The sequence below is a fragment of the Actinomadura latina NBRC 106108 genome (assembly GCF_001552195.1).
Lineage (GTDB): Bacteria > Actinomycetota > Actinomycetes > Streptosporangiales > Streptosporangiaceae > Spirillospora > Spirillospora latina.
On the sequence record NZ_BCQS01000032.1, the window covers coordinates 1 to 55,308 of the forward strand.

Here is a 55,308-nt window from a genome sequence, read left to right on the forward strand (position 1 = left end):
AGGTCGAGGATCGCGGCGGCCACCGTGTCTACGTACCAGCGTTGGAAGCGCTCGGGTGACCAGCCGCGTTCGCGTACGAGCCAGTCGTAGTTGGTGACGTCCATGGCGAGGAAGAGGACGTCGGCGGCGCTGTCGACGTCGTGGTCGGACTGCAGGTGGCCGGTGGCGGCGAGTTCGGTGGCGAACATGGTCATGCCCCGGCGGCGCTCTTCGGTGTTCTTGCGCCAGATCGCGGCGACGTCGGGGTCGGCGGTGGCGGCGCCGGCCAGCGCGATCATCACCTCGGCTTGGCGGACATGGGTCTGGTACAGGTGCCGGGCGTAGCGGGCGAGCTTGTCGCGGGGGTCGGTGAGCGCGCGGATCTCGGCGACGAACGGCCTGTCGGGCAGTGCCGCCGGCTCGTCGTCACCGGCGATGGTGACGTCGACGAGCTGGGAGAGCAGGTTGCGTTTGCTGCCGAACACCGCGTACACGGTCTGGATCGCGACCCCGGCCTCGGCTGCGACCGCGGTGAGCGGGGTGGCGGCGTAGCCGGGATCGACGAACAGCCGGCCCGCCGCGTCCAGGATCGCCGCGCGGGTCTGGCGGGCCTGCTGCCGGCGCCGTGCCGATTCATAGCGTCTCTTGACAGCCACATGAGAAGCGTAGTCTTCTATTGGATAGAGGCTTCATCTAGTGAAAGAGGGGGTCGGGATGCCGTTCGGCGTGCTGCAGGAGATGCCCGGAGTCACCGAGAGCGAATACCGGCTGGTGGAGAAGCACTTGGGGCCCGATCGGCCTCCCGGGCTGCTCGCCCATGTGGCCGGTCCCGCCCCCGACGGCTGGAGGATCATCAACGTCTGGGAGAGCGAGGAGGCGTTCCGCCGCTTCCAGTCCGAGCGGCTGATCCGCGCGGCCGGTCTCGCTGCGCAGCAGGAGGGATTCGACCCCGGCAAGGCCGCCGGATTCCGGTCGGTCACCCTCGACGGCACCGAACTGCCGTTCTGATGCCCGACACCGAATCCCTGCGGGCGCGCAATCTCGCGTTCTGGACGCAGACCGCGCCCGGCTGGATCCGGCACGCCGACCGGCACGATGACCTCGGCCGTCCACTGGGCGCGGCGGCGATGGACTGGCTGCGGCCACGCGCGGGTGAGCGGTTCCTGGACGTCGGCTGCGGCTGCGGGGGCACCACCGCCGCCCTGGCGGAGGCCGTCGCGCCGACCGGACGGGCGGTCGGCGTGGATCTGGCCGAGTCGATGGTGGCGGCCGCGCGCCGGCGGTTCCCCCCCGGACCGGCACCCCGGCCTGAGCTTCGTCTCCGCCGATATCGAGACGGTCGGCGTCGTGCCCGGTGCGCCGTTCGACGCGGTGTTCTCCCGCATGGCGCTGATGCTGCTGGCCGACCCGGTCGACGGCTGCATCGCGATCCGGCGGTCGTTGCGCCCGGGCGGCCGGCTGGCCGCGACCGTCTTCCGTGATGGCACGGCCAACCCCTGGCTCGCGATGGTCGTGCTCGGCGCCGCGCCCCATCTCGACGCCCTGCCGCCGCTGCCGCTGGGCGAGGAACCGGGCCCGTTCGCCTTCGCGCAACCGGCGCGCATCGAGCGCATCCTGACCGCGGCCGGCTTCGAAGGCATCACGATCCAGCCCCACGACGTCACCCTGCGGGTTCCCGACGAACCCGACACAGCGGCCGAATGGCTCATCGAAATGGGACCCGCGAGCGCGGCGTACCGGGCCGCCCCTCCCGCACGGCAGGCAGCCGCCAGGTCGGCGACCGCCGGGCTCCTCGCCCAGTTCGGTGCCCCGGACGATGACCCGGGGGCCACATACCGGCTGCCAGCTGGACTCTGGCTGATCACCGCGACGACACCCGAGTGATCAGCCGCCGCCACGCTCCAGCGCGCGGTCGATGGCCTGTTGGGAGCGTTCCGCGATCTCGACCAGGGCGGGAAACATCGCGGAGAAAGCTTGCTGATCACCGGCTCGTCGCCGAGGGCCCGGGTAAGCAGGCCGGGCATGGCCGGTGGTGGCTGCGGGGGCGGGGTTCTCTATGTGTTCTGTTGGCGGTGCACCATTTCGGTGATCCATGTGGGGGCGAACGGCGAGGTGCAGCCTGGAGGGGTCGGGTAGTCCTTGAGGACCTCTAGGCGTTCGCCGATGTCGATTGCACGGGTGCGGTGTTCGGCGTGGTCGATTCCGATCTGCGCCAGGCAGTGGTTCATCGCCCACTGCAAGCGCTCCGGGGCGTCCTTCATCTCCGCCTCGATGACGTCGAGCAGGGCGGTGAGGTCGAGGATCTCGGGTTTCTTCGTTACGCGGTCGGTGGTGAGTGCCCAGCCGGCACTCGCTACCACTGGGTCCGGATCGGCGGACCAGGCCAGGCGCAGGTCTTCGGAGTGCGGGTTCTTCTTCACCACGTAGTTCACGAGCCAGTCGTGCACCTTGGGGGTGCGCGCCTCGCGCAACATGACGTCGAGTTCGTGCTGGTCGAACTGCTTCGGGCGGCTGATCAGGATCGCCAGCAGTTTCGCCGCGGTGTCACCCGTCTCCCAGAGCCGGCACGCGAGATCCTGCTGAGTTTTCAGCCGCTTTGCGAGCGCACGCAGCTTGCTGAGGTTCACGCCGTGATCGTCACCGTGCTTCTCGTTGACCGCGCGTGTCTTCGGGTCGTCGAGCGCGGCCAGCTCGGCCATCACCTCGGTCAGCGTCGTGTCGGCCATCTCTGCCCCCTGCCCATCGCGTGGGCTTCAGCCTATGGCGGAGGTCGGTCGCCCAGGGGCGGGACGCCCTCGCCATAGCGGGAGGGCGTCCCTTGTGCTGCTAGGCGTTCTTGAGGGCCTGGGTCAGGTCGCGGAGGGATCGGGGGGTGAGGAGCAGCTTGGGGCCCTCGGGGTCCTTGCTGTCACGGATCGCGACGGTGTCGGCGAGGCGGGCGAGCTCGACGCAGTTGCCGCCGTTGTTGGAGCTACGGGACGCCTTGCGCCACTTGGCGGTGCTCAGGTCCATTTCTCCTTTGCCACCTTTGCTATCAGGTCGAGGGACTGGTCCAGGGGGTACGCGACGGACTGAATGGACGCGAACAGCTCAGTGAGCCGTTTGATTTCCAGGCGATCGGTGGTCGTGTCACCGCTGAACGCATTGTCTTTGTAGCCTACCTCGCTTCCGTCCGGGAGCGTTCCGATGGCGAAGGCGCCGCCTATGCCCTCGTGCAGGCTGAGCGGGGCGATTTGGATGCGGACCTGCCGGGAGGAGACCGCCAGAAGGTGCTGAAGCTGGTCGTGCATCACCTCGGGGTCGATGGCGCCGCGGTTGAGCACGCTCTCGTCGATCACGTACATCAGGTGCGGTGGCGTGTTGCCGGCCAGGATGTCCTGGCGCGCGAGGCGGGCCTCGACGGCGGCCTCGTCGTTGTCGAGCAGGTGCCCGACGTAGGCGGGGGTCTGGAGGAGACCGGGGATGACCAGAGGCTCGTAGCCTCGGATCGCGTCGAACTTCGGTTCCTGGATGGCCCAGTCGGCGAACCAGACCGGGACGGCGTTGGTGCCCTTGAAGAGGCCGTCCCACAGGTGGGTCAGCGCCTCGCGGGTGTCGAGGACGCGGTCGCCGTGGACGGCCAGGAGCCGGTCGGGGCGGGATTCGCCGCGCTCCACGGTGCCGACGGTGCTCTTCGAGTACGGGGCGCTGTCTTGGATCCGCTCGCAGAAGGCCGCGATGCTCAGCCCGGCGGCCTCGCGGTAACGCCGGAGCTCGGAGCCGAAGAGCGCGTTCGGCGACTCCCAGGGGCGTAGATCGTTCGGACGTTGTCCCACTTCCCTCTCCTTGAACTTGGACGGCCGGGAATGACCGGCCATGTGCGGCTGCGGCCATGAGCATGCACGGAGCTTGGATACTCATCGTGCTATTGCCACTCCATAGCGTGACACAGACGCGATGATTCAGCCACCGGATTTCGCAAGAGAACGCCGTTCTGGAGGCTGTTTATCGTGATCGATTCGAATCTGGCCGCGGAGGCAAGCGCAATCGTGCTCAATTCCTCCGCGCGCGCGCCAGAGACCGCTCGAGGGTGGGTTGCGGACGTATTTCGTCAGCACGCCCTTGGGGACGACTACATCGCACGTACGGTCGTCACTGAATTGGTGACGAACGTCCACAGGCACACCGACACGGAACTCATTCCTATACGTCTTCTCCTGGAAGACGGTCACACCGTGGTGGAGGTGGAGGACCGCTCCGACGAACTTCCGGTCGTCCACGCCGAAGACGACACCGCCGAGTCGGGACGGGGGCTGCTGATGATGTCCATGCTCGTCCAGGACTGGGGCGTCCGGGCGCTGGACGAGGGCGGCAAGGTGACGTGGGCACGGCTCTGCGGATGACGGTCGCGCGCGGTCTGTTCGTCATGTGGTGGTGGCGTATTCGGTTCGAGCACGCCACCGCCGAGAAGCATCTGGATGCGCTCGCGGACGCGATGAGCGCCCGGGGCTGGTCGCACGTCAAGGTCTATGTGGAGTCGCCGCCGGTGCTGTGGGTCTTCCCGGACGACGGCGAGGAGGCAGCGTTGAGCGCCGCCGCCGTGCGGGTCGGCGGAAGGTGGGTCTTCCAGGTCTCCCGCCTGATCGAGTACCCGTGCGAGGCGGTCGTCCGGGTGGCGGGCGTCCTTGACGACGTCCTGTGGGACCGCTTGGGTTCTGGCGGCGTCAAAGCGTCACCATGACGTGCGGCGTCGCCGTCAGTGGCGGCGTTTGGCGGCCCAGTCTCGGATCTTGGCTATGCGGTCGCGGACTTCGGCGGCGCTGGCCTGCGGGACGGGGGGGCCGCCGCAGGCGCGGCGCAGTTCGTTGTGGATGACGCCCTGCGGTTGGCCGGTGCGGTGGTTCCAGGCGTTGACGAGGCCGTTCAGCTCGCGGCGGAGGGCGGCGATGTCCTCGGCGGCGGTGCGGTCGGCGCGGGGGTCGCCGGTCTTGCGGCGGCGCTCGTTGGCCAGCTGGTCGGCCTGGCGCTTGCGGAGGAGGGCTGACACCTGGTCGGGTTCCAGGAGGCCGGGGATGCCCAGGTACTCCTCCTCTTCGGCGGAGCCCGGCTGGGCGTGCATGCCGAACTCGCCGCCGTCGTAGAGGACGCGGTCGAACGTGGCGGAGGCTTCGACGGTTTCGAAGGGGAGTTCCTCACCGACGTCCGGGTTGTCCTGCTTGCGGTTGGCCTCGGCCAGGAGGTCGTCGTCCAGGCCGTCCTCGCGGACGGGACGGTCCAGGACGTGGTCTCGCTCCTCCTCCATCTCGGAGGCGTGCCCCATGAGGGTGGGGACGGAGGGCAGGAAGACCGACGCCGTCTCGCCCCGTTTGCGGGCTCGGACGAAGCGGCCGATGGCCTGCGCGAAGAAGAGGGGCGTGCTGGTCGAGGTCGCGTAGACGCCCACGCAGAGGCGCGGGATGTCCACGCCCTCGGACACCATGCGGACCGCCACCATCCAGCGGTCCTCGGTCTCGGCGAACCCCTTGATCTTCTTCGATGCGGTCGGGTCGTCGGAGAGGACGACGGTCGCGCTCTGGCCGGTGACGGCCTTGAGCATGCCGGCGTAGGCGCGGGCCGTCTCGTGGTCGGTGGCGATGACCAGGCCGCCCGCGTCCGGGATGACGCGGCGGAGCTCGGTGAGGCGGCGGTCGGCGGCGGCCAGGACCTGCTTGATCCAGTCGCCCTTCGGGTCGAGCGCGGCGCGCCAGGCCTGGGCGGTCTGGTCCTGGGTGAGCGGCTCGCCGAGGGTCGCGGTGATCTCGTCGCCGGCGCGGGTGCGCCAGCGCATCTCGCCGGCGTAGGCCAGGAAGATGACGGGGCGGACGACGCCGTCGGCGAGGGCCGGGCCGTAGCCGTAGGTGTAGTCGGCCCGGCTGCGGCGGATGCCGTCCGGCCCCTCGTCGTACTGGACGAACGGGATCGGGTTGATGTCGGTGCGGAACGGCGTGCCGGAGAGGCCCAGGCGCCGGGTGGCCGGCTCGAACGCCTCGCGGACGGCGTCGCCCCAGGAGAGGCCGTCGCCCGTGTGGTGCACCTCGTCGAAGACGATGAGGTGCTTGCGCGACTCGGTGCGGTTGCGGTGCAGGGCGGGACGGGCCGCGACCGTGGCGTAGGTGACGGCCACGCCGTGGAAGTCCTTGCCGACGGGGCCCTGGCCGTTCTGGTACTCCGGGTCGATCTTGATGCCGACGCGGGCGGCGGACTCGGCCCACTGCCGCTTCAGGTGCTCGGTCGGGCACACGACCGTGATCGCCTGGACGATGCGGCGCTCCATCAGTTCGCGGGCCAGGCGGAGCGCGAACGTCGTCTTGCCTGCGCCGGGCGTCGCGACGGTGAGGAAGTCGCGCGGGCCCGGCTCGGAGCCGTCCGTCCCGAAGTAGGCCTCCAGCGCCTGCTGCTGCCAGGCGCGCAGGGACGACGCCGTCCCCCAGGCGGCCCTTTCGGGGAACGCGGGGGGCATGCTCGATGCGGCGAAGGTGCTCACGGTCATTGAAGGCTACCGAGCCGCACCGACAGTTCGTGCCCCGGCGGCCCCGGCTGTGCCCAGACCCACACGGTGCCGGCCGTGTCCCCGCGACCGGTAGGCCGCCCACGCTGACCGGATGCGGCGGCCCTGACCTGCGGTGAAGGCGTGCATGCAGGCGTCGTGGGCGTAGTCCATGAAGTTGTGGATCGGATCCCGGCCCCGCTGCGCGCAGGTGTCGCGGGAGTGCGGGCACCCCTGCGCCGGCTCCGCCTCGTACGGGGTGTCGGCCACCCCGTCGCCCGGCGGGACGCAGCCGCCCTCGAACGTGTGCAGCAGGCCGAGCCAGTGCCCGATCTCGTGGACGGCCGTGTACCCGCGGCTGAACGGCCCGTACGACCCGCCCGGCAGGCTGCGGTAGTCGATGACGACTCCGTCCATGCGCGGGTCGTTCCGGTACCACTGGGGGAAGGTGGAGAAGCCCAGGACGTCCGACCCGACGTCTGCCGTGTAGACGTTGAGCGTGCCCCGCCCGCCCTTGCGCAGGCGCTTCTTCATCGGACGCTCGTACCGCTCCGGGTCGTGGAACCACGCCGGGGCGTCCGCGCGGTCGTAGCCGGTCAGGCGGAACCGCACGCGGGTGTCGGCGCCGCCCATCCGACCCCCGTACGCGGCGTTCAGCGTGGAGATCTGCCGCTGGACGGCCTGCCTCGGCAGCCGCCCGCTGCGCCCGCTGTGGACGACGTGGAACCGCACCGGCACGACGAGGCGCTTCGCCATGCGCCGGGACGAGTCGAGGCGCCGCTCGTCGGACGTCCCGAACCGGCCGAGGAGCGTCCGCCGCAGATCGCCGAGCATGGCGACGACCTGGTCGCGTCCGAGGTCGGCCCGGTCGCGCGGCCGGGCCGTGCGGGCGTTCGTGCGGGCGTTCGGGCGGGCGTTCGGGCGGTGGACGCAGCCGCCGCCCCCCGCGGCGGAAGGCACCGCACGTATCCGGGTCCGCTCACCCGATGCGCCCGGAACAGCACACACTGTGACCAACAGTGCGCATAGCGAAACCCCGGCCAGCCGCCGCATTCATCCCCCGTATGTCAGAAGTCGGTTGTGTCAGAAGTCGGTGTGTCAGAAACTGCGGGTCCCGCGGTTCACCCCCGCCGCGGGACCCGGAAGCGCGCAGCCCAGTATGGCGACGCGCCGCCCGCCGCGTCTCAGCGGCAGGTCACCCGTCGCCCTTGTCGCCCTTGTCGCCCGACTTCATGGATTCGTAGATCTCCTTGCACTGCGGGCAGACCGGGTACTTCTTCGGATCCCGGTTCGGCACCCAGACCTTGCCGCACAGCGCGATCACCGGCGTGCCGGTCACCGCGCTCTCGGTGATCTTCTGCTTCTTCACGTAGTGGGCGAACCGCTCGTGGTCGCCGTCACCGTGCGAGAGGTCCGGGCGGACATCCTGCTGGGTGTCGCTCTCGGGAAGGATCTTCGTACTCACGTCGTTCACCTTAGTTCAGCGTGGGGTCGTCGGGAAAAGTGGAGACGAACGCCAGATCGCCGCCCTGCCTGCGCAGGACGTCCTGCCACAGCCGGACCGGGTCGCCGGCGAACACGTCCCCGGCCTCGGCGGGCACCAGGTACCAGGAGCCGTCCTCGATCTCGCCGCGCAGCTGGCCCGCCGACCAGCCCGCGTATCCGGCGAACACCCGCAGCTGCAGCAGCTCCGCCGCCAGCAGCCCGGGCGGGGCCTCCAAGTCGACGAGCCCCACCCGCGCGACCTCGGCGCCGCCGTCGAGGGCCCGCCAGCCGAGCGGCTCGTCCTCGCCGGGGAGGCGGGCCAGGGCGAGCGGGTGCTCCAGCGCGACGGGACCGCCCTGGAAGACCACGGCGGGTCCGGTGGCGAGCTCGCCCCACGGCGGGAGCACGCGGTCCACGGGGACCTCGGTCGGCCGGTTGAGGACAACTCCGAGCGTCCCTCCGCCGATGTCGTGCTCGACCAGCAGGACGACGCTCCGCCGAAAGTTCGGATCTTCCAGCTGAGGGGTCGCCACCAGCAGGAGCCCCACCCTGATGCCGTCTTCCATGGGTTCCATCATGCGTTGCGCGGACCTCCGGCGGCACGTCTCCCCGCTCGTTAGCCTGTTACGCATTCCTATCGATGGGGATATCGGCACCACAAGGTCCTGGGTTAAGAATGATCTAGGATCACCGGCCACCCGCTTGGTGCTCACCGAGAGGACAGCGATGCAGTTGCCCAGGGTCGTCATCGCCGCCGTGTTCGTCCTGCTCACGGTGTTGCTCGTGTACCAGGCCCTGACGAAGTCGGACGGGGCGGAGTCGCGCGCGTCCACGTCGGCGTCCACGTCGGCGAGCCCCAGCCCGTCCGGCAGCGGCACGTCGCCGTCCGCGTCCGGGACGCCCACCCGGTCCGGGACGCCCACCCGGTCCGGGACGCCGAAGCCGCCCGCGCAGCCGGTGACCGCGAGCATCGGCGCGGTCTCCTGCCCGGAGCGCACCGTGCACGTCAAGGTCCGCAACACCGGGACGCAGACCGAGGACTTCTCCGTCGAGCGGGACGACGGCGGCGCCGCCGTCCCCGGCAAGATCCCGCCGAACAACACCCGGACGCTCTCGGTCAAGCTGCGCGAGGACCGCCGCACCGATCTCACCGTCACCTGGGCGAACAAGCTGATCGAATCGAAGACGGTCAAGGCGAACTGCAAGAAGGCGGGCGCGGGGGCGCCGACCGAGACGCCGCCGGGCAGCCTGCCGCACACCGGCCCGGACACCGTCCTGTGGGCGCGGGCCGCGACCGGGGCCGGCATCCTCCTCACCGGCGCGATCATCTTCTGGTACGGCGGTGTCTGGCCCCGCCGCCGGGAGAAGATGTTCGCCACCGAGAAGTCCGACTAGGCCCCGCCGGCCGGGCTTCCCGCCCCGCCGGTCAGGCCCCGCCGGTCAGGCTTCCGTGCGCGGACGGCCGCCGGCGGCCTCGCGGACGGCGCCGGCGACACGCGTCGCCACGTCCGGGTGGAAGACGCTCGGAATGATGTAGTTGGGGCCGATCTCCTCCGGCAGGACGACCTCGGCGAGCGCCGTCGCGGCGGCGGCCAGCATGTCCAGGGTGACGCCGTCGGCCTGCGCGTCCAGCAGGCCGCGGAAGACGCCGGGGAACGCCAGCACGTTGTTGATCTGGTTGGGGTAGTCGCTGCGGCCGGTGGCGACGACGGCGGCGTGCTCGCGGGCCTCGTCCGGGGCCACCTCGGGCTCGGGGTTGGCGAGCGCGAACACGATCGCGTCGTCGTTCATCGTCGCGATGTCGTCGCCGTTCAGGATGCCCGGGGCCGAGACGCCGATGAACACGTCGGCGTCCTTGACGGCGCCGCGCAGGTCGCCCGCGTAGCCGGACGCGTTGGTGTGCTCGGCGATCCAGCGGAGCGAGTCGTCCAGGTCGTCGCGGCCCTTGTGGACGGCGCCGAGGTAGTCGCACACGACGAGGTCGCGTGCGCCCGCGTGCATCAGCAGCTTCAGGATGGCGCTGCCGGCGGCGCCCGCGCCCGCCATCGTGATGCGGACGGCGCCGATGTCCTTGCCGACGACGCGGAGCGCGTTGGTCAGCGCGGCCAGCACGCAGATCGCCGTGCCGTGCTGGTCGTCGTGGAAGACGGGGATGTCGAGCAGCTCGCGCAGCCGCCGCTCGACCTCGAAGCAGCGCGGCGCGGAGATGTCCTCCAGGTTGATGCCGCCGAACGCGGGCGCGATGATCTGCACGGTCCGGACGATCTCGTCGGTGTCCTGCGTGTCGAGGCAGATCGGCCACGCGTCGATCCCGGCGAACCGCTTGAACAGCGCCGCCTTGCCCTCCATGACGGGCAGCGCAGCCTCCGGGCCGATGTTGCCGAGGCCGAGCACCGCCGACCCGTCGGTGACGACCGCGACGCTGTTGCGCTTGATGGTCAGCCGCCGGACGTCCTCGGGGTTGCGCGCGATGGCGAGGGAGACGCGGGCGACACCGGGCGTGTAGGCCATCGACAGCTCGTCGCGGTTGCGCAGCGGCACCTTCGACTGCATCTCGATCTTGCCGCCGAGGTGCATCAGGAACGTCCGGTCGCTGACCTTGTGGATCTTGACGGCCTCGATGCCCTCCAGCGCGCCGGCGATCGCCTCGGCGTGCTGGGTGTCGCGGGTCGCGATCGTCACGTCGATGCGCAGCGTCTCGTGGGCGGCGGTGTTGACGTCGAGGGCCGTGACGATGCCGCCGGCGTTCTCGACCACGTGGGTGATCTGGCTGACGGCCCTGCCGCCGGCGGGGACCTCCAGCCGGACGGTGATGGAGTACGAAACGCTCGGCACGCTCGCCACGACGACTGCTCCTTGCTGTCCGGGTTGTCCTCGTCCCGCGCGCGCCGCCGTGGAACCGGCACGGTGCGTCCGGGGGCCGCGGCCCGGGTCCGGTCCCCGCGACTCGGAAAGCCCGCGCCGCGACGACGGACATCTCGACGGTCGCCGGCACGGCCGGCCTCATGACGCCGGTCAGGAGGTTGCGGAGCCGCGGATCGGCCGGGTCGGCCCCGTGGAAGTGCTGCACGCGGGCCGTCCGAGCACGGTCATCTCATCGAGCATACGCGCAACATCGCGGCGGGGTGTCCCGATCGCCCCGGCTCGTTCGCCTTCCGCCGACGCCGGGGCGGCGCCGGCGGAGGGCGCCCGTCAGAACAGGGCGGACTGCAGGCCGCGGCGGGCCCTGCCGATGCGCGGGTCGTCCGGCGGCAGCAGCTCGAACAGCGACAGCAGGTGCTTGCGCGCCGCGTCGCGGTCGTCGCCCGCGCTGCCGCGCACGGCGGCCAGCAGCCGGTCGAACGCCTCGTCGATGCGGCCGGACACCATCTCCACGTCGGACGCGCTGATCTGCGCCTGGACGTCGCCGGGCTTGTCGGCGGCCTCCTGGAGGGCGCGCTCGGCGTCCAGCGACCCGGCGCGCAGGCTCAGCTCGACGAGCGCGAGGCCCTGCCTGGCCTGGCCGTCCCGCGGGTCGCCGGCGAGGACCCGCTCGAACGCGGCCTTCGCGGCGGGCAGGTCGCCGCGCTGCAGGGCGTCGTCGGCCTCGGCGTACACGGGGTCGCCGGCGGGCACGGCCCCGGCGTCGGCCGCCGGCTGCTCGCCCTCGGGCGCGTCCGGCAGGATGCCCTCCTTGCGCAGCGCCTCGAAGAGCTGGTCGATGGCCTGGCGGACCTGCGGCTCGGGCGCCGCGCCGTTCAGGAACGGCAGCAGCTGGCCGGCGACGACCGCCGCGACGAACGGGATGCCGCGCACGCCCATCTGCTGCATGTAGGCGGCGAGCTGCGGGTTCGCGTCGATGTCGACCTTCGCGAGCACCCACGTGCCGGCCGCCTCGGCGGCGAGCTTCTCCAGGATGGGGCCGAGCTGCTTGCACGGCCCGCACCACTCCGCCCAGAAGTCGACGAGGACGGGCACGGACTGCGACCGCTCCACGACCTCGGTGTTGAAGGTCTCGTCGGTGACGTCCACGACGTACTGGCCGGCGGCACCACCGGCTCCATCGGCTCCACCGGCGCCCGCCGGCGCGCCGCCGCCCTGGGCGCGGCGTTCCTGCTGCTTCCTTGTGGCCGCCTGGCGCGCCCCCAGGTCGATGGCCCCGTGCAACGAAAAGTCCCGAGAAGGCATGGGTCCATCCTGCCCCATGACCGCACCGCGCCGTGCGTCCGTCCGCTCCCAGCGGAGCGCGCCGCCGGGGCCGGACGTCCAGCACGCCCACCTTCGTGATACAAACCGGGAATTGTCGGCCTTTCTTGAATTCTCCCCTTCGGCGCGGAAGGCAAAGAATCCAGGCGGGTCGCTGTAAAGGCAAAAAGATTGCTGACAGCCATCACCAAGCCCGGTTATAGTCACGATGTCGATGCATCGCGGCCGGCAAAAGCGGCCGGTGCCCGCCGGACGGCGGCCCGGCCCGGCGGGCACCGCGTGGCGGGTTGGGGGACCCGTGGCCACCGGGACGCCCGTGCCGGCGCCGCGAACGCATGACGAGCAACGGGGGGAAACACTTGTGATCGCGGAGCATTCCGTGATCGTGGCCCGAGGAATGGGTGTCCGCCGCGGGGGGCGGTGGCTCCTGCGCCCGGTGACCTTCGGCATACCCGAAGGCGTGGTCGGCCTGGCCGGTCCACCTGGTGCCGGTAAATCCACTCTGCTGGCCACGTTCGCGACGCTGCGCAGGCCGAATGCCGGCCTGCTGCGCATTCTCGGACATGACATATCGAACGCCGCCGGGCTGCGGGCCGCGCGGGCCGGGATCGGCTACCTGCCGGCCCGGTTCTCCCGCGCCGAGAGCATGACGGCCGGCGAGTTCGTCGCGTACGCGGCGTACTACAAGCGGACGAGCGCGTCCGCCGCGCGCTCCATGCTGAGGCGGCTCGACCTCGCCGACGCCGCCGGGACGGAGCTGGCGCTGCTGCCGCCCGAGGTGCGGCTGCGCGCGGGGCTCGCCGCCGCGTGCGTCCACGAGCCGAGCGTCGTGCTCCTGGACGAGCCGTTCGGCGAACTGTGCGCCGCCGCCGAGCCGTGGCCGACCGGCGCGGCCGGTCCCGGCGGGTCCGCGCTGACCGCCGCGATGGCGGAGCTGATCCCGGTGCTGCGCTCGCTGGCGCCGACGGTGGTCGTCACCGCCGACGCCACCGAGACGCTCACCGGCTGGTGCGACCGCCTGTTCACGCTCGCCCGCGGCCGGCTGACCGAGCAGCCCACCCAGTCGGCCGGCGCGCGCCGCGGCCGCTCCGCCGCCGACCGGCGCGGCGCCGCCACGCTCGCACCGCAGGGCGCCGACGCGCTGGCGCGGCCGGGCGCCGACGCGCAGCCGCCGCGCCGGGCCGCCGCCGCGCCGAGCCGCCGGCCCGCGCTGCCGGCGCTGCCGCGGCTCTCGCCGCCGCAGCTGACCGGGCTGGCGCAGCTGACCGGGCTGGCGCAGCTGACCGGGTTGGGGGCGCGGCGGCCGCCCGCCGGGAGCGCCACCGGTGTCTGACCTCGGGCGGGTGCTCCGGCTGGACGCCCGTCGCACGGCACTGCTGGTCGCGGTGCCGGTCCTCACCGTGGTCGGGACGGCGGCGGCGCTGCCGGCGCTCTGCCTCTCCGCCGCGTACTGGGACAACACGGTCGTCGCGCTGGTCAACACCGTCCGCTTCCTCGGGCCGGTCGCCGCCGCGCTGGCGGCGTGGGCGGCGGTCCGCGAGCGGCCGCTCGACTACCTGCGCGACCTCACCGCGCGCTCGCCCGCCACCGGCGCGCTGCTCGACCTCCTGCTGCTGTCCTCGGCGGCCCTCGTCTCCTATACCGCGGTCACGGCGCTCGTCGTCGCCGTCACGCTGGCGCAGGCGGAGGCCGGGCACCCGCACCCCCTCGGCGTGATCGCGGGCGCGGGCGCGCTCGTCCTGCACGTCGTCGTCGGCTACCTGACGGGACGCGTCGTCCCGCACCGCGCGACGGCTGCCCTGGCGTTCGGCGCGACGTCGATGTGGGCGGCGCTGCGCATCCCCGGCGTGTCGTGGTGGAGCCTCCTGCCCCCCGCCGCGTTCCCCCGCATCGACCTGTTCACCACGCTGCGCCCCCGGGTGTTCGCCGACCAGGCCGCCTGGACCGTCGGGCTGACGGCCGCGCTGATCCTCGGCTACGTGCTGTGGGCGACGCGGCGGTTCCTGCTCGTCCTGCCGCTGGCCGCCGCGCTGGCCGCGACCGGCGCCGCCACGCTCGGCCTGCACGGCTCCGGCGGCGGGACCGTCCGCGCCGCACCCGCGCAGCCCGCGTGCCGGCTGTGGCCGGTGACCGTCTGCGTGCATCCCGCACTGCGGGCCGCGCTGCCTCGCCTGACGGCGGCGGTCATCCCGCTCGCCGCGCGGCTCAACGGCACTCCCGGCGAGTTCACCGAGGTGCGGCAGCGTCCGGACTGGGCGCCGGTCTCAGTGGTGGGCGGCGTCGCCTTCATCCACCTCGACGACGGCCTCTCTCCCGGATACGCCGCGCGGGCCGTCCGGCAGATCAGCCGGGCGGTCAAGGACTCCCCCGCCTGCGAGGCCGATTCCAGCGGCTACCAGGCGCTGGTCGACGCGTGGCTCATCGGCGACGACCCCCCGTCCATCGCCGACGCTCGCGCGGCCCGCCGGTTCGCGTCCTGGACCGAGCGGCAGCGCCGCGCCTGGCTGCGCCACCACTTCACCGCGTACCGCACCTGCTCCCTCGGCCCGGGCGACTTCCGCCCCGGTCACGCGAAGAAGCACCGCTCGGCCAAGAACTCCGACCGCAGGACGTTCAACCGTGCTAATCCCCCGACGCGACGATGAGAACGGCGTCCGACCACGCCCGGCCCTTCGCCGAGCAGAAGCGACAGGTGGGAACCGCGCCAGTCGCCCTGGCGACGGGTTCCTCTGCGTGGCCGCGGCGGCCACCCCCAGCAGCCGCGGCCACGCAGAAGTCTCAGGCCCGCCCGGCGGGCTGCGCGGCGGGCGTCACGGGCCGGGCCCAGTGGCGCTCCACGAGGACCGGGGCCACCGGCAGAAAGGCGGCGCCGAGCGCCAGGACGGTGCGCTTGAGGTCCCAGCCGAGCTGCTCGCGGACGAGGAACACCAGGCCGACGTAGGCCATGAACAGGACTCCGTGCAGCGGTCCCATCAGCTGGACGCCCACCGGCGCGTCCGCGCCGTACTTGAGCGGCATCGCGACCAGCAGCAGGAGCAGGAACGAGATCGCCTCCGCGACGGAGACGAGCCGGAAAACACGAATCATGTCCACGCCCCGACAACGGGCCACTCTCACCTGGGGTTTCGGCCCGCCCTATGGCCTTGATCACACCTGGTCCACGCTGACCTCACCGGACCGCCAGGTATTGGACGGAGATGTCGGGAATGCTTGGTGCATGGCTCGCTCGGAATCCCGGAACGACGCGCCCCCCAAGCCGTCCCCCGAACGGACCCGCGCCCCCCGGCGCGGCCTCCTCACCCCGCTCGTACTGATCGTCGCGACGATCGCGCTCGTGCTGGTGGCGCAGCAGGCCCTGCACGGCCTGCCGGGCTGGCTGAACCCGTTCGGCACGGAGACGAAGGACCGCAGCGGGCCCGTCCTGCTGAAGTCGATCCGCGACCTGCACCGCTACGAGGCGGCGAGCGGCAGCTTCCAGGTGATCGTGGACCTGGAGAAGGACGCCAAGTTCCTGCCGGGGTCGCTGCGCGGCAAGCGCACGCTGTTCGTCGGCAACGGCACCGTCGACGCCTATGTGGACTTCTCCAAGCTCGGCTCGGGCGCCGTCAAGGTCAACGAGGACCGGACGTCCGCGACCATCACGCTCCCGCGCGCCCAGCTGGAGAAGACCAACCTGGACCCGAAGACCAGCTACGTCTACGCCACCGAACGCGGCCTCATCGACCGCTTCGGCGACTTCTTCAGCTCGAACCCGAACAACCAGCAGCAGCTCTACGTCCTGGCGTCCCAGAAGATCCAGACCGCCGCCGAGCAGAGCGGCCTGAAGGAACGCGCGGACGCCAACACGAAGTCGATGCTGGAGAACATGCTCAAGGCCCTCGGCTTCAAGACGGTAACCGTCCAGCAGCCCAACACCCAGTAGGCCCCACTGACCCCGGCCCCGGCCCCGGCCACGGGGCAACCGGGGCCATCGCGATCGCGTCCGAAGGCAGGTTCGAGCTTGCGAGAACCTGATCGCGCAGCGAGCCGCAAGGCGAGCCGGAGCGATGCCGGCGATCGCCAGTGTTCCGACCGGTTCCGAGCCGCTAGGCGAGGGTTCGGGTCGGAACACGAATAAGAAGAGCGTCGCCCTGGCCGCCGCCGCCGCAGAGGCCGGCGGCGCCGGTGCCGCCGCCGCGGCGCTTCAGCTCGTAGGCGAGGTGCAGGGCGATGCGGGCGCCGGACATGCCGACCGGGTGGCCGAGCGCGATGGCGCCGCCGTTGACGTTGACCTTCTCGGGGCCCACGCCGAGGTCGCGCATCGACTGGATGCCGACGGAGGCGAACGCCTCGTTGATCTCGATGAGGTCGAGGTCGTCGACGGTCAGGCCGGCCTTGCCGAGGGCGTGCTTGATCGCGGTGGACGGCTGGGACTGCAGCGAGTTGTCCGGGCCGGCGACGTTGCCGTGCGCGCCGATCTCGGCGAGCCAGCTGAGACCCAGCTCCTCGGCCTTGGCCTTGGACATCACGACGACGGCCGCGGCGCCGTCGGAGATCTGCGAGGACGACCCGGCGGTGATCGTCCCCTCCTTGCTGAACGCGGGGCGGAGCCGGCCGAGGCTCTCGGCGGTGGTGTCGCCGCGCACGCCCTCGTCCTTGGCGAACACGATCGGGTCGCCCTTGCGCTGCGGGATCTCGACGGGGGTGATCTCGTCGTCGAACACGCCGTTCTTGATGGCCGCGGCGGCGCGCTGGTGGGAGCGGGCGGAGAACTCGTCCTGCTCCTCGCGGGAGATGCCGAGCTTCGCGTTGTGATGCTCGGTCGACTCGCCCATGGCGATGCCGTCGAACGCGTCGGTGAGCGCGTCGTGGGCCATGTGGTCGAGGACCTCGATCGAGCCGTACTTGTAGCCGCCGCGCGACTTCGGCAGCAGGTGCGGGGCCTGGGTCATCGACTCCATGCCGCCCGCCACGACGATGTCGAACTCGCCCGCCCGGATCAGCTGGTCGGCGAGCGCGATCGCGTCGAGCCCCGAGAGGCACACCTTGTTGATCGTGATCGACGGGACGTCCATCGGGATGCCCGCCTTGACCGCCGCCTGCCGGGACGGGATCTGCCCCGCGCCGGCCTGCAGCACCTGGCCGAGGATCACGTACTGCACCTGGTCGCCGGCGACCCCGGCCCGCTCCAGCGCCGCCTTGATCGCGTGCGCGCCGAGGTCGGCCGCGGAGAAGTCCTTCAGCGAGCCCATCAGGCGGCCGATGGGGGTACGCGCGCCGGCGACGATCACGGACGTAGCGGTCATGTGGGGGCCCTCCAGGTGGTGCTGCGGCGACGTTTGCCACCATACCCAGGGGAACGTCGTTCGGTTCCGTTCGCCCCCGCCTGGCCGCCCTAGTAGGAGAAAGCCCATGCTGACCCGTATCGACCACATCGGCATCGCCTGTCACGACCTGGACGCGACCGTCGAGTTCTACAAGGCGACCTACGGCTTCACCGACGCGCACGTCGAGGTGAACGAGGAGCAGGGCGTCCGGGAGTGCATGCTCAAGATCAATGAGACGGGCGACGGCGCGGCGAGCTACCTGCAGCTGCTCGAGCCGATCCGGGACGACTCGGCGGTCGCCAAGTGGCTGGCGAAGAACGGGGAGGGCGTCCACCACATCGCGTTCGGGACGGACGGGACGGTCGCGGACGAGGCGGCCGGCATCGCGGGCAAGGGCGTGCGGGTGCTGTACGACGCGCCGCGCAACGGATCCATGGGATCTTTGATCAACTTTTTGCACCCCAAGGACTGCCACGGCGTGCTGACCGAGCTCGTGCAGAAGCGCCGCGACGCGGAATGATCTTGCGGGCCGGGCGCGGCGTGCGCGCGACCGGATCGTGACGTGTTCGATATCACGGTCACGGGCGGCGGGGCACTGACCGCCGCTCTGTGACCGTTCAGACACATCTGGTGCATTTGCACCCCTGGCACCTGGGGACCTTCAACCCCGCCGAACACGCCAACAAACCGGACATTCCACGCAGTGCGTCAAGATGAGCCCCCAACACGGCAGTGTCCGGAGTACGCTTCAGTCGCCGGAAGAGGTCTGGGGCACTGCGCCCGTTCATGTCAGGCGATCAACCGGTGTCCCCGGAACCACCCGTAGCCCCGTCACATCAGGATTGAGCCACATGCAGTCCGACATCGACGCCCAGCTCAGCAACTTCTTTGAAGACACGCCCCCGCGCGAGTTCGACGTGGTGCTTCGCGGCTACGACCGGCACCAGGTCGACGAGCACATCAAGCAGCTCGACAACGAGGTGCGGCAGACCCGCGAGCAGACCAGCGCCCTCCAGCGGGAGCTGTCGGACGCCCACCGTCAGCTCCAGGAGCAGGAACGTCCCACCTACTCCGGTCTAGGCGCCCGCATCGAGCAGTTGCTGCGGCTCGCCGAGGAGCAGGCGACCGAGCTGGTCCAGGCGGCCCGCTCCGAGGCGAACGAGATCAAGGCCGCGGCCAAGGTCGACGCCGCCGAGCAGCGCGCCACCGCCGAGAACGACGCCGCCGAACTGCGCGCCAACGCCCAGCGCGAGGGCGACGACATGCGCAACGCGGCCGAGCGCGAGGCCGAGGAGGTGCGCACCTCCGCCCGCCGCGAGGCCGACGAGCTGACCTCCACCACCGAGCGCGAGGTCGCCAAGCTGCGCGCCACCGCCGACCACGAGGTCGCCGAGAAGCGGGCCAGCGCCGAGCGCGAGATCGCCAAGCTGCGCACCACCACCGAGCGCGAGGTCGCGCAGCTGCGCGCGTCCACCAAGCGCGAGCGGGACGAGATCCTCACCACGGCCAAGCGGCAGGCCGACGAGATGCGCGCGCAGGCCCAGCGCATCCTGGAGGAGAGCGAGGCCCAGCGCGCCCAGGCCGAGGCCGAGTTCGAGATCCAGCTGGCCGCCCGCCGCGAGGAGGCCGACCGGCAGGACGCCGAGCGGCACTCCGCCGCGCAGGCCGCCACCCAGAAGCTGGTCGCCGAGGCCGAGCAGCGCGCCGCGTCCGCCGAGCAGCGGGCCGGGAAGGCGACCCAGCAGGCCGAGCAGACCCGGCGCGAGGCCGACTCGCACGCCAAGCAGCTGATGGCCAACGCCCGCAAGAACTCCGACAACGTGATCGCCGAGGCCAAGTCGCAGGCCGAGCAGTTGCTCGCCGAGACCAAGTCCGAGGCCGACCGCGTCCGGACGGCGGCGCAGCGCCAGGTCGACGAGCTGACCCGGCAGCGCGACAGCATCACCAGCCACCTCAACCAGCTGCGCCAGCTCATCGGCGGCGTCGCGCCGTCGATGGGCGCCGAGCCCGAGCTGGCCGCGCCCCCGGAGAAGGCCGCCATCCCGGCCGCCGAGCCGAAGCCGGCCCCGCAGGCCCAGCCGAAGCAGCAGCAGCCCGCCGCGGCGAAGGCCGCGCCCGCCAAGCAGGCCCAGGCCAAGAAGTCCGACGAGGACGACGAGGACTGGTGGCAGGAGTGAGTTCCTGAGACCGGCGTCGAGGAAAGCCTAGAGGCGGTGAAACGCCTCTAGGCTTTCCTTCGTCTCACACCGTGGGGCGTGGTCCGTGAGGGGCCGCGTCCTTCGACGAGGCAACCGAAAGAGGAGAGCCGCGTGGCCGACGAGACCTCCCGCGACGACGAGCCGGAGGCGGCACCCGGCACGGGACGCCCCGCAGGCGACCGCGGGGTGCCCGCACCGACGCCGCCCCCCGACGACGCCGCCGGCAGCGGCGACGACAAGGGCGGCGGCACCGGCGGCGGAGACACCGGCGGCAAGGGCGGCGGTGCGGAGAGTGTCGCGCCGAGTGGTGCGCTGCGGCCCGAGGAGACGGACGAACCCGTGGGGGAACGCGACCCGGCGACCGGCGCCCCGGTCACCCTTCCGGCGACGACGACGGCGACGACCGGGCAGGAGCCGCCCGCGCCCGGCGCGCCCGACCCGGCGCACGACGTCGAGCAGCGCCGCCGCGAGGCCGGCGTCGACCACCGGTTCCCGTTCGGCCGGCCCGGGCAGCCGCTCGGCCGCGCCCACCCGTTCGTCTTCGGGTTCACCGCCGCGCTCGGCGTCATCACCGCCTGGATGCTGGTGAAGACCGCCACGAACGCCAAGTCCGTCATCGTGATGATCATCGTCGCGATGTTCCTCGCGGTCGGCCTCAACCCGGCGGTGGAGCGGCTGCGCAAGTTCGGGTTCCCGCGCAGTGCGGCGGTCGCGTCGGTGTTCCTGATCGTCATCCTGTTCTTCGCGGGGTTCGTCGCCTCCCTCGTCCAGCCGGTGTCCGAGCAGGTCACCGAGCTGCGGCACAACATCCCCGAGTACGTCCAGCAGCTGCAGGACAACAAGACGCTGGCCGAGTGGGACAAGCGCTACGGGCTGCTGGACCGCGCCGAGAAGGCGGTGACCGGCGAGGACTTCCAGAAGACCCTCACCGACACCGCCACCGGCATCGGGAAGGTCGCGGTCAACGGCATCTTCCAGACGATCACGATCCTGATCCTGACGCTGTACTTCCTGAGCTCGCTGCCGCAGATCAAGACGTTCTTCTACCAGCTCGCGCCGCGCTCCCGGAGAGCCCGCGTCGCCCTGCTCGGCGACGAGATCCTCGACCGGATCGGCGGATACGTCGCCGGGCAGTTCACGATCGCGTTCATCGCGGGCGTCTCCTCCTACATCTTCCTGTCGATCCTCGGGGTGAAGTACGCGCTCGCGCTGGCGCTGATCGTCGCGGTGACCGACCTGATCCCGCTCATCGGCGCCACGATCGGCGCGGCCGTCGTGTGCCTGGTCGCGTTCCTGACCGGGACGACGACCGAACTCATCGTCTGCGTGATCTTCTATGTCGTCTATCAGCAGGTGGAGAACTACCTCGTCTATCCACGCGTCATGAAGCGGACGGTCGACGTGCAGCCCGCGGTGACGATCGTGGCGGCGCTCGTCGGCGCGGCGCTGCTCGGCGTGGTCGGCGCGCTGCTGGCGATCCCGACGGCGGCGGCGATCTCGCTGCTCATCCGGGAGATCGTCATGCCGCGCCAGGAGACGCTGTAGGCCAGTAGGTCGCCGGCCGGGCAGGTCACCGTCCGATGCGGGCGAGGGCGGCGGCGAACTCGGCGACCGCCTGGTTGAACAGGTCCGGCTGCTCGACCGCGCACAGGTGCCCGGCGCGCGGGATGACGAGCAGCTCGGCGTTCGGCAGCGCGTCCGCCATGGCGCGGGCCTCGTCCTCGGTGCCGAGCGCGTCCTCGTCCCCGATCATGACGAGGGCGGGCACCTTGAGGGCGCGGAGCGCGTCGAACGCGTCCGCGCGGCCGGCCATGGCGCGCTGCGCCCAGGCGGCCGCGTGCGGCGGGGTCGCCTGGACGAGGCCGCGGATCCGCCCGTAGACCAGGGCGCGCTGCCGGTAGGTGGTGGGCCCGACGAGGCCGGGCAGCACCTCGTCCACCAGGACCTGCGTGCCGCCCTCGCGGTCGAGCCGCTCGGCCTGCCGGAGCCGGTTCGCCCGGACGGGTTCGGTGTCGGCGGCGGCGCGGGTCGCGGCGAGCACGAGCCCGAGGACGAGGTCGGGGTGCCGGCGGCACAGCGCCATCGCGACGTACCCGCCCATGGACAGGCCGCCGACGACGGCGCGCTGGACGCCGTGGCTGCGGAACATGCGTGCGACATCGTCGGCCATCGCGTCGACCGAGGGCTCGTCGTCACCGAGCACCGACCCGCCGAAGCCGCGCAGGTCGGGGGTGATGATCCGGAACCGGCCCGCGAGGCCCTCCCGCTGGGCCAGCCACATCGCCGAGGACAGCGGGAACGCGTGCAGCAGAACGAGCGGCGTGCCCGTACCGACATCCCTTGCGTACAGCTGCACCGTCATTGGGCCATGCTTACCCGCTATCGCGGCCCTGTGGCGGGAGTGGCCGCGATCGGCCGCAGCGGTTTATCTGTCCGGTTCGTCCCATTCAGTGGGGAGGGGATAGGCGGCCGGGGCGACCCGCTTGACGATCTCGTTCAGGACGATCCGGACATACGGCTCGCCGACCCAGAGGTGCTTGGCCTTGTCCACCCCGATCACCTCGGCCTGCGGGACGCGCTTGAACCGCTCCCGCGCCTCCGCCGGGCGCAGGTAGTCGTCGAACTCCGGAACGAGCGCCACCAGGGGACGCCCGTCGGCGCCCCACGCGTCCAGGTCGGCGTCCCCGGCCCGCTTCAGCGGCGGCGACAGCAGGATCGCGCCCTCGACCAGCGGGTCGCGTCCCCACTTCAGCGCCAGCTCGGTGCCGAACGACCAGCCGAGCAGCCACGGCCGCGGCAGGTCGTGGTACTCGGTGTACTCCAGCGCCGCCGCCACGTCGAACCGCTCGGTCTCGCCCTCGCCGAACTCGCCCTGGCTCGTGCCGCGCGCCGACGCCGTCCCCCGCGTGTTGAACCGCAGCACGGCGACGCCGGCGAGCGCGGGCAGCCGGTAGGACGCCTTGCGCAGCACGTGGCTGTCCATCATGCCCTCGGCCGTGGGCAGCGGATGCAGGCAGACGAGCGTCGCGACCGGCGGCCGCTCCGGCGGCAGCGCCAGTTCGCCGACCAGCTCCAGCCCGTCCGACGTGTGCAGCGTGATCTCCTCGCGCCGCGCCGGCAGCACCGTCGCCGCCCTGATCTCCGCCATGGGTCTCCTCTCGTTTCGGGGGGCGACCCCCGAGCCCCCAGCGGGGGCAGTGACCGATGTTCTCCGTTGGCTCCGGCCGCCGGTCAATAGCGGGGCGCGTTGCGCGAGCGCAGGACGCGGGGTGCGCGGCGGGTGCGGGCCTGCCAGCAGGGGCGGTGCCAGTGCCGCCGGTCGTCGCCGCCGTCACCGGGCCGCCAGGCGACGACGTGCGCGACGCCGGGCGGGATCTCCTGGTCGCATCCGGGGCACCGGTACGCCTTGGCCGCCCCGGCCCCGGCGATCGACCGGACGATCCACTCGCCGTCCGGGCCCTCCTCGGTCTCCTGAGCCCACGAACCGCCGCCCCCCTTGGGGGGACGTCCGGAAACGGCACGGCGGTTCTTGCGGGGGCTCATGCTCCAAGGATATTTCGAAAGCGGAACTCGTCCGCTGAACGACGGTGGGCGGGGGCCGGAGGACGGTCAGCGCAGCGGGGTCCCCGCGGTCACGTGCTCGACGAGGAGCGGGACCGGGGACAGCGCCGGCTCGCGGGTCTCGGCGTGCAGGGCGCGCAGGACGGCGACGGCGCGGCCCAGGCCGAGGCGGTCGAGGTCGGCGATCGGGCCGGTCGGGTAGCCGCAGCCCAGCGTCATCGCGGCGTCGATCGAGTCGGCGTCGGCGTATCCGGCGCCGAGCATGGCGGCGGCGTCGTTCAGGTACGGGAAGCGCAGCGCGTCCACGATGAAGCCGGCGCGGTCGCGGCAGCGGACCACGGTGAGGCCGAGGCGGGCGAGGAGGGCGGCGGCGCGGGTCGCGACGTCCGGGCCGGTCGCGACCGTGGCGGCGATCTCGGCGAGCGCGCCGGCGGGGTCGGGCAGGTGGAGCCCGACGACGTCGGCGGGACGTCCGGTGGTCATGGCCTGCTCGATCACCGAGCCGCCCACGGACGTGACGGCCAGCACCGCGTCCGGCTTGGCGGCCCGCGCGGCGGCGGGCAGCAGCGCCCGCGCGGCCTCGGCGTCCTCCGCCGCCTCGATGACGATGTCGCAGCCGGCGAGTTCGGCGGCCGAGTCGCGGACCTGGGCGCCCGCGCGGTCGCACAGCGCGGCGAGCGCGTCGGCGAGCGGGCCGACGCCGACGATGCCGACGACCGGGCGGGGACCGTCCTCCGCCGCGACTTCGGCGTCACCGGACGCGTCGTAGGAGTAGAAGCCGCGGCCGGTCTTGCGGCCGAGCAGCCCGGCGGTGACGAGTTCGCGCAGCACCGGGGACGCGGCGTGGCGGCGGTCGCGGGACTCGGCGTAGATCGCGTCCAGCACCTCGAGGCAGGTGTCGAGGCCGATCAGGTCCATGAGGGTGAACGGGCCCATCGGCAGGCCGGCGCCCGCCTTCATCGCGGTGTCGATGTCGTCGCGGGTCGCGTGCCCGGACTCCAGCATCCCGGCGGCCTGGTTCAGGTAGCCGAACAGGAGGCGGTTCGCGACGAACCCGGCGCGGTCGCCGATCATGACCGGGGTCTTGCCGAGGCCCTTCACCAGGGCGGCGACGCGGGCCGCGGCGTCCGGCTCGGTCAGCACGGTCCCGATGACCTCGACCAGCTTCATCACCGGCGCCGGGTTGAAGAAGTGCACACCGACGATCTTGGTGGGGCGGCCGGTGGTGACCGCGATGTCGGTGACCGACAGCGAGGAGGTGTTCGTGGCGAGGACCGCGTCGTCCCGGCAGACCCGGTCCAGCTCGGCGAAGACCTTGCGCTTCAGGTCGAGCCGCTCCGGGACGGCCTCGATGACGAGGTCGCAGTCGCCGAGGTCGGCGAAGTCGGTCGACAGCGCGACCCGGCCGAGGATCTCGCGCTGCGCGTCCTCGGTGAGCCTGCCGCGCTTGACGGCCCGTCCGGTGGAGCCCTCCAGGTGCCCGCGCCCGCGCTCCAGCGCGTCCTGGTTCACCTCGATGCCCACGACCGTGAGGCCGCCGCGCGCCAGCACCTCGGCGATGCCCGCGCCCATCGTGCCCAGTCCGACGACCCCGACCCTGCTGAACGAACCCTCAGTCATGTCCGGCAGTCTTGCAGAGCGCTCGGGCACCACCGCTCCCGGGTACGACGGGGAACGTGCGCCTCGGAATCTTCCTCCTCGCGACCCGTTTCCCCGGCCAGGACGATGCCACCGCCCTCGCTCGCACCGTCGAGGCGGCCGTCGCCGCCGAGCGCGCCGGGTTCGACGACGTGTGGCTGGCCGAGCACCACTTCATGTCGTACGGGGTCGTCCCGTCCGCGACGCTCCTGGCCGGGCATCTCCTCGCGGTCACCGAACGGATCCACGTGGGGACGGCGGTGAGCGTCCTGTCCACCCAGCACCCGGTGGCGCTGGCCGAGCAGGCGGCGATGCTGTCCCTTCTCTCCCGGGGCCGTTTCCGCTTGGGCGTCGGACGCGGCGGCCCGTGGCGGGATCTGGAGGTCTTCGGCACGGGCCTCCCCCGCTACGAGCACGGCTTCGCCGAATCCCTCGACCTTCTCCTTACCTGGCTGCGCTCTGACCGTGTCTCCTGGGAGGGGGAACACTTCCGGTTCCGTGAGGTGCCGGTCGTCCCGCGCGCGCTCGTCCCGCCGCCGGTGACGGTCGCCTGCACCTCCCCCGCCACCGAGAGACTGGCCGCCGAGCGCGGTCTGCCGATGCTTCTCGGCATGCACGTGGACGCGAACGAGAAGGCCGCCGCCGTCGCCCGCCATGGCCGCCCCGACCTCCCGCACATCTCCGCCCACGTCGCCCAGGTCGCCGACACGCGCGAAGAGGCGGTCGAGACCCTGATGACGGAGATGCCCCGCTGGCTCGGCCCCGGCCTGGACGGATACGTCGCGGTGGACGACCGTCCCCGCCCCTCCCGCGACCCGGCCGGCTACGTGCGCCGCATGTGCGACATCCACCCCGTCGGCTCCCCCGACGACTGCGTGGAGTCCCTCCTGGCCATGGTCGGCAGGACGGGCATCAGGCACCTGATCCTGCTGGTCGACGCCGCCGGATCCCGCGAAGCCGCCCTGGGGAACATCGCCCGCCTCGGCAGCGACGTCCTCCCCCGCCTCAGAGCAGCCGCCCCTAGCCGCTGACCTGCGGCGCCTCGCCCTGTGAGCACCCGCACAAGGGCAGCACGCCGCAGGTCGGCGATGGACGGCCAGGGTCGGTGGACGGCCAGGGTCAGCAGTCGCGGAGTTCGGGGGACTGGTTGAGGATCTGCTCGCGGGCCGTCACGAACGTGCGGTAGGCGGAGGAGTCGCCGGCCGGGAACACGGCGACGCGGTGGCAGTTCTGGAAGGCCAGCCTCACGCCGAAGTGGCGCTCCAGGGTGTCGCGCATGGCGTCGCTGGCGAGGACCCGGAGCAGCTGGCCGCGGGCCTGCTCGTCCGGCGGCGGGGTGAGGTTGTCGGCGAAGTCGCCGCCGTCCACCTGGAGCCTGGCCACCAGGCCGCTGATCATGTCCCACGCGTACGGGAGGGACGTTCTGATGCACTCGACGAAGGCGGCGTCGCCGACCTCGCCCTTCTGCGCCGTCTCAAGCAGTTCCGGAGTCACGTCGAGAGACATGCGGGGGTCCTTTCGCCGATGGAGGATGAACACCCACCCGCCGACGCTAATCAGGACGTCCGGAGAATTCCAGGCTTGACAAAGATTTTCATTCCGCTACGGAGCGCCTCCGCGCGGCCCCCCGTCCGTCCGGAGGCCCGTCCGGAGGCCGGGTCAGGGCGCGGGCTCGGCTCCGTGGCGGCGCGGGCGCCGGGCGTCCCGCCGGACGGCGAACCGCTCGGCCCGGTCGGCCCAGTACTCGCGGGCCCGGCGCGCCAGCCGGGCGTCCCGCTCCGCCTCGGCGCGCGTCCGCAGATCGCGGGTGCGCTCGCGCATGATCGCCTGCATGAAATCGTGGTGGTACACGGTGTCTCCCGAATGCTCCGGGCCGCTCGGCACGACCCGACATCCAAAACACTCGTCCTAAGGGACCCGCGCCCACATCGGCAGCACGCCTTATGTGGGCGGGTTCCGGCGTCTTAGGCCCGTCGCGGGAAGCTCAGGGCGGACGTCCGACAGGACCGGCATGATCTCGGCATGCGCCTGAACCGCTCGGCGCCCGGCACTAAGGTGAGGCAGCGTGCGTCTCGTTATCGCCCGCTGCAGTGTCGACTACGCCGGCAAGCTCACCGCCCACCTCCCGATGGCCCCCCGCCTGGTCCTGATCAAGGCGGACGGGAGCGTGAGCATCCATGCCGACGACCGCGCCTTCAAGCCCCTCAACTGGATGAACCCGCCCTGCTCGCTGCGCGAGGAGAGCCACGAGGAGAACGGCGCCGTCGCGCGCTGGACGGTCACGCACGGCAAGTCGGGCGAGCGGCTCATCCTCACCATCGAGGAGATCCTGCACGACACCAGCCACGAGCTGGGCATCGACCCGGGCCTGCAGAAGGACGGCGTCGAGGCGCACCTGCAGGAGCTGCTCGCCGAGCACATCACCACGCTCGGCGACGGCTACACGCTGATCCGCCGGGAGTTCCCCACCGCGATCGGCCCGGTCGACATCCTGTGCCGGGACGCCGACAGCGCCACGGTCGCCATCGAGATCAAGCGGCGCGGCGAGATCGACGGCGTCGAGCAGCTGACCAGGTACCTGGAGCTGCTGAACCGGGATCCGCACCTCGCGCCCGTCCGCGGCGTGTTCGCCGCCCAGGAGATCAAGCCGCAGGCCCGCGTCCTCGCCACCGACCGCGGTATCGACTGCGTGACCCTCGACTACGACGCGCTGCGCGGCATCGAGCACGAGGGCACCCTCTTCTAAGATTTCCCCTCTGCCGGACGCGGCGGGCATCATGGCGGGCATGACGTTTCAAGCCAACGGCAGCTTCGACATCGAGGCGTGGGACGCGGACAAGCCCTACGAGGAGCAGGACGGCGCCAAGCTGACCCGCGTGCACGTCGGCAAGCAGTTCCACGGCGACCTCGTCGGGACGAGCAGTACCGAGCTGATCACCGTGGAGACGCCCGCCGGCCCGGCCGCCTACGTGGGGATCGAGCGGGTCCAGGGCATCCTGCACGGCCGCGAGGGGACGTTCGTGCTCCAGCACAGCGCGGGCAGCGAGGACGGCACGCCCGACACCCAGTGGCTGCGCTGGCTGATCGTCCCCACCTCCGGGACCGGGGAGCTCGCGGGCATCCGCGGGTTCGGCCAGATCACCGTCGCCGACGACGGCTCCCACACCTGGGCGCTGGAGTACACGCTGGCCTGAGAGCCGACGGGCTGCCGGTAATGTGCTGGCATGCCCCCGGTCACCACCGACGCGACGCGCGAGCGGATCATCGACGCGGCCGAAGAGTGCTTCGGCCGCTTCGGCGTCGCGAAGACGACGGTCGAGGACATCGCGGCCGCCGCGCGGCTGTCGCGGGCGACGGTGTACCGCAGCATCACCGGCGGGCGGGACGAGCTGATCCTCGCCGTGGTGGTGCGCGACCTGCACCGGTTCCTGGACCGGCTCGCCGCGCGGCTGCGCCGGGAGCGGTCGGTGCCGGAGGCGATCGTCGAGGGCACGCTGGACGCCATCGAGTACGTCCGCGGCGAGCCCACCATCGCGCACTTCCTCGTGCCGGAGGCGGCGGGCCACATGCAGGCGGCGGTCGCGGGCGGGGCCGAGCACGTGCTCGCGCTCTGCGCCGACTACGTCCGGCCGTCCTTCGAGCAGGCGCAGCGGCAGCGGACGCTGCGCGCCGACATCGAGGTGGAGGGGACGGTCGAGTTCCTCTTCCGGATCATCACCTCGCTGATCGTGATGGACCGGGAACGGGACGCCGACGGGTTGCGCCGCTTCCTGCGCACCTATGTCGTCCCGGTGATCGCGGCACCGTGAGCGGGTGGGTTTCCGAGATGAAGATCGTGCGGGAGAGAGGCCGGAAGCGATGAACGGGACTGCGCACGAGGCGCGCGGGAGCGCGGCCGTCCGGCCGAGCCCGGTGTTCCTCGCGATCGTGGCGGCGACCGTCCTGTGCGGCCTGATCACCTGGCGGTACGGGGAGAACCCGGTCAAGGCGGCGCGTCTCGCGCTGTTCGGGTTCGTCCTGGCGGCGTGGATGCTGTCGCTCTGCATGCACGAGTTCGGGCACGCCTACATGGCGTTCCGGTCGGGCGACCGCAGCATCGTCGCCAAGGGGTACCTCACGCTGAACCCGCTGAAGTACTCCGACGTGGTGCTGAGCTTCGTGATCCCGGTGGTGTTCATCATGCTCGGCGGCATCGGCCTGCCGGGCGGCGCCGTCTGGATCGACCGGCACGCGATCCCGGGCAGGCTGCGGCACAGCCTGATCTCGGCGGCGGGCCCGCTGTCGAACGTCCTGTTCGCGATCATGCTGGCGGTGCTCTACAAGAACTTCGCCCACCAGGACCACGGCGTCTTCTGGCTGGGCGTGGCGTTCCTGGCGTTCCTCCAGGTCACGGCCGCCGTCCTGAACCTGCTGCCGATCCCCGGCCTGGACGGCTTCGGGATCATCGAGCCGTACCTGCCGCGCCGCTGGGTCGACAAGGTGAGCCCCTACGGCGGCTACGTCTTCCTCATCCTGATCGCGCTGCTGTGGCTCGGGCCCATCAACGACGGCTTCTTCACCGTCATCTTCCACATCACGGACGCGCTGGGCCTGGGCGAGATCCCGATCCGCGTCGGGCTGTCGCTCTTCCAGTTCTGGACGAACTGACGCCCCAGGCAGGACCCGGCCGGCTGCCGGACGACGCGGCTCTTCCAGTTCTGGACGAACCGACGCCTCACGGCCCGGCCAGGTGCCGGACGATGCGGCGCAGCTGCTCGGTGTAGCGCTCCCTGAACTCGGGCGACTCCGGGTCGAGGCCGAACACGCGGCGCACCGCGTGCGGCATCGTGACGGGCGCCGCGGTCATCGCCATCAGCACCAGCCGGACCGCGGCCGGGTCCAGGTCGCCGGCCAGCTCGCCCCCGTCGCGGCGCCGTTCGAAGCCGGACAGGTCCTCGCCCTGGCCGGGCGGGTCGCCGCCCGCGTCGCCGGTGAGGCCGCGCCAGGCGCTCAGCCTCGTCCCGCGCGGGTCGTCCAGTATGTGGTGGAGGTACCGGACCGCCACCTCCTCCATGGGGACGGCCGGGTCGTCGAACCCGGCCTTCCGCTCCCCCCAGTGGCGGAGGAGATCGCGGTACAGCCCGTCTTTGCCGCCGAAGTAGTAGTTGATCAGCTGCTTGTTGAGCCCGGCGCGGTCGGCGATGTCCTGGACGCGGGCGCCCGCGTAGCCCTTGGCGGCGAACTCGTCCAGCGCCGCGTCGAGCAGCAGCCGCCGGGACCGGTCGGCGTCGAGTTTGCGCTCGTCGGGGCCGGGGGCACGCCGGCGCCGCGTCTTCGGATCCGTCACGTCTCCCATGGTAACCGGACGTGTGACGACTTCATCCATCTGACTGTTTGACAAGTTCATCCGTTTAGTTGAACCTGGACGCATGTTCCTCATCACCGGAGCCACCGGAAACGTCGGACGCCACCTCGTCGGCGAGCTGCTCACCGCGGGCGCCAAGGTACGGGCGCTGACCCGCGACCCCGCCACCGCTCGCCTGCCGAGCGAGGCCGAGGTCGCGCGCACCGACACGATGCCGCTGGACGGCGTCACCGCGATCTTCCTGAACCCGGCCGTGTTCTGGGGCGCCGCGGACGGCGTGCCGGGGCTGGTGTCCCGCGCGGCCGGCCACGGCGTCCGGCGCGTCGTCATGCTGTCGTCGGCCGCCGCGCTGGACGACGACCCGTCCAACGAGCTGGCCGTGCACCACCTGGAGATGGAGCGGGCGATCGAGGCGTCCGGGCTGGAGTGGACGTTCGCCCGCCCCGGCGAGTTCGCGGCGAACGCGCTGGCCTGGCGGGAGGAGATCCGCACCGGCGCCGCCGTCCGCGGCCCCTACGCGGCGGCGCGCAGCAACCCGATCCACGAGCGCGACATCGCGGCCGTCGCGGCGAGGGCGCTGCTCACCGACGGGCTCGTCGGCGCCAAGCCCGTGCTGACCGGCCCCGACTCGCTCACGCATCCGGACATGGTGCGGCTCGTCGGGCGGGCGATCGGACGTCCGGCCCGCTTCGAGGAGATCAGCCCGGCGGAGGCGCGCCGGCAGATGCTCGCGCGGCCCTACATGCGGGAGGGGCTGGTGGACACCCTGCTCCGGCAGCGCGCCCGCGCGGTCGACCGCCGCGCCGAGCCGTCCCCGGAGGTCGAGCGCATCACCGGGCGGCGCCCCCGGACGTTCGCGGAATGGGCCGCCGACCACGCCGACGACTTCCGCTGAGCCGCGGGGGCGGGCCCGCGGGGGCGGGCCCGCGCGGCCCCGCCCCTACTCGCGGTCGTCCATGGCCTTGATCTCTCCGAGGGCCCAGTCGAACCAGTCGCGGCGCATCGCCATGAACCGCTTGCCGTACTCCATGGCCAGCCGCCCGTAGACGGACAGGTCGTCGCCGCCCCAGTGGATGTTCTTCTCCAGGGCGTGCAGATCGTCGAGGCGCCGGTCCAGCTCCCCCACGTGGCGGCGCAGGTAGGCCTGCGCCTCGGCGGGGTCGACCAGGCCGAGGAAGAAGACCCGCAGCAGGGCGTCGTCGCGGCGGGCGGCCTTCGGTTCGACGTCCACGAGCCAGCGGTGCAGCTCGGCGCGGCCGGGCTCGGTGATCCGGTACTCCTTGCGGCCGCGCGGCCCCTCCTCGGCCACCTCGATCAGCCCGGCCTCGGTGAGCTTGCCCAGCTCTCCGTAGAGCTGGCTCTGCCGGGCCGGCCAGACGTTCCCGAGCGAGATCTCGAACATCTTCAGCAGGTCGTATCCGCTGGCGCCGTCCATCTCGGCGATGAGCCCGAGCACCGCATGTCGCACACTCATACCGCGATCTTACCCCTCTGTATTGACATGTCCAAAGTGGAGTATCTATGTTCGACATGTCAAAGTTGGAATGTGAGACGAGGGGCTCCCCCGGCCATGCCGAAGTACTACGCCAGAACCTTCCTCCCATGGATCGTGCTCGCGGTCGTGAGCAGCTTCGACACCCAGGCCGGCGCCGTGGCCGGGCTCGTCGCGGCGGTCGCGCTTCTCGGCCAGGACCTGCGCCGGGGCAACAGCGCCGACGCGCTGGTCCTGGAGATCTCCACCTCGGCGTTCATGGCACTGCTCACCGCGCTGGCATTCACCATGCCCGGCTCGTCCGTCCTGGACTACGGCGCCTCCCTCGCGATCGGCTGGCTGGCCGCCACCGCGTGGGGGACGCTCCTGCTCCGCCGCCCGTTCACCGAGGGCATCGCGCGCCGCCAGGTCCCGGCGGAGATCGCCGCCACCGGCCTGTTCCGGCGCGTCAACCGCGTGATCACCGCGGTCTGGGCGGCGAGCTTCACCGCGCTGGCGGCCGCGCTCGGCCTCGTCCAGCACTGGGACCCGGACGACACCGCGCTTCTCGTCGCGGTCAAGGTCGCCGGGTTCACGGTCCCGGCCGTGTTCACCGCCCGCTATCCCGGCCTCGCACGGAAGCGGCACCTCGCCGGCTCCGGCCTGCCGTTTCCCGAGGCGTCCACCGCCGAACCCGAGTCCGCACCCCGCTGATCCGTTCCGCCCGTCCCGCCGTGCCGCAAGGAGGACACCGATGAGCGAGCACACCGACGAACGTCCCGCCGCCTGGATGGCCGGCCCTCTCGCCCCCGTCCCGGACGAGACCGACGCCTACAACCTGCGCGTCACCGGCACGCTGCCGGCCGAGCTGACCGGCCGGTACTTCCGCAACGGGCCGAACCCGAAGCCCGGCGAGCCGAGCCGGCACTGGTTCACCGGCCACGGGATGATCCACGGCATCAGGCTGCGGGAAGGGCGCGCCGAGTGGTACCGCAACCGCTGGGTCCGGACCGACGCGTTCACCGAGGGGAGGCCGTTCGTCCGCGACGACCTCACCTTCGACCGGCGCGCCGTGCAGGCCAACACGCACGTCGTCCCGCACGCGGGCAGGATCTGGGCGCTGGTGGAGAGCGGCCTCCCGTACGAGATGACGCCGGAGCTGGAGACCGCCGGCCCGTGCGACTTCGGCGGGCGGCTGACCACCGCGATGACCGCGCACCCCAAGGAGGACCCGGTCACCGGCGACCTGCTGTTCTTCGGCTACGGGGCGCTCCCGCCCCACCTGACCTACCACCGGCTGTCCGCGGACGGGACGCTGGTGGAGAGCCGCGAGGTCGAGGTGCCCGGTCCGACGATGATGCACGACTTCGCGATCACCGAGCACCATGTGGTCTGGCTCGACCTGCCGGTGGTGTTCGACCTGGACCTGGCGCTGTCCGGCACGTCCGGCATGCCCTACCGCTGGGACGACGGGTACGGGGCCCGGCTCGGCGTGATGCCGCGGAACGGGCACGGCGACGTCCAGTGGTTCGACGTCGACCCGTGCTACGTGTTCCACGTCGGCAACGCGCACGAGGACGCCGCCGGGCGGATCGTGCTGGACGGGGCGCGCTACCGTCCCGAGGTCTTCGCGTCGCTGTGGGGCGGGATCGGCGGCATCGGCACCCCCGCGACCGGCCCGATGCGGGTGGAGAGGGCCCGCCTGCACCGCTGGATCCTGGACCCCGCCACCGGGAAGGCGGCCGAGGAGCCGCTCGACGACCGGGACGTGGAGTTCCCGACCCACGACGACACCCGGACCGGCCTGGAGCACCGCTATCTCTACACGGTCGCCGGGAGCTCGATCGTGAAGTACGACCTGCGCGGGACGTCGTCCTCGCGCGACTGCGGGTCCGGCGCGCACGTCGGTGAGGCGGTCTTCGTCCCGGCGTCGGGCGCCCGCGCGGAGGACGCGGGCTGGCTGCTGTCGGTCGTGTCCGGCGACGCCGGATCCGAGCTGCTCGTCCTGGACGCCTCCGACCTGTCGCACACCGCGACCGTCCAGTTGCCGCGGCGCGTTCCGGCCGGATTCCACGGAAGCTGGATCCCCGACTGCCGGACTGGGGCTTAGGGTGGTTTACTAGCCGGTACACAGCGCAAGTACCCACTTACCAGGCTCCTCCCGGGAGGTTCCTCATGTCCGTGGCCACGGAGAGCACCGAGACGTTCGCGTCCCTGAACCCGGCCACCGGCGAGGTGGTCGCCGAGCATCCCGTCCAGGACGGCGCCGCCGTCGCGGCGGCGGTCGAACGCGCCCGGGAGGCCGCCGAGTGGTGGCGGGCCCTCGGCTGGAAGGAGCGCCGGCTCCGGCTGCTCAACGTCAAGGGCTCGCTCGCGCGGAACCTGAACCGGATGGCCGAGCTCATCCACCAGGAGACCGGCAAGCCGGTGCAGGACGCCCAGCTTGAGACGATCATGGCGATCACCCACCTGGACTGGGCCGCCCGCAACGCGCAGAAGGTCCTCGGGCCGCGCACCGTCTACCCCGGCCTGATGGCCGTCAACCAGAAGTGCGTCCTGGAGTACCAGCCGCTCGGCGTCGTCGGCGTCATCGGGCCGTGGAACTACCCGATCTTCACCCCGATGGGCTCGATCGGCTACGCGCTCGCCGCCGGGAACGCCGTTGTATTCAAGCCGTCCGAGTTCACCCCGGGCGTCGGCGCGCTCCTCGCCGAGCTGTTCGCCGCGGTGATCCCCGAGCACCCCGTCCTGCAGACGGTCACCGGCCTCGGCGACACCGGCGCGGCGCTCGCCGCCAACCCGCACGTCGACAAGATCGCCTTCACCGGCTCGGCCCGCACCGCCAAGCGCGTCATGGCGGCCTGCGCCGAGAACCTCACCCCGATCGTCGCCGAGTGCGGCGGCAAGGACGCCTGCATCGTCGACTCCGACGCCGACCTCGACGCCGCCGCCGACGCCGCGCTGTGGGGCGCCATGTCGAACGCCGGCCAGACCTGCATCGGCGTCGAGCGCATCTACGTCGTGGACGACGCGTACGACAAGTTCCTCGGCAAGCTCACCGAGAAGGCCGCCGAGCTGCGTCCCGGCTTCGACCGCGAGGCCGCCTACGGCCCGATCACCATGCCGTCGCAGCTCGACATCATCGAACGGCACATCAAGGACGCCCTCGACAAGGGCGCCAAGGCGGTCGTCGGCGGCGCCGAGTCCGTCCGCAAGCCCTACGTCGAGCCGGTCGTCCTCGCCAACGTGCCGGACGACTCGTCCGCCGTCTGCGAGGAGACGTTCGGCCCGACGATCACCGTCCACCGGGTCAAGGACCTCGACGAGGCCGTCGACAAGGCCAACCGGACCAGCTACGGGCTCGCCGGGACGATCTTCTCCGGGAACAGGTCCCGCGCCCTGGACGTCGCCCGCCGGATGCGGTCCGGCATGACGTCGATCAACGCCTTCGCCGCCTTCGCGAGCGTCGCCGCGCTGCCGTTCGGCGGCGTCGGCGAGTCCGGGTTCGGCCGCATCCACGGCGCGGACGGCCTGCGCGAGTTCGCCCGCTCCAAGGCCATCACCCGGCAGCGGTTCGCCACGATGAACCTCACCTCGTTCGGCCGCACCGAGAAGGAGATGGCCCGCGTCCTCGGCCTGATCAACATGATCCACGGCCGCCGCTACAAGCGCTGACCCGCCGGCACCCGAGCAGGCGCGCCCCCGGCCCGGTCGGGGGCGCCCGCCTAGACTCGAAACCATGACATCCGGGACGTTCGGCGCACCCGTGCGCAGCCGCCTCCAGATGGCCCTGGGCACGCCTCCCCCGCCGCCGCGCGGCCCGCGCCCGTTCGCCGACGCCGACGTCCCGGCGCTCGCCGCCGCCATGTGGGCCGCCTACCGCGGCACCCCCGACGAGGGCGACGTCGGCGACCTGCCGGGCGCAGCACGCGAGATCCAGCTCACCATGAACGGCGAATACGGGACGTTCCTCCGCGACGCCTCATTCGTCGCCGACCACGAAGACCGTCCCGTAAGCGCCGCCCTGGTCACCCTCTACAAGGACACACCGCTCCTGGCGTTCCTCTTCACGGCCCCGTCCCACGCCGGGCAGGGCTTCGGCCGAGCATTGATCCAAGCGGCCATGCACGCCCTCGCCGCCCAGGGCCACGACACCCTCTCCCTCGCCGTGACCCGCCGCAACCGGCGTGCCCGCCGCCTCTACGACCACCTAGGCTTCATCGAGATCGCCTGAGCCCGGCCGGAGACCGTCCGGCCGGGCTCGCCGTCATCCGTGCGCGGCCGGGACGATGTTCTGGTTCGCGTGGAAGAAGTTGCCGGGATCGTACTTCGCCTTGACCTCCGCGAGCCTGTCGTAGTGGTCCCGGTAGGTGGCCCGGACCCTGTCCTCGCTCTCGTCCTCGCCGAGGAAGTTCACGTAGGAACCGCCCATCGAGTACGGGTGGAGGTCCTCCCAGTAGTCCACGCACCACCGCCGGATGAGCGCGGCGTTCACGGGATCGGGGTCGATGCCGGCGAAGACGCCGGACCAGATGGCGTCGCGGTAACTCCAGGCGGTGTCGTCCCGCCCCACCCGGCCGGCCGCGCCGTCGATCGGGTACATGTGCATGGTGGAGAGGGAGGTGGGGATCTCCGCACCGTACTTCTGGTGCACCTCGACGGCCTCGTCGGTGATCCGGTCGAAGAAGTCGCCGCGCCAGTACCACTGAAGACCGGGCGGCATGAGGGCGTCGAACATCGACTGGAGCATCGGGTAGGGCATCGGGCTGGTGAACTGGAAGGACGGCCGGCCGGGCTCGCTCGCCGGAGCGAGGAGGCCCTCCATCTCGTCCGGATCGCCGGTGTGACACCAGATGACGGCGCACATCTTCTTGCCGTGGATCTCCTCGGGGAACGGCGGCCCCGGCGGGATGACGAGGACGGCGAAGAAGCCGCTCAGATCCTCGGGCGCCTGCGGCAGGAAGTCGCGGTACCACCGGAGCACGTCCCGCGCGGCCTCGACCGGCCATGCGGTGATGCCGACCCCGACCGTGTGCACCGGGTGCAGCCGGAAGGTGAACGAGGTGACGACGCCGAAGTTCCCGCCCCCGCCGCGCAGCGCCCAGAACAGGTCGGAGTTCTGCGACTCGGACGCGGTGACCCAGGTGCCGTCCGCCAGGATGACGTCGGCGGCGAGCAGGCTGTCCACCGTGAGGCCGTACTTGCGGGTGAGATGGCCGTGGCCGCCGCCGAGCGTGAGGCCGCCGACCCCGGTCGTCGAGACGATCCCCGCGGGCACGGCCAGCCCGAAGGCGTGGGTGGCGTGGTCGAGGTCGCTCAGCAGGCTCCCCCCGCCGACCTCGGCCGTGCGCGCGTCCGGATCGACCCGCACCCAGCGCATCGGCGACAGGTCGACGGTCACGCCGCCCTCCACCAGGCACAGGCCGGAACCGCTGTGCCCGCCGCCCCGGACGGCGGCCTCCGCGCCCGCCTCGCGGATCAGGCCGAGCGCCGCCACCACGTCCGCCGCGTCGGCGCACGGGACGATCGCGGCGGGACTCGTTCCGATCATCGCGTTGTAGATCGCGCGGGCCCGTTCGTACTCCGAGTCCTGCGGGCCGACGACCGGGCCGCGCAGCGTGGTTCGCATGGTTTCCAGAACAGTGGCCTCCATCGGGCCTCCCCCGTCCGGGCCGCGGCACACCCCCGCACATCGCGCACCCGTCGTACCGGTGACCCCGCCAGGGCCCTCCCGGCGGGAGTTACCTCCACCCTTACCCCCACACTAATCCCGCCACAACCACGCGAAACAGAAAAATCGTCCCACGTCAGGCAGTCGGCCACGGGCGGCGTTCGACCTCGTGATCCGCCGCGGTCGGCGGCGGCGACACGACGTTCATGAACACCAGCCGCCCCTTGGCGCGGACGCCCCGGGTGGTACCGGCGGGGATCACCACGATGTCGCCCGCGGCCACCGGATGCGGAGCGTCGTCGATCCACACCTCCCCGACCCCCTCCATGATCGCCAGTGCCAGCTCGACCCCCGGCGTGTGCAGCGGGATCTGCTGCCCGTCCTCCATGCCGACGATCATTACCCTGGTGAGATCGGTCGCCGACAGGACCTTCGGGCGATACGACTCGGCGCTGAACTCCACGAGCTCGGACGCGTTTCCGATGACGGGCTTCTTCTCCACCACTGCTCTCCGTTCGGTCACTTCCGGGCCCGCAGGCACACCCAGCCCGCGGGCATTTCACCGGTGTCGAGGAAGGCCCGCAGCCGCTCGGCCCGCGACTCCGGCACCACCCGGGCCAGCTCCGGGTAGAGGATCTTCTCTTCTTTCAGGTTGTGGTGCAGGAGCTGGACGGTCAGCCGCCGGCACAGCGTGAACGCCGCACCGGCGTCCGGCTCGCCGTCGAGCGCGTCGAGCACCGCCCACATCTGCCCGTGCTCGCGCAGCATGACGAGCACCGGACCCGTGTGCCCGGCCGCGTGCAGGGCCGGGAACAGGAACTCCTCTTCGAGGTAGATGTGGCGGCGCAGGGCGCGGACGGCGCGCACCAGCGGCTCCCGGTCCTGCTGCCCGGACGGCGGGTCGGCCGTGAACGCCTCGATCCCCGCGTCGATCTCGTGGTGCTCCCGCTCCAGGGCCGCAGCCAGCGACTCGATCTCCATGCCCGCAACCTCGATACCGCGCTCGGACGGTCCCCGAACCGCTCCGGCCGCCTTCCGGCCCACCGGTCCGAGGACGCTGGAGTCTCGATGTTAATACAGGTGAGCTATGTAAATAATGAATCTGATGTGAGAAATCAGGCACCGTCTGCTGCTTGGAGCGCGTCCACGCCCCCGCCCGTCCGGACGGGGGCGCTTCTCGACACGGTCAGGGCCCGACCCGGCGCAGCGCCGTCTTGACCTGCACAAGCGCCTCGGTCACGTGGTCGCCCTCGCACATCCAGATGCCACCGCCCCACGTGAACCACCAGCGGTCCCGGTCGTCGGGACGCGTACGGCACTCGATCTCCACCCCGCGCAAATCCGGCCCATCGGTGACCCGCAGCCGCCCGCCGATCCGGACCGCCGTATAGCCGTGGCCTCGCACCACTTGCGCCGGCACCGTCAGGAAGACGTCCCCGTCCGTCATGACACCGTCCGCTCCACGTTCGCCCGTACCCGGCGCGCGGCCGTGTTCAACTCACCCACCGGGCCGATCGGCACGTCGGTGCGGACGTACCAGAACCACCACTGCCCATCGCGGTAGCGGCAGCCCACCGCCACCGCCCGCTCGCGCTGCGGGATCGGCCCCCGCGACCGATCGCCGGCGGCGCGCCATTCAACGGTTTTCATGATCGACCTCTTTGTCGTCCGGAATTGCCTTTGCCCTCCAATCGTCGGACCCACCGGTTATTCTCGGCCATACATCCGTCTCCACAAGTGATCCAGAGGCCGCACAAGGCCCTGTGCAGATAGAGGGGATTCTCATGCCGACCCCGCCCCCGTCAGAATCGGCGCGAGCATTTTTCGCCTTTCACCTCAAGCGGCACCGAGAGGGAAAAGGCTGGTCCCAGCCCACCCTTGGGGCAAGAATCCACATACCAGGCAGTATGGTCAGCGGCATCGAGCTGTGCACCCGCCGCCCGACCCTGAAGGTCTGCCAGAAACTGGACGAGGTCTTCGGCCTGACCCAGTTCTTCGAAGCCCTCTACCCCCGCGTCATCGAGGAGACCGGCCTCCCCGCAGGCTTCCCCGAGTTCATCGACGCCGAAGCGGAGGCCGGCGTAATGAAGCTCTACGAGAACTTCGTGATCACAGGCGTCTTCCAGACGGAAGACTACGCCCGTGCCGTCCTGCGGGCAGGCCAGCAGCCGGACAGCCTGGAACGCCTCGTGAGCGCGCGGATGGAGCGCCAGCAGATCTTGCAGGAGGACCCTCCCGTGATCGTCGCGCTCCTCGATGAATCCGTGCTTCGTCGACCGTTCGGCGGACGTGATGTCATGCGTGCCGAACTTGAACATCTGCTGGCACTGTCGGAGCTGCCACACATCCACATCCACGTGGTTCCAGGGGATGCCGAACTGTGTCCAGAGGGCGCGTTTACGATCTTGTCCACGACGGGAGAGCCGGATACGGCTTACGCGGAATCGGCGGGCGGACGTGGCCGAATGATCGACGATGACGGATATGTCGCCGAACTTGGCATACTGTTTGAGTTGATCAGGTCCAAGGCTCTGAACGCAGGACTCGGCGGCCGCAATCCGCAAGGCGTTGGAGGAACTGTGAAAACGACCGACTTCTCGTCCGCCCACTGGCGCAAGAGCAGCCACAGCGGCGGTCAGAGCGGCCGGTGCGTGGAGGTCGCGCAGACGTCGGCCGCCATCGGCATGCGCGACAGCAAGAACGGCCATGCCGGTCACCTCACCCTCAACCGCGCCGCCTTCGCCGTGCTCCTCACCCATGCCAAGGCAGGAGCACTCGACCTCTGACCCGCCCCTCCCGGCCCCGGTGGTCGTCCCGCCGGGGCCGTGCTCGGGGGGCGCCAACCGGCGACGCGGAGGTGCGACGCGTCGTCCAGAGCAGCTCAACACCCGCACCCAGCCGCAGACCCGGATCACCAAGGGTCGGGGCACACGACGAACCAGGCACCAGACGGACGCAACCCAGACCAGCAGCCCGACCAAAATCGGCAACCGTGCCCGGGACACCGACCGGCGACGCGGAAGTGTGGAGGTGCGTCGCGTCGCGTCGCCTTAAAGTAACTCGACACCCGCGTCCAATCCCAGACCGGGATCACTGACGGTCGGGGCGGACGATGTACCAGGCACCGGACGGCGTTACCCAGACCAGTAGCCCGGCCCAGATCTGGAAGAGTCTCCAATCGGGGCGCTGCTTCAATCTGTGGTGTCGCCTGCACAAGGGGGCGAGGTTGCAGCGGCAGGTGATTCCGGGCCGCCAGGGGATGGTGTGGTCGAGGTCGCAGCGGTGGGAAGGCTGGTTGCAGGTGGGGAACACGCACGTCGTGTGGCGGGCTTCGACCTCACGCCGCATCGCGGCGGATGGCCGGTAGCCGGGTCGGCCGTGGACCTTGTCGCCGCCTTGGCAGGCCGCGTCGCGGGCGTCCGCGAACTGGCTGTGGATGCGCTGCGCTGTCTCCCGGACGGCCTGCGGTAGTTCGCGGGGGTGGACGCGTCCGCGCACGTGGTTCAGGCGTCGGTCCACCGCGTCCGCCAGCGCGGCGATACCGGCATCGCCGCTGAGATCGCCGCCCGGTTCGTTTCGGGGGCCAAGAGAGGGTGGCGCGTCGTCCGCCGTTCTGTCCGCTCGGGGGGCGTCGGCCGAGCGAGCTTCCTCGTCGCCTGCAGAACGGGCATCGCGGTGTGACGAAGCCGGGCCGGTGGCAGGCTGCGGGCCGCTGTTCCGGTGGGCCTTGGACTCGCCGTCGTGTTCAAGGACGTTACCGGTGCGCAAGCTGAGAACGGCGGGCGCGGACGGTGCGCCGCCACCGACTGCGCCATCGAGTGAGACGGCGACGTTTCCGGATGCCGGCTTGGCGGGACCGACCGGTCCGGCTCCCAGGCTCGGCGCGGGCGGAGCTTCGGTCTGGCCGCCATCCGCCCCCGGAAGGCCGGAGCCGGTGTCGTCCTGCGTCCGAGCAAGAAGGGATCGGACGGCATCGGGAAGCTCGATGCCATGCAGGAGTCGGGTAGCCAGATCGGCGCGGATGGCGCTCAGGAGGCGGGGGTCACCATCCGCCTTGACGCCGTGTGCGGCGGCGGTGATCTTGTTGTAGATCGCGTGGGCGTCTTCGGCGGCCAGGTCGCACAGTGCCAGGTCAGAAGTGCCGGACGGGGTGTCCCAAAGCTCAAGGCGCCGTTGCCGGACCGCTTCGCGCCTGCGTTCCTCGATCGCCTCGGGCGCAAGGCGCTGTGCGATCCGCTTGAGACGGCGGCGTAGTTGCCCGGTGGTCTGCCTGGACGCCTTCTCCAGCGCCGCGCGCTCGATCCGTCCGGCCGTCTCCTCGGGCAACCGGTCGGTGACGTCGCAGATGACGCGGGCTTTGCCCATGTCAATGTGTCCGGCCTCCAGCGCGTCTGCGGTCCGGGCGAGTGGGCCGGTCAGTTGTTCGGCGAGGTGGACCAGGGTGGCGGCGGTGTTGCCGGTCACGGTGAGGGCGGCGGCGACCTCTTCGGTGACCGATTCGCGAGCCGACAGGATCCGGTAGTCGGGGTCGCCGGAATCTTCGTCGGTGGTGCGGCGGCGGGTGAGTTCGGCGATGGCGGCCAGTTCCCGTGCCTGCGCCCATGAAGTCTGGCGGCGAGCGGCGGCCGCGACCTGGAGAAGTTCGTCGTCGGTCAGGTCGGCCAGGCGGTTCTTCCCACCGGACAGGCAGATTGCCAATTGCGGGCCGGGCGGGAACCATTCCCGATTCTCCCATTCACGCTGGCGACTGGTCGCGGCCGCGACGACGGGGGCGGGCATCGACACAGGGGTTCACCTCCCAACCTGAATTCCTGCTCCCCATTATATGCGGAGCCTCACCAATAGGGCTAGACATTCCAGACACGCCACATTACTGTCACCGACTATTCTTCGGTCGACGCCCGCAAAGGACGTTCCTTTCGGTCGGCGGTCGTCCAACAGCCCGCGCGGGCTGAGGGCGGCTTTATCGGGTTGGGGTGGTTGCTGTGAGCGGATGGCTGAGGTGCCTTCCGAAGGCGAGCGCGCCCAGTGCAGCAGAGCCGCCAGTTGCTGTCACGTTGGTTGCGGTTGTGGGTTGAGGGAGGTGCAGGTAAAAGGCCAGCGCGGGGTCCGGCCTGAGCGCGCGCTTCGCGCGCCATCACCGATACCCGCACCCGTCCTCGCCGACGAGGGTTCCGCGCGACGCGCGGCAGCGGCAGCAACCACTCACCAACCTGCAGATCAACACCCCACCCCAACCAACCAACCACCGCAACCAACGTGACAGCAACCGGCAACACAGACAAACGAACGCGCCCGCTTTCGGAAGGCCACCTCAGCCACCCACCTATAGCAACCACACTAAACCGATAAAAAGGCACCTCAGCCACGCGCACGGCCGTTAGGACTGCGGCCGGGAGAAACCGGCACCACCCCACCCAGTGCACCACCTCAAAATCCAGGGCAGCAGGCCCTGACACAACACGGCTGGGTCCTGGGGACGAGGTGTGTGACCGAGCTTTCGGCTTAGGCATTCCGACTGGACGGTCACGGACTAAGGCGGTCTGAGGTGCCGTAAATAGGGCGTCGTCCCGATGTGGAGGCGGGAGGCTTAGAACGAACCTTGTACATGTCGGGCCAAGAGGGCCCGACAGGAAACAAGGAGCCAGACATGATCCGCCCCCCGGAGATCAGCAAGGTCATCATCAACGACCGCATACGGGTGCTGCGGAACGAGGCGAAGAAGGCCCACCGCGTCCGCATCGCGAAGGCCGGCAAGCGGTGACGCCTGCGGCCTGTCCTGGAAATCCTGCGCCCCCGTCCCACCAGACGGGGGCGCTTTTCGTTGCAGTCTGTGGTCTTGCCCGCCCGCCTGGCGGATCTGCTGGCCAGGCGCATCTCCCGGCCGAGACCGGGAGTGGAGGTTCAGTCGGCGACGAGGGTGTGCGGGTTGCCGCCCGCCGCGCCGCGGAGGAGTTCGACGCCCTCGGGCGGCACGTCCGTCCAGAGGGCCTTCGGGTGGAAGGAGAGGGACGCCGAGATTTCGGAGACGGGGATGACGATCAGGTCGCCCTGGGCCTGGAATCCGTCGATGACGGGGATGCTCACCGACTGTTCGAGATGGTCGAGCACGGCGAGACCGGTCTGCTGGGACAGGGACGCGAGAGTCACGTTCATGGGGATCACCTTCAGGTTCGGCGGACGAGGCGTGAGTACTGGTCACCGGACAGCCCGTAGGTCCATCCGGCGGCGGCGACCGGGTCGTCGATGGCGCCCGGCACGGTCAGCCCGTACCTGCGGCGGTGCCCGTCGCGTTCGATCGAGCCGTTGACGGCGAGCAGCACCCTGGTCTGCTCGCGCAGGTCGTAGAGCCGCAGCTCCGAGCCTGGGTTGCCGGGGTCGGGGGCGGTGGCCACGAGGCGCAGCCCGGCCCGGTCGATGTAGTCGCCCCAGCCGAGGTTCTCGATGGCGCACCGCCGCACCTCGACGTTCGGCTCCTCCGCGATCCGGTCGACGGTGGGGTCGTCCACCACCCAGGGCGGCACCCGCGTGCCGTGCCAGGCGTAGACGTCCCAGCCGTCGGCGTAACGGAGCGCGGGACCGTCCGGGCGGTGCAGCCGCACCTGCCCCTCGTCGCCCCAGACCTCGGTGTGCAGCTCGACGGGCCGCTCGGAGACGACGCAGACGTCCTCGCGCGGCCACCACCAGCCGCAGGACCGGGCCGGCGCCGCCCACAGGTCGAGCAGGCGGTTCTGCGCGGGTGTGAAGATCACCCCGGACGTCCGGCGAACGGCGTCGTAGTGGGCCGACCAGGAGACGCACTGGGCCTCGTACCAGGCGCTTCCCCAATCGGCCCGCTCGTGGACGGTCTGGAGCGCCGGGCGGAGCGTGCTCCGGGTGGAGGCCGTGATCGGTGCCCGGACCAGCTGCCGCAACATCTGGTCCAGCGGAGGGTAGCCGCACAGGATCCGGGCGTCGAGATCCACGGCCAGCCCGTTGATCAGCCTGCGGAAACGCGTCGGCAGCGGCCAGTCGTCAAGACGGTCCGCGGTCTCGGACGGCCGGGCCCCGGGCGGGACGGTCTCCAGGGCCGCGAGCGGCGAGACCACCCAGCGGAAACGCGGTGGATCGAGGCCGATCAGCCGGTACAGCTCGGAGATGGCCGCTTCGGCGGCCGGACGGTCGGCGGGCGCGGTGGAGAGCAGATGCCCGAGCCACTCCGCGCGGATGGCGGCAGCTTCCCGCTGCACGTGGTCGCTCACCGGACGAGGGCGGCGACGCCCCTTTCAAAGATCATGGGTCGGGATACTGGCACACCGCGAGCCATGATGTCCAGCCCCTTTCGGCCGGCGGCAGACACCGCGACGTCCTCTCAGCGGGGCTTGGCGGTGGGGACGCCGAAGCACAGGTCGCCGGGGACACCGAGCGGGACGGCGAGCTCGTCCCGCAGTACCGCCGAGGCGGGGCGCCCGGTGACCCTGCCGACCACCTCGCCGAGGACGAAACCGAAGGTCAGGACGTGGAACCCGGTCGCGGCGCCCGGCCGCCACAGCGGGCGCAGGTCGGCGATCCGCGCGCACATCCCGTCCCAGTCGGCCAGTTCCTGGGTGCGTGACTGGGGGTCCGTCTGAGGTCCTTCGGGTGAGCGGCCGGGATCTAAGGCGTCCTAGGGGGCTTAGATAAGGCGTCGTCCCAATGTGGGGGGTGGGGGCTTAGGACGAACCTTATACATGTCGGGCCAAGAGGGACCGGCAGGGAACAAGGAGCCAGACATGATCCGCCCGGAGTTCAGCAACATCATCATCAAGGACCGCGTACGGGTGCTGCGGGCCGAGGCGAAGCACGCGCGCCGCGTCCGCATCGCGAAGGCGCTCAAGCGGTGACGCCCGCGCACTGTACGCAGCACGCGCCCCCGTCCGGGAAGGACGGGGGCGTTCCTCATTTCTGGGTGTTGGCGGGTGCGAGGGGGGTGCGGTTGCGGATCAGGTCGGCGGCTCGCTCGGCTATCGCGATGGTCGGGGCGTTGGTGTTGCCGCGCGGGACGGCCGGCATGACGGAGGCGTCCACGACGCGGAGGCCCTCCACGCCCCGGACGCGCAGGGACGGGTCGCAGACGGAGTCGCCCGTGCCCATCGCGCAGGTGCTCGTCGGGTGGAACAGCGTGGCGACCTCGCGGCGGACGAAGTCGACGATGGCCTCGTCGGAGTCGGCCTGCTCGCCCGGCGCCCACTCGCCGCCGATCAGTGAGGCGAGCGGGCCGGAGGCGGCGATCTCGCGGGCCTGCCGGACGCCGGCGACCAGGATGTCCAGGTCGGCCTTGTCGGCGAGGTAGGCGGGGTCGATCAGCGGCTTGGCGTGCGGGCTGGCGGAGCGGAGGGTCAGCGCGCCCCGGCTCGCGATCGCGACCGCGGTGACCATGACCGACAGGAGCCGCTCGGACGACTCGGTGAGGCCCTGGTTCACGAAGGGCGTCGGCAGGACGTGGTACTGCAGGTCGGGCGCCGGCAGGCCCTCCACCGTCCGGACGAATCCACCGGCCTCGGCGACGTTCGAGGCGTAGGGGCCGCGCGCCAGGGCCTGGTAGAGGGCGAAGGAGCGGGCGTTGGCCAGTTCCCACAGGGGCTTCGAGCGGGGGGTCGCGAACATGACGTTCACGAACGGGTGGTCCTGGAGCCGCTGCCCCACCGGGGAGTCGACGACGACGTCGATGCCGAGGGAGCGCAGGTGGTCGGCCGGGCCGATCCCGGAGAGCATGAGGAGCTGCGGGCTGTTCACCGCGCCGCCGGACAGGATCACCTCGGCGTCGGCGCGGGCCGAGTGCGTCTCGCCGCGCGCCTCGTAGCGGACGCCGGTGGCGCGGCCGTCCTCGATCACGACGCGGGTGGCGAGGGCGTCGGTGACGACCGTCAGGTTCGGCCGGTTCTCGATCGGGCGCAGGTACCCGGCGGCGGTCGACCAGCGCTTCCCGCGCTTGTGGGTGACCTGGTAGAAGCCGACGCCGTCCTGGTCGGCGCCGTTGAAGTCGGCGTTCGCGGCGAGGCCGTACGCCTTCGCGGACTGCACCCACGCGCGGGTCAGCGGGTGCTTGTAGCGCAGGTCCTCGACGCGGAGCGGGCCGCCGACGCCGTGGTAGGGGAGGTCGCCGCGCTGCTGGTCCTCGGCCCGCTGGAAGTAGGGCAGCAGGTCCTCGTAGCCCCAGCCGTCGCAGCCGTAGGAGTCGCGCCAGGTGTCGTAGTCGTACCGGGCGCCGCGGATGTAGATCATCGCGTTGGTGGACGAGCTGCCGCCGAGCGTCCGCCCCCGCGGCCAGTACACGCTGCGGCCGGCGGCGTGCTCCTGCGGGGTGGTCGCGTAGTCCCAGTCGTACGGGCCCTTGATCAGCGCGGCGACGGCGGCCGGAATGTGGATCTCCGGCGCGTCGTCGGGCGGGCCCGCCTCCAGCAGCAGGACCTTCGCGGAGGGGTCCTCGGTCAGTCGGGCGGCGAGGACGCAGCCCGCGCTCCCCGCTCCCACGATGATGTAGTCGTACACGGCGGCCTCCGGGGTCTTTCCCGGAACCCTACCGAACGGGCTTCTGTAAGCGGCAGGGTTAGGCTGCCTCATATGGCGAAGAACAGGGACAACCCCGTCGTGCTGTCACGGATCTACACCCGAACGGGCGACGACGGCACCACCGCGCTGGGCGACGCGTCGCGCACGAGCAAGACCGATCCGCGCCTCGCCGCGTACGCGGACGTCGAGGAGGCCAACGCCGCGATCGGGACGGCCGTCGCGCTCGGCGCGCTGCCGGAGGACGTGGTGGCGCTGCTCGTCCGCGTCCAGAACGATCTGTTCGACGTGGGCGCCGACCTGTGCGCGCCGGTCGTCCCCGACCCGCAGTATCCGCCGCTGCGCGTCGAGACGTCCTACATCGAGCGGCTCGAGGAGGCGTGCGACGAGCACAACGCCGAGCTTCCGACGCTGCGCAGCTTCATCCTCCCCGGCGGGACGCCGGGCGGCGCGCTGCTGCACGTCGCGCGGACGGTGACGCGCCGCGCCGAACGCACCACGTGGGCCGCGATCGAGGCGCACGGCAGCGCCGGCGACACCGCCGAGGGCGGCGTGAACCCGCTCACCGCCAAGTACCTCAACCGGCTGTCGGACCTGCTGTTCATCCTGTGCCGCGTGGCGAACGCCGAGCACGGCGACGTGCTGTGGAAGCCGGGCGGCGAGCGCTGAGGGTGGGGTTAGCCCCACCTCCGGTTGACCGGCTCCCCACCTGGTGACCCCGTCCCGTCCAGGCCAGGCTGGTCGTGTACGAGGGCATGGCGACAACGGGAGAGACCACGTGAGGACCCTGACGGGCACGGCCGTCCTGGCAGCGGCGGCGGTGGCGCTGGTCGGCTGCGGCAACGTGAGCTTTGGCGGTACCCGCCACGAGGACCGCTCCTACACCGCGCCGGCCGGCGTCACCGCGCTGAGGATCCAGACGAACGGGAGCCGGGTCGAGGTGACCGCGTCCGACTCCCCCGGCATCGAGGTCGTCGAGCGGCTGAGCTGGTCCAACGACAAGAACCGGCCGAAGGCGAAGCACGTCGTCGAGGGGGGCGCGCTGAAGCTCACGTCCAAGTGCGGCACCCAGGTGATCGGGTTCAGCGGGTGCGGCGTCTCCTACCGCGTCCGGGTGCCGCGCTCGACGCCCGTGCGGATCGACAACCGGGACGGGACGATCGTCGCGTCCGGGCTCGCGGGGACGGTGAACCTGCACAGCGACAACGGCTCGGTCACCGCGACGGACCTGCGCGGGCCCACCGTCTCCCTCAGCTCGAACGACGGGTCGCTGCGCGTCTCGGGCCGTGTCACCGCCGCCGACCTGCGCAGCGACAACGGTTCCGTGGACGCGACCGGGCTCACCGCCACCACGCTGAAGGCCACGTCCAAGGACGGGCGCATCCGGCTCGGCGGGAACGTCGCCAGCGCCGAACTGCGCACCGACAACGGCAGCATCGACGCCAGGGGACTGACCACCGACCGGCTCACCGCTGGGACGAGGGACGGCGGCATCGACCTGCGCCTCGCCGGGCCGCCCACGACCCTCAAGGCGACCAGCGACAACGGCTCCATCCGCCTCCGGCTTCCCGCCGGGGAGAGCTACGCGATCAGCACGTCCACCGGCAACGGAGGCAAGCGGATCGACTCGGCCGTCCACCAGGACTCCCGGTCCGAGCGGCGCATCGAACTGACCGCCGGGGACGGCAGCATCTTCGTCGGGCCCAGCTAGCGGACCAGGTACGGGCCCCGCCAGAGCGGCTCGTAGGACGGGACGAGAGGCAGGGCCAGCCGGGCGCCGCCGTTGACCGCGACGGTCGTCCCGGCGAGGTGCTGCAGGACGTGCGCGACACCGTCCGCGTTGGTGTCGAGCAGCTTGAGGTCGACGTTCTTCAGCCGGTCGCACCTGGCGTGGTAGCACGGGTCGTACGCCTTGCCGGCCCGGCCCCCGAACGCCTTGGCCTCCGCGGCGGTCTTCAGGCCCTCGGCGCCGGTGTCGAGGCCGCCGGACGGGATGCCCCGCTCGATGAACGGGCCGTAGTCGGAGCGCCCGTCGAACTCGCTCTCGGCCGTCGGCAGGCGGCGGCCCTTGAAGTAGTCGCGGAACATCTTCTCGATCGCCCCCGACCCGGCGGGCGCCCGCGTGCCGCCGCGGGTGGAGTGGTCGCCGTCGTACACGCCGCGGACGCCGTTCGGCGAGCCGAGCATGTCGAGGTTGATGTTCAGGGCGATCTTCTCCCGCTCGGCGCCCGGCAGCGACGCCACGTAGTGGGCGGAGCCGCGCAGCCCCTCCTCCTCGGCTCCCCACCAGGCGAACCGCACCCGGTTGCGCAGGCCCTTGCCGAGGCCGTTGATCTTCCCGGCGATGGCGAGCAGCGCGGCGGCGCCGCTGCCGTTGTCGTTGATCCCCGCGCCCGCCGGGACGCTGTCGAGGTGCGCGCCGGCCAGCACCACGTTGCCGGCGTCCCCGCGCTCGGTGTCGGCGATGACGTTGGCCGACGACTTCTTCCCGTGCGCGGTGTCGGTCTTCACGCGCAGCTTCAGCCCGCCCTTCCCGGCGGCCTTCGCCAAGGCGACGCCGAGGTCGTGGGCGATGCCGACGACCGGGATCGCGGACGGCTTCGACACCGTCCCGTTGATCGGCCCCTTCTCCCCCGGCTTGTTGAAGACGACCACGGCCGGCGCGCCCGCCGCCTTCGCCCGCGCCGCCTTCGTCGCGAACATGCAGCCCCCACGCTGCATCAGGGCGATCGAGCCCTTCTTGAAGCCCTTGAAGTCGCCCTTCTGGCAGCCGCTCGTCCCTTCGCCCTTGGACGGGACGTCCACCGCGATCACGGGCGCGTTCACGTCCCCGGACCCCGAATACGCGAAGGTCAGGAAGTCCTTCTCCCGTTTGTAGGACTTCCTGGACGGCGCCGTCCGGGCGAACACCGCGTCCGACTTCTCCCGCCAGTACGGATAGGTGAACTTCCGCACTTTCGGTGTGAGGCCGGCCTTCCGGAGCCGTCCGACGACGTACTTCACCGACACGTCGTAGCCGGGCGTCCCCGCCGCGCGGTTGCCGCCGTTGTAGTCGGCGATCTCCTGGAACGCCGCGAGATGCGCCTTGACGTCCTTCAGCGTCACGAGCTTCGCGAGGTCGGGGCGGGCCGGCGCGGCACCGGCCGCGGGCAGCGCCGCCGGCAGGAACAGCGCGGGCAGCGCCACGGCGGCGCCGGTGAGGAGGTTGCGGCCGGTCATCAGCTTGCGCACGTGCACTCCAGCGGACGGGGACGGAGCGGACCAGCAGCGATCCTGGACCCGCGCCCCGCCCGCCTCAAGCAGCCGCGGCACCGCAACGCCAACTCGATACCGGCGCCTTACCCGGCCATGCCGCGCGCGCTCATTCCGGCTGGTGCAGGTCGACCGGAAGGCCGGGCGGCGCGGCCTCCAGCCACGCCAGGAACCCGGTCAGCGCCGCCGCGCCCATCGCCAGTTCGACGGTCAGCGCGCCGTCCCGCACCTCGATGACGCTCACGTCCGGCAGCAGGCCCTCCGCCTCCTCCGGGCCGGGCAGGCGGCGGTTGGACACGACGAGGCCCCGGCGGTGAATCACCTGCCGGGGCCTTCTGCGGAAACCGAACACGCGGTGCCAGTGCAGCTCATCGCCCTTGTACCGGCCGATGCCGAGCCGCCACACCCCCGGAGCTCCGCCCTCCGGGGACATTTCGCGCAGGCTGCACTCCACGGTGCCGCCGCCGCGCGTGAACAGCCAGCGGCGCACCGCCATCGAGACGAACAGCAGCGCCGCCACGAGGACGAGCGCCGCCAGGGCACCGCCCACGTCCAGTGCCAGGTGCTCGCCCAAGTCCCCCGCCGTCCGTCGAACTCCAGACCTCGATGCTAGGCCTCGATGCCCGCCGCGCGCAGCCGGGCCCGCGCGCGCCGCTCCGGCGTCGCGTCCTCGCCCTCCTGCGCGAGCGCCGCGTCCAGCGCCCGCCGGGCGTCGTCCACGTCGATCTCGTCGCCGATCTCGGCCTGCTCGGCCAGCACCGACACCTCGTCGGCGGCGACGGAGAAGAACCCGCTGCCGACCGCCGCGGTGATCGGCTTGCCGCCGTCCGCCGGCTCGATCTTCACCACGCTGCCGTCCAGCAGCACGCCCAGCACCGGGGCGTGGCCCGGCAGGATGCCGAGCGAGCCCTCGATGGTCTGCGCGACCACCATCCTGGCCTCACCGGACCAGATCTCGCGCTCCGGCGAGACCAGCCCGACCCTCAGGGTTGCCACGTCTGTTTCCTCCGAATACTGGAGCGGTACCGGCGGGGCCGCCCCCGGACGCGCGGTCGAACGCGTCGTCCCGGGACGGCCCCGCCGGAGCGGACTACTTCTCCAGCTCCCTGGCCTTCTTCTCGACGTCCTCGATGCCACCGCACATGAAGAACGCCTGCTCGGGCAGGTGGTCGTACTTGCCCTCGGCGATCGCCTTGAACGAGGCGACCGTCTCGTCCTTCGGCACGGTCACACCGGGCTGGCCGGTGAACTGCTCGGCCACGTACATCGGGTGCGACAGGAAACGCTCGATGCGCCGCGCCCGCTGGACGGTGACCTTGTCCTCCTCCGACAGCTCGTCGATACCGAGGATCGCGATGATGTCCTGCAGCTCCTTGTACTTCTGCAGGATCCGCACGACCTCCTGGGCGACCTCGTAGTGCTCGTTCCCCAGGATCTGCGGGTCCATGATCCGCGAGGTGGAGTCGAGCGGGTCGACCGCCGGGAAGATGCCCTTCTCGGAGATGCTCCGGGACAGGGTCGTGGTGGCGTCCAGGTGCGCGAACGTGGTGTGCGGCGCCGGGTCGGTGATGTCGTCGGCGGGCACGTAGATCGCCTGCATCGAGGTGATCGAGTGACCGCGCGTCGAGGTGATCCGCTCCTGCAGCACGCCCATCTCGTCGGCCAGCGTCGGCTGGTACCCCACCGCGGACGGCATGCGCCCGAGCAGCGTGGAGACCTCCGAGCCGGCCTGTGTGAACCGGAAGATGTTGTCGATGAACAGCAGCACGTCCTGGTTCTGGACGTCGCGGAAGTACTCCGCCATCGTCAGCGCGCCCAGCGCGACGCGCAGCCGGGTGCCCGGCGGCTCGTCCATCTGGCCGAACACGAGGGCGGTGTCCTTCAGGACGTCCGCCTCCGCCATCTCCACCCAGAGGTCGTTGCCCTCACGGGTGCGCTCGCCGACGCCGGCGAACACCGAGGTGCCGCCGAAGTTGCGGGCGACACGGCGGATCATCTCCTGGATGAGGACCGTCTTGCCCACACCCGCGCCGCCGAACAGGCCGATCTTCCCGCCCTTGACGTACGGGGCGAGCAGGTCGATGACCTTGATGCCGGTCTCCAGCATCTCGGTCCGGGACTCCAGCTGGTCGAACGCCGGCGCCTTGCGGTGGATCCCCCAGCGCTCGTTGATCTCCAGCGACGCGGTCGGGGCGTCCAGCGCCTCGCCGAGGGCGTTCCACACGTGGCCCTTGGTGATGTCGCCGACCGGGACCGCGATGGACTTGCCGCTGTCGACCACCGGAGCGCCGCGGACCAGGCCGTCCGTCGGCTGCATGGAGATGGCCCGGACCATGTTGTCGCCCAGGTGCTGGGCGACCTCGAAGGTCAGGGTCTTCTCCTCGCCGCCCAGCGTCACCTGGACGTTGAGGGCGTTGTAGATCTCCGGGAGGGCGTCGGCGGGGAACTCCACGTCGACGACCGGGCCGATGACGCGTGCGACGCGCCCGGTCGCGGTCGCCGTCTCTACCTGTGCAGTCATTATCACTCCCCGCCAGACTCGGCGAGCGCGTCAGCGCCACCGACGATCTCGCTGATTTCCTGGGTGATCGCGGCCTGCCGCGCCTGGTTCATCTGGCGCGTGTAGACCCCGAGCAGTTCGTTGGCGTTGTCGGTCGCCGACTTCATGGCCCGCCGGACCGACGCCTGGAAGGACGCCGCCGACTGCAGCAGCATGTGGAAGATGCGGCTCTCGATGTAGTTGGGCAGCAGGAGGTCGAGCGCCGCCGCGGCGGACGGCTCGAACTCGTACGCCGGCGGGACCTTGCCCGAGGTGCTCTCCTCGATCTCCAGCGGCATCAGCCGCTTGACCTGGACGGCCTGGGTCAGCATCGAGACGAACTCGGTGTAGACCACGTGGATCTCGCCGACACCGCCCTCGGCGTCGGTCTTGAGGAAGTCCTCGGTCAGCCGGCGGCCGATCTGCTCCGCGTTCGCGAAGTGCGGACGGTCGCTGAACCCGTGCCAGGTCTGGGCGACCTCCCGGCCCCGGAACCGGTACCAGGTGATGCCCTTGTTGCCCACCACGTACGGGACCGGCTCGCGGCCCTCGTCCCGCAGCGCCCGGATCAGGGACTCGGCCTCGCGGATCACGTTGGCGTTGTAGGCGCCGCAGAACCCGCGATCACTCGTGACGATCAGGACGGCGCTGCGGGTGTCGGCCGGCTGCTCCTGCAGGAGCGGGTGGTCGATCCCCACATGGTGGCTCACCAGCGCGGTCAGGGCCTGCGTGATCTGGTCGGCGTACGGCTTGGACGCCGCCACCGCCTGCTGGGCCTTGACGATCCGCGACGTGGCGATCATCTCCTGGGCACGCGTGATCTTGGCGGTCGACTTGACCGTCTTGATCTGCTGCCGGAGTTGACGAAGTTGCGCGGCCATCGGCGTCAGTCCTTCTTGACGCGGGTGATGGTCTCCTGCTCGACGTCCTCGGCCTCGATCGGTTCGACGGGCTCCTCGGCCAGCAGGTCGCCCTCGCTGGTCTGGAAGCCCTTCTTGAACTCCGTGATGGTGTTCTTGAGGCTGGTGAGGCCGTCGTCGGAGAGCTGCCCCGTCTCGCGGATGGCGGTCAGCATGCCGCCCTCCTCGCGCTTGATGTACTCGAGGAACTCCCGCTCGAAGCGGCGGATGTCGGCGACCGGGACGTCGTCCAGCTCGCCGGAGGTGCCCGCCCACACGGACACGACCTCCTGCTCGGCCGGGAACGGCGCGCCCTGCGGCTGCTTCAGCAGCTCGACCAGGCGGGCGCCGCGCTCCAGCTGGGCGCGGGACGCCGCGTCCAGGTCGGACGCGAAGGCGGCGAACGCCTCCAGGTCGCGGAACTGCGACAGCGCGAGGCGCAGCGTGCCGGCGACCTTGCGCATCGCCTTGATCTGCGCGGAGCCGCCGACCCGGGACACCGAGATACCGACGTTGATCGCCGGCCGGACGCCCTGGTTGAACAGGTCCGTCTCCAGGAAGCACTGCCCGTCGGTGATCGAGATGACGTTCGTCGGGATGTAGGCCGACACGTCGTTGCCCTTGGTCTCGATGATGGGCAGACCCGTCATCGAACCGGCGCCGAGGTCGTCCGACAGCTTCGCACAGCGCTCCAGCAGCCGGGAGTGCAGGTAGAAGACGTCACCCGGGTAGGCCTCGCGGCCCGGCGGGCGGCGCAGCAGCAGCGACACCGCGCGGTAGGCCTCGGCCTGCTTCGACAGGTCGTCGAACACGATCAGGACGTGCTTGCCCTGGTACATCCAGTGCTGCCCGATCGCGGACCCGGTGTAGGGGGCGATGTACTTGTAGCCCGCCGGGTCGGACGCCGGAGCCGCCACGATCGTGGTGTACTCCAGCGCGCCGGCCTCCTCCAGGGAGCGGCGGACGTTCGCGATCGTGGAGCCCTTCTGGCCGACCGCGACGTAGATGCAGCGCACCTGCTTGTCCGGGTCGCCCGAGTCCCAGGCTTCCTTCTGGTTGATGATGGTGTCCACGCAGACCGTGGTCTTGCCGGTCTGCCGGTCACCGATGATCAGCTGCCGCTGGCCGCGACCGATCGGCGTCATCGCGTCGATGGCCTTGATGCCGGTCTGCAGCGGCTCCTTCACCGACTGCCGCTGCACGACCGTGGGGGCCTGCAGTTCGAGCGCGCGGCGCTCGGTCGACTCGATCGGGCCGAGGCCGTCGAGCGGGCTGCCCAGTGCGTCCACAACACGGCCGAGGAAGGCGTCGCCGACCGGCGCCGACAGGACCTCGCCGGTCCGCCGGACCTTCTGGCCCTCCTCGATGTTGCTGAAGTCGCCAAGGACAACGGCGCCGATCTCGCGCACGTCCAGGTTCAGAGCCAGGCCACGGGTACCGTCCTCGAACTCAAGGAGTTCGTTCGCCATCGCGGAGGGCAGGCCCTCGACGTGGGCGATACCGTCGCCGGAATCGACGACGGTGCCGACCTCTTCGCGCGCGGCGGCCTCGGGCTCGTACGACTGGACGAAGCGCTCCAGCGCGTTCCGGATCTCATCCGGACGGATCGTCAGCTCCGCCATGATTCCTCTCTTGCTCCCTAAAAGGTCAGCTCAACCGGCGCCCGGCGATGGGGCCGGCTCAACCGGCGCTGGGGCCGGCTCGAGCGGCGCTCAGCCGGCGCCGAGCCGCCGGCGGACGTCGTCCA

General features: G+C 71.3%; 60 protein-coding genes and 2 pseudogenes (1 of these 62 only partly in view). 25 read left to right on the forward strand and 37 right to left on the reverse strand.

The genetic code is table 11. The annotated features are described in order from the left end of the window. On the reverse strand, positions 1-635 hold a 635-nt coding region (locus tag AL2_RS30185; protein ID WP_210748762.1), incomplete at its 3' end, for a TetR/AcrR family transcriptional regulator. 40 nt (positions 636-675) lie between these two features. On the opposite strand from AL2_RS30185, the gene AL2_RS38195 reads away from it, so the two are divergent. The 3 genes and pseudogenes from AL2_RS38195 to AL2_RS30195 all read left to right on the forward strand — a co-directional run bounded on the left by AL2_RS38195 (position 676) and on the right by AL2_RS30195 (position 1,863). After that, a complete protein-coding gene (locus AL2_RS38195) occupies positions 676-987 on the forward strand; it encodes a hypothetical protein (RefSeq protein WP_168444872.1) in 312 nt (103 codons plus the stop codon). Between the two features lie 119 nt (positions 988-1,106). Further along, positions 1,107-1,262 (forward strand): annotated as a pseudogene (locus AL2_RS40170) (methyltransferase domain-containing protein); the annotation flags it as partial. A gap of 25 nt (positions 1,263-1,287) precedes the next feature. Beyond that, complete coding sequence (locus AL2_RS30195) at positions 1,288-1,863, forward strand: methyltransferase domain-containing protein (protein ID WP_369688518.1); 576 nt, start codon at positions 1,288-1,290, stop codon at positions 1,861-1,863. 170 nt (positions 1,864-2,033) lie between these two features. Here AL2_RS30195 and AL2_RS30200 read toward each other — a convergent pair whose 3' ends face one another. The 3 genes from AL2_RS30200 to AL2_RS30210 form a co-directional block, all read right to left on the reverse strand. Then, positions 2,034-2,705, reverse strand: coding sequence for a DNA alkylation repair protein (locus tag AL2_RS30200; RefSeq protein ID WP_067639631.1), 672 nt, complete (start codon positions 2,703-2,705; stop codon positions 2,034-2,036). A 100-nt stretch (positions 2,706-2,805) separates the two neighbouring features. Beyond that, a complete protein-coding gene (locus tag AL2_RS30205) occupies positions 2,806-2,991 on the reverse strand; it encodes a DUF397 domain-containing protein (RefSeq protein WP_067639633.1) in 186 nt (61 codons plus the stop codon). After that, on the reverse strand, positions 2,982-3,794 hold the full coding sequence (locus AL2_RS30210) for a helix-turn-helix domain-containing protein (RefSeq protein ID WP_067639635.1): 813 nt from the start codon (positions 3,792-3,794) through the stop codon (positions 2,982-2,984). Before AL2_RS30210 ends, AL2_RS30205 begins: the two co-directional genes overlap by 10 nt. Positions 3,795-4,007: 213 nt before the next feature. Between AL2_RS30210 and AL2_RS36850 the strand changes: the two genes are divergently transcribed. Together AL2_RS36850 and AL2_RS30215 are read left to right on the forward strand one after the other, a co-directional pair. Then, complete coding sequence (locus AL2_RS36850) at positions 4,008-4,361, forward strand: ATP-binding protein (protein WP_245667047.1); 354 nt, start codon at positions 4,008-4,010, stop codon at positions 4,359-4,361. Further along, the gene (locus AL2_RS30215) at positions 4,340-4,699 is read left to right on the forward strand and encodes a hypothetical protein (protein ID WP_083947040.1); all 360 of its coding nucleotides are present in this window, start codon (positions 4,340-4,342) and stop codon (positions 4,697-4,699) included. The genes AL2_RS36850 and AL2_RS30215 overlap by 22 nt, the downstream gene beginning before the upstream one ends. A gap of 15 nt (positions 4,700-4,714) precedes the next feature. Here AL2_RS30215 and AL2_RS30220 read toward each other — a convergent pair whose 3' ends face one another. The 4 genes from AL2_RS30220 to AL2_RS30235 all read right to left on the reverse strand — a co-directional run bounded on the left by AL2_RS30220 (position 4,715) and on the right by AL2_RS30235 (position 8,535). After that, complete coding sequence (locus AL2_RS30220) at positions 4,715-6,457, reverse strand: DEAD/DEAH box helicase (protein WP_067639821.1); 1,743 nt, start codon at positions 6,455-6,457, stop codon at positions 4,715-4,717. Positions 6,458-6,493: 36 nt separating this feature from the next. Next, entirely contained in the window at positions 6,494-7,444 is a 951-nt protein-coding gene (locus AL2_RS30225) for a zinc metalloprotease (RefSeq protein WP_067639639.1), read from the reverse strand. A gap of 235 nt (positions 7,445-7,679) precedes the next feature. Beyond that, positions 7,680-7,949: a DUF3039 domain-containing protein gene (locus tag AL2_RS30230; protein ID WP_174550892.1), complete on the reverse strand. Its 270-nt coding sequence runs from the start codon at positions 7,947-7,949 to the stop codon at positions 7,680-7,682. A 10-nt stretch (positions 7,950-7,959) separates the two neighbouring features. After that, positions 7,960-8,535 (reverse strand): YqgE/AlgH family protein, encoded by a 576-nt coding sequence (locus AL2_RS30235; RefSeq protein ID WP_067639823.1) that lies wholly within the window; start codon positions 8,533-8,535, stop codon positions 7,960-7,962. A 160-nt stretch (positions 8,536-8,695) separates the two neighbouring features. Between AL2_RS30235 and AL2_RS30240 the strand changes: the two genes are divergently transcribed. Then, on the forward strand, positions 8,696-9,364 hold the full coding sequence (locus tag AL2_RS30240; protein WP_067639643.1) for a hypothetical protein: 669 nt from the start codon (positions 8,696-8,698) through the stop codon (positions 9,362-9,364). Between the two features lie 45 nt (positions 9,365-9,409). Here AL2_RS30240 and AL2_RS30245 read toward each other — a convergent pair whose 3' ends face one another. Both AL2_RS30245 and AL2_RS30250 read right to left on the reverse strand, forming a co-directional pair. Next, complete coding sequence (locus tag AL2_RS30245; protein ID WP_067639645.1) at positions 9,410-10,813, reverse strand: NAD-dependent malic enzyme; 1,404 nt, start codon at positions 10,811-10,813, stop codon at positions 9,410-9,412. 348 nt (positions 10,814-11,161) lie between these two features. Further along, positions 11,162-12,136 carry a tetratricopeptide repeat protein gene (locus AL2_RS30250; protein WP_168444874.1) on the reverse strand — a complete coding sequence of 325 codons (975 nt, stop codon included), beginning with the start codon at positions 12,134-12,136 and terminating at the stop codon, positions 11,162-11,164. 454 nt (positions 12,137-12,590) lie between these two features. Here AL2_RS30250 and AL2_RS30255 point away from each other — a divergent pair, with 454 nt between their 5' ends. Both AL2_RS30255 and AL2_RS30260 read left to right on the forward strand, forming a co-directional pair. Continuing rightward, a complete protein-coding gene (locus tag AL2_RS30255) occupies positions 12,591-13,487 on the forward strand; it encodes an ATP-binding cassette domain-containing protein (protein ID WP_245667037.1) in 897 nt (298 codons plus the stop codon). Beyond that, a complete protein-coding gene (locus AL2_RS30260) occupies positions 13,480-14,799 on the forward strand; it encodes a hypothetical protein (RefSeq protein ID WP_157438449.1) in 1,320 nt (439 codons plus the stop codon). The genes AL2_RS30255 and AL2_RS30260 overlap by 8 nt, the downstream gene beginning before the upstream one ends. A gap of 133 nt (positions 14,800-14,932) precedes the next feature. Here AL2_RS30260 and AL2_RS30265 read toward each other — a convergent pair whose 3' ends face one another. Then, entirely contained in the window at positions 14,933-15,241 is a 309-nt protein-coding gene (locus tag AL2_RS30265) for a DUF3817 domain-containing protein (RefSeq protein ID WP_210748441.1), read from the reverse strand. A gap of 130 nt (positions 15,242-15,371) precedes the next feature. On the opposite strand from AL2_RS30265, the gene AL2_RS30270 reads away from it, so the two are divergent. After that, positions 15,372-16,076 (forward strand): DUF4230 domain-containing protein, encoded by a 705-nt coding sequence (locus tag AL2_RS30270; protein ID WP_067639655.1) that lies wholly within the window; start codon positions 15,372-15,374, stop codon positions 16,074-16,076. Positions 16,077-16,239: 163 nt separating this feature from the next. Here the strand turns inward: AL2_RS30270 and AL2_RS30275 are convergent, their stop codons facing one another. Further along, positions 16,240-17,439, reverse strand: a complete 1,200-nt coding sequence (locus tag AL2_RS30275; protein WP_174550893.1) for an acetyl-CoA C-acetyltransferase — start codon at positions 17,437-17,439, stop codon at positions 16,240-16,242. Between the two features lie 106 nt (positions 17,440-17,545). Here AL2_RS30275 and mce point away from each other — a divergent pair, with 106 nt between their 5' ends. From mce to AL2_RS30290, 3 genes are all read left to right on the forward strand, one after another. Further along, positions 17,546-17,980 carry a methylmalonyl-CoA epimerase gene (mce, locus tag AL2_RS30280; protein ID WP_067639657.1) on the forward strand — a complete coding sequence of 145 codons (435 nt, stop codon included), beginning with the start codon at positions 17,546-17,548 and terminating at the stop codon, positions 17,978-17,980. A 331-nt stretch (positions 17,981-18,311) separates the two neighbouring features. Continuing rightward, positions 18,312-19,637, forward strand: coding sequence for a DivIVA domain-containing protein (locus tag AL2_RS30285; protein WP_067639659.1), 1,326 nt, complete (start codon positions 18,312-18,314; stop codon positions 19,635-19,637). Positions 19,638-19,769: 132 nt separating this feature from the next. After that, positions 19,770-21,203: an AI-2E family transporter gene (locus tag AL2_RS30290; protein WP_245667038.1), complete on the forward strand. Its 1,434-nt coding sequence runs from the start codon at positions 19,770-19,772 to the stop codon at positions 21,201-21,203. 25 nt (positions 21,204-21,228) lie between these two features. Here AL2_RS30290 and AL2_RS30295 read toward each other — a convergent pair whose 3' ends face one another. The 4 genes from AL2_RS30295 to AL2_RS30310 form a co-directional block, all read right to left on the reverse strand. Continuing rightward, positions 21,229-22,020, reverse strand: a complete 792-nt coding sequence (locus AL2_RS30295) for an alpha/beta fold hydrolase (RefSeq protein WP_083947043.1) — start codon at positions 22,018-22,020, stop codon at positions 21,229-21,231. Between the two features lie 63 nt (positions 22,021-22,083). Continuing rightward, entirely contained in the window at positions 22,084-22,806 is a 723-nt protein-coding gene (locus AL2_RS30300; protein ID WP_067639663.1) for an alpha/beta hydrolase, read from the reverse strand. An 83-nt stretch (positions 22,807-22,889) separates the two neighbouring features. Next, positions 22,890-23,201: an Rv1322 family protein gene (locus AL2_RS30305; RefSeq protein ID WP_067639665.1), complete on the reverse strand. Its 312-nt coding sequence runs from the start codon at positions 23,199-23,201 to the stop codon at positions 22,890-22,892. A 66-nt stretch (positions 23,202-23,267) separates the two neighbouring features. Further along, positions 23,268-24,839: a 3-hydroxyacyl-CoA dehydrogenase family protein gene (locus tag AL2_RS30310; protein WP_067639667.1), complete on the reverse strand. Its 1,572-nt coding sequence runs from the start codon at positions 24,837-24,839 to the stop codon at positions 23,268-23,270. 56 nt (positions 24,840-24,895) lie between these two features. Between AL2_RS30310 and AL2_RS30315 the strand changes: the two genes are divergently transcribed. Next, a complete protein-coding gene (locus AL2_RS30315; RefSeq protein ID WP_067639684.1) occupies positions 24,896-25,888 on the forward strand; it encodes an LLM class flavin-dependent oxidoreductase in 993 nt (330 codons plus the stop codon). Positions 25,889-25,976: 88 nt separating this feature from the next. On the opposite strand, the gene AL2_RS30320 is transcribed toward AL2_RS30315, so the two are convergent. Both AL2_RS30320 and AL2_RS30325 read right to left on the reverse strand, forming a co-directional pair. Further along, the gene (locus AL2_RS30320) at positions 25,977-26,363 is read right to left on the reverse strand and encodes an SCO5389 family protein (RefSeq protein ID WP_067639686.1); all 387 of its coding nucleotides are present in this window, start codon (positions 26,361-26,363) and stop codon (positions 25,977-25,979) included. A 153-nt stretch (positions 26,364-26,516) separates the two neighbouring features. Then, positions 26,517-26,708 (reverse strand): hypothetical protein, encoded by a 192-nt coding sequence (locus AL2_RS30325; protein ID WP_157438450.1) that lies wholly within the window; start codon positions 26,706-26,708, stop codon positions 26,517-26,519. 214 nt (positions 26,709-26,922) lie between these two features. On the opposite strand from AL2_RS30325, the gene nucS reads away from it, so the two are divergent. Genes nucS through AL2_RS30345 form a run of 4 tightly spaced genes read left to right on the forward strand, consistent with a single transcriptional unit; the run spans position 26,923 to position 29,504 of the window. Next, the gene (gene nucS, locus AL2_RS30330; RefSeq protein ID WP_067639690.1) at positions 26,923-27,603 is read left to right on the forward strand and encodes an endonuclease NucS; all 681 of its coding nucleotides are present in this window, start codon (positions 26,923-26,925) and stop codon (positions 27,601-27,603) included. Between the two features lie 40 nt (positions 27,604-27,643). Continuing rightward, positions 27,644-28,051, forward strand: a complete 408-nt coding sequence (locus tag AL2_RS30335) for a DUF3224 domain-containing protein (protein WP_067639826.1) — start codon at positions 27,644-27,646, stop codon at positions 28,049-28,051. Between the two features lie 30 nt (positions 28,052-28,081). Next, on the forward strand, positions 28,082-28,666 hold the full coding sequence (locus AL2_RS30340) for a TetR/AcrR family transcriptional regulator (RefSeq protein ID WP_067639692.1): 585 nt from the start codon (positions 28,082-28,084) through the stop codon (positions 28,664-28,666). A 49-nt stretch (positions 28,667-28,715) separates the two neighbouring features. After that, the gene (locus AL2_RS30345; protein WP_067639695.1) at positions 28,716-29,504 is read left to right on the forward strand and encodes a site-2 protease family protein; all 789 of its coding nucleotides are present in this window, start codon (positions 28,716-28,718) and stop codon (positions 29,502-29,504) included. A gap of 67 nt (positions 29,505-29,571) precedes the next feature. Here the strand turns inward: AL2_RS30345 and AL2_RS30350 are convergent, their stop codons facing one another. Beyond that, positions 29,572-30,183 carry a TetR/AcrR family transcriptional regulator gene (locus AL2_RS30350; protein ID WP_245667039.1) on the reverse strand — a complete coding sequence of 204 codons (612 nt, stop codon included), beginning with the start codon at positions 30,181-30,183 and terminating at the stop codon, positions 29,572-29,574. Between the two features lie 82 nt (positions 30,184-30,265). On the opposite strand from AL2_RS30350, the gene AL2_RS30355 reads away from it, so the two are divergent. Further along, positions 30,266-31,096 carry an NAD(P)H-binding protein gene (locus AL2_RS30355; protein ID WP_067639698.1) on the forward strand — a complete coding sequence of 277 codons (831 nt, stop codon included), beginning with the start codon at positions 30,266-30,268 and terminating at the stop codon, positions 31,094-31,096. A gap of 45 nt (positions 31,097-31,141) precedes the next feature. Here AL2_RS30355 and AL2_RS30360 read toward each other — a convergent pair whose 3' ends face one another. Then, positions 31,142-31,675 carry a PadR family transcriptional regulator gene (locus AL2_RS30360; protein WP_067639700.1) on the reverse strand — a complete coding sequence of 178 codons (534 nt, stop codon included), beginning with the start codon at positions 31,673-31,675 and terminating at the stop codon, positions 31,142-31,144. Between the two features lie 96 nt (positions 31,676-31,771). Here AL2_RS30360 and AL2_RS30365 point away from each other — a divergent pair, with 96 nt between their 5' ends. The 4 genes from AL2_RS30365 (at position 31,772) to AL2_RS30380 (ending at position 35,906) form a co-directional block, all read left to right on the forward strand. Then, positions 31,772-32,386 carry a hypothetical protein gene (locus tag AL2_RS30365; protein ID WP_067639701.1) on the forward strand — a complete coding sequence of 205 codons (615 nt, stop codon included), beginning with the start codon at positions 31,772-31,774 and terminating at the stop codon, positions 32,384-32,386. Between the two features lie 40 nt (positions 32,387-32,426). Next, positions 32,427-33,782, forward strand: coding sequence for a carotenoid oxygenase family protein (locus AL2_RS30370; RefSeq protein WP_067639702.1), 1,356 nt, complete (start codon positions 32,427-32,429; stop codon positions 33,780-33,782). Between the two features lie 65 nt (positions 33,783-33,847). Continuing rightward, positions 33,848-35,347 (forward strand): aldehyde dehydrogenase family protein, encoded by a 1,500-nt coding sequence (locus tag AL2_RS30375; protein ID WP_067639703.1) that lies wholly within the window; start codon positions 33,848-33,850, stop codon positions 35,345-35,347. 64 nt (positions 35,348-35,411) lie between these two features. Continuing rightward, on the forward strand, positions 35,412-35,906 hold the full coding sequence (locus AL2_RS30380; protein ID WP_083947045.1) for a GNAT family N-acetyltransferase: 495 nt from the start codon (positions 35,412-35,414) through the stop codon (positions 35,904-35,906). 33 nt (positions 35,907-35,939) lie between these two features. Here AL2_RS30380 and AL2_RS30385 read toward each other — a convergent pair whose 3' ends face one another. The 5 genes from AL2_RS30385 to AL2_RS30405 form a co-directional block, all read right to left on the reverse strand. After that, positions 35,940-37,325, reverse strand: a complete 1,386-nt coding sequence (locus AL2_RS30385) for an FAD-binding oxidoreductase (RefSeq protein WP_067639708.1) — start codon at positions 37,323-37,325, stop codon at positions 35,940-35,942. 154 nt (positions 37,326-37,479) lie between these two features. After that, positions 37,480-37,845, reverse strand: coding sequence for a cupin domain-containing protein (locus tag AL2_RS30390; RefSeq protein ID WP_157438452.1), 366 nt, complete (start codon positions 37,843-37,845; stop codon positions 37,480-37,482). A 17-nt stretch (positions 37,846-37,862) separates the two neighbouring features. Further along, positions 37,863-38,324, reverse strand: coding sequence for a hemerythrin domain-containing protein (locus tag AL2_RS30395; protein WP_067639712.1), 462 nt, complete (start codon positions 38,322-38,324; stop codon positions 37,863-37,865). Positions 38,325-38,529: 205 nt separating this feature from the next. Next, the gene (locus AL2_RS30400; protein ID WP_067639714.1) at positions 38,530-38,790 is read right to left on the reverse strand and encodes a hypothetical protein; all 261 of its coding nucleotides are present in this window, start codon (positions 38,788-38,790) and stop codon (positions 38,530-38,532) included. Beyond that, entirely contained in the window at positions 38,787-38,993 is a 207-nt protein-coding gene (locus tag AL2_RS30405) for a hypothetical protein (RefSeq protein ID WP_067639716.1), read from the reverse strand. Before AL2_RS30405 ends, AL2_RS30400 begins: the two co-directional genes overlap by 4 nt. Positions 38,994-39,127: 134 nt before the next feature. Between AL2_RS30405 and AL2_RS30410 the strand changes: the two genes are divergently transcribed. Next, positions 39,128-40,129, forward strand: a complete 1,002-nt coding sequence (locus AL2_RS30410; protein WP_157438454.1) for a Scr1 family TA system antitoxin-like transcriptional regulator — start codon at positions 39,128-39,130, stop codon at positions 40,127-40,129. Between the two features lie 304 nt (positions 40,130-40,433). Here AL2_RS30410 and AL2_RS30415 read toward each other — a convergent pair whose 3' ends face one another. The 5 genes and pseudogenes from AL2_RS30415 to AL2_RS30435 form a co-directional block, all read right to left on the reverse strand. Next, the gene (locus AL2_RS30415; RefSeq protein WP_245667048.1) at positions 40,434-42,122 is read right to left on the reverse strand and encodes an HNH endonuclease signature motif containing protein; all 1,689 of its coding nucleotides are present in this window, start codon (positions 42,120-42,122) and stop codon (positions 40,434-40,436) included. Positions 42,123-43,247: 1,125 nt separating this feature from the next. After that, the gene (locus AL2_RS30420) at positions 43,248-43,499 is read right to left on the reverse strand and encodes a DUF8820 family protein (protein ID WP_174550894.1); all 252 of its coding nucleotides are present in this window, start codon (positions 43,497-43,499) and stop codon (positions 43,248-43,250) included. 11 nt (positions 43,500-43,510) lie between these two features. Next, entirely contained in the window at positions 43,511-44,572 is a 1,062-nt protein-coding gene (locus tag AL2_RS30425; RefSeq protein WP_210748443.1) for a DUF6745 domain-containing protein, read from the reverse strand. A gap of 122 nt (positions 44,573-44,694) precedes the next feature. After that, positions 44,695-44,934: pseudogene (locus AL2_RS30430) on the reverse strand (serine hydrolase); the annotation flags it as partial. A 326-nt stretch (positions 44,935-45,260) separates the two neighbouring features. After that, positions 45,261-46,853 (reverse strand): GMC family oxidoreductase, encoded by a 1,593-nt coding sequence (locus tag AL2_RS30435; protein ID WP_067639728.1) that lies wholly within the window; start codon positions 46,851-46,853, stop codon positions 45,261-45,263. A 72-nt stretch (positions 46,854-46,925) separates the two neighbouring features. Between AL2_RS30435 and AL2_RS30440 the strand changes: the two genes are divergently transcribed. Both AL2_RS30440 and AL2_RS30445 read left to right on the forward strand, forming a co-directional pair. Beyond that, a complete protein-coding gene (locus AL2_RS30440; protein WP_067639730.1) occupies positions 46,926-47,540 on the forward strand; it encodes a cob(I)yrinic acid a,c-diamide adenosyltransferase in 615 nt (204 codons plus the stop codon). 109 nt (positions 47,541-47,649) lie between these two features. After that, entirely contained in the window at positions 47,650-48,582 is a 933-nt protein-coding gene (locus tag AL2_RS30445) for a DUF4097 family beta strand repeat-containing protein (protein WP_067639732.1), read from the forward strand. Here the strand turns inward: AL2_RS30445 and AL2_RS30450 are convergent. The 7 genes from AL2_RS30450 to AL2_RS30480 form a co-directional block, all read right to left on the reverse strand. Then, positions 48,579-50,102 (reverse strand): M28 family peptidase, encoded by a 1,524-nt coding sequence (locus AL2_RS30450; RefSeq protein ID WP_245667040.1) that lies wholly within the window; start codon positions 50,100-50,102, stop codon positions 48,579-48,581. The two genes, AL2_RS30445 and AL2_RS30450, sit on opposite strands and share 4 nt — an antisense overlap. Positions 50,103-50,232: 130 nt before the next feature. After that, complete coding sequence (locus tag AL2_RS30455) at positions 50,233-50,697, reverse strand: DUF2550 domain-containing protein (protein ID WP_083947048.1); 465 nt, start codon at positions 50,695-50,697, stop codon at positions 50,233-50,235. Positions 50,698-50,732: 35 nt separating this feature from the next. Then, positions 50,733-51,119, reverse strand: a complete 387-nt coding sequence (locus AL2_RS30460; protein ID WP_067639734.1) for a F0F1 ATP synthase subunit epsilon — start codon at positions 51,117-51,119, stop codon at positions 50,733-50,735. A gap of 94 nt (positions 51,120-51,213) precedes the next feature. Further along, positions 51,214-52,644 carry a F0F1 ATP synthase subunit beta gene (gene atpD, locus AL2_RS30465; RefSeq protein ID WP_067639735.1) on the reverse strand — a complete coding sequence of 477 codons (1,431 nt, stop codon included), beginning with the start codon at positions 52,642-52,644 and terminating at the stop codon, positions 51,214-51,216. Positions 52,645-52,646: 2 nt separating this feature from the next. After that, the gene (locus tag AL2_RS30470) at positions 52,647-53,543 is read right to left on the reverse strand and encodes a F0F1 ATP synthase subunit gamma (RefSeq protein WP_067639737.1); all 897 of its coding nucleotides are present in this window, start codon (positions 53,541-53,543) and stop codon (positions 52,647-52,649) included. Positions 53,544-53,548: 5 nt separating this feature from the next. Continuing rightward, positions 53,549-55,183, reverse strand: coding sequence for a F0F1 ATP synthase subunit alpha (atpA, locus tag AL2_RS30475; RefSeq protein ID WP_067639743.1), 1,635 nt, complete (start codon positions 55,181-55,183; stop codon positions 53,549-53,551). Between the two features lie 90 nt (positions 55,184-55,273). After that, on the reverse strand, positions 55,274-55,308 hold the end of the coding sequence (locus AL2_RS30480; protein ID WP_067639745.1) for a F0F1 ATP synthase subunit delta. It continues 787 nt past the right edge of the window; 35 of the gene's 822 nt are visible here — the last part of the coding sequence; its start codon lies beyond the right edge, outside the window; it ends in the stop codon at positions 55,274-55,276.

Bases quoted from the DNA above. Each gene is read 5' to 3' on its own strand.
- AL2_RS30340 (WP_067639692.1), top strand. From the start codon at position 28,082: ATGCCCCCGGTCACCACCGACGCGACGCGCGAGCGGATCATCGACGCG.
- AL2_RS30395 (WP_067639712.1), bottom strand. From the start codon at position 38,324: ATGGAGATCGAGTCGCTGGCTGCGGCCCTGGAGCGGGAGCACCACGAG.
- AL2_RS30250 (WP_168444874.1), bottom strand. From the start codon at position 12,136: ATGCCTTCTCGGGACTTTTCGTTGCACGGGGCCATCGACCTGGGGGCG.
- AL2_RS30420 (WP_174550894.1), bottom strand. From the start codon at position 43,499: ATGAACGTGACTCTCGCGTCCCTGTCCCAGCAGACCGGTCTCGCCGTG.
- AL2_RS30360 (WP_067639700.1), bottom strand. From the start codon at position 31,675: ATGAGTGTGCGACATGCGGTGCTCGGGCTCATCGCCGAGATGGACGGC.
- AL2_RS30200 (WP_067639631.1), bottom strand. From the start codon at position 2,705: ATGGCCGACACGACGCTGACCGAGGTGATGGCCGAGCTGGCCGCGCTC.
- AL2_RS30265 (WP_210748441.1), bottom strand. From the start codon at position 15,241: ATGATTCGTGTTTTCCGGCTCGTCTCCGTCGCGGAGGCGATCTCGTTC.
- AL2_RS30380 (WP_083947045.1), top strand. From the start codon at position 35,412: ATGACATCCGGGACGTTCGGCGCACCCGTGCGCAGCCGCCTCCAGATG.
- AL2_RS30405 (WP_067639716.1), bottom strand. From the start codon at position 38,993: ATGAAAACCGTTGAATGGCGCGCCGCCGGCGATCGGTCGCGGGGGCCG.
- AL2_RS30355 (WP_067639698.1), top strand. From the start codon at position 30,266: ATGTTCCTCATCACCGGAGCCACCGGAAACGTCGGACGCCACCTCGTC.
- AL2_RS30370 (WP_067639702.1), top strand. From the start codon at position 32,427: ATGAGCGAGCACACCGACGAACGTCCCGCCGCCTGGATGGCCGGCCCT.
- AL2_RS30235 (WP_067639823.1), bottom strand. From the start codon at position 8,535: ATGGAAGACGGCATCAGGGTGGGGCTCCTGCTGGTGGCGACCCCTCAG.
- AL2_RS30335 (WP_067639826.1), top strand. From the start codon at position 27,644: ATGACGTTTCAAGCCAACGGCAGCTTCGACATCGAGGCGTGGGACGCG.
- AL2_RS30295 (WP_083947043.1), bottom strand. From the start codon at position 22,020: ATGACGGTGCAGCTGTACGCAAGGGATGTCGGTACGGGCACGCCGCTC.
- AL2_RS30310 (WP_067639667.1), bottom strand. From the start codon at position 24,839: ATGACTGAGGGTTCGTTCAGCAGGGTCGGGGTCGTCGGACTGGGCACG.
- AL2_RS30345 (WP_067639695.1), top strand. From the start codon at position 28,716: ATGAACGGGACTGCGCACGAGGCGCGCGGGAGCGCGGCCGTCCGGCCG.
- AL2_RS30285 (WP_067639659.1), top strand. From the start codon at position 18,312: ATGCAGTCCGACATCGACGCCCAGCTCAGCAACTTCTTTGAAGACACG.
- atpD (WP_067639735.1), bottom strand. From the start codon at position 52,644: ATGACTGCACAGGTAGAGACGGCGACCGCGACCGGGCGCGTCGCACGC.
- atpA (WP_067639743.1), bottom strand. From the start codon at position 55,183: ATGGCGGAGCTGACGATCCGTCCGGATGAGATCCGGAACGCGCTGGAG.
- AL2_RS30470 (WP_067639737.1), bottom strand. From the start codon at position 53,543: ATGGCCGCGCAACTTCGTCAACTCCGGCAGCAGATCAAGACGGTCAAG.
- AL2_RS30440 (WP_067639730.1), top strand. From the start codon at position 46,926: ATGGCGAAGAACAGGGACAACCCCGTCGTGCTGTCACGGATCTACACC.
- AL2_RS30320 (WP_067639686.1), bottom strand. From the start codon at position 26,363: ATGTCTCTCGACGTGACTCCGGAACTGCTTGAGACGGCGCAGAAGGGC.
- AL2_RS30375 (WP_067639703.1), top strand. From the start codon at position 33,848: ATGTCCGTGGCCACGGAGAGCACCGAGACGTTCGCGTCCCTGAACCCG.
- mce (WP_067639657.1), top strand. From the start codon at position 17,546: ATGCTGACCCGTATCGACCACATCGGCATCGCCTGTCACGACCTGGAC.
- AL2_RS30270 (WP_067639655.1), top strand. From the start codon at position 15,372: ATGGCTCGCTCGGAATCCCGGAACGACGCGCCCCCCAAGCCGTCCCCC.
- AL2_RS30305 (WP_067639665.1), bottom strand. From the start codon at position 23,201: ATGAGCCCCCGCAAGAACCGCCGTGCCGTTTCCGGACGTCCCCCCAAG.
- AL2_RS30220 (WP_067639821.1), bottom strand. From the start codon at position 6,457: ATGCCCCCCGCGTTCCCCGAAAGGGCCGCCTGGGGGACGGCGTCGTCC.
- AL2_RS30240 (WP_067639643.1), top strand. From the start codon at position 8,696: ATGCAGTTGCCCAGGGTCGTCATCGCCGCCGTGTTCGTCCTGCTCACG.
- AL2_RS30205 (WP_067639633.1), bottom strand. From the start codon at position 2,991: ATGGACCTGAGCACCGCCAAGTGGCGCAAGGCGTCCCGTAGCTCCAAC.
- AL2_RS30300 (WP_067639663.1), bottom strand. From the start codon at position 22,806: ATGGCGGAGATCAGGGCGGCGACGGTGCTGCCGGCGCGGCGCGAGGAG.
- AL2_RS30400 (WP_067639714.1), bottom strand. From the start codon at position 38,790: ATGACGGACGGGGACGTCTTCCTGACGGTGCCGGCGCAAGTGGTGCGA.
- AL2_RS30410 (WP_157438454.1), top strand. From the start codon at position 39,128: ATGCCGACCCCGCCCCCGTCAGAATCGGCGCGAGCATTTTTCGCCTTT.
- AL2_RS30385 (WP_067639708.1), bottom strand. From the start codon at position 37,325: ATGGAGGCCACTGTTCTGGAAACCATGCGAACCACGCTGCGCGGCCCG.
- AL2_RS30275 (WP_174550893.1), bottom strand. From the start codon at position 17,439: ATGACCGCTACGTCCGTGATCGTCGCCGGCGCGCGTACCCCCATCGGC.
- AL2_RS30415 (WP_245667048.1), bottom strand. From the start codon at position 42,122: ATGCCCGCCCCCGTCGTCGCGGCCGCGACCAGTCGCCAGCGTGAATGG.
- AL2_RS30365 (WP_067639701.1), top strand. From the start codon at position 31,772: ATGCCGAAGTACTACGCCAGAACCTTCCTCCCATGGATCGTGCTCGCG.